Annotated in this window: 44 protein-coding genes and 1 tRNA gene (1 of these 45 cut by a window edge); 19 read left to right on the top strand and 26 right to left on the bottom strand. The window is 60.6% G+C overall.

The annotated features are described in order from the left end of the window. Positions 1–7 precede the first annotated feature (7 nt). The gene (locus NPS47_RS12045) at positions 8–571 is read right to left on the bottom strand and encodes a helix-turn-helix domain-containing protein (protein ID WP_274295168.1); all 564 of its coding nucleotides are present in this window, start codon (positions 569–571) and stop codon (positions 8–10) included. 83 nt (positions 572–654) lie between these two features. Between NPS47_RS12045 and NPS47_RS12040 the strand changes: the two genes are divergently transcribed. The 7 genes from NPS47_RS12040 to NPS47_RS12010 all read left to right on the top strand — a co-directional run bounded on the left by NPS47_RS12040 (position 655) and on the right by NPS47_RS12010 (position 7812). Beyond that, a complete protein-coding gene (locus NPS47_RS12040) occupies positions 655–1602 on the top strand; it encodes a DMT family transporter (RefSeq protein ID WP_274295167.1) in 948 nt (315 codons plus the stop codon). A gap of 149 nt (positions 1603–1751) precedes the next feature. Next, positions 1752–4667 (top strand): monovalent cation/H+ antiporter subunit A, encoded by a 2916-nt coding sequence (locus NPS47_RS12035; protein WP_274295166.1) that lies wholly within the window; start codon positions 1752–1754, stop codon positions 4665–4667. Beyond that, complete coding sequence (locus NPS47_RS12030) at positions 4667–5011, top strand: Na+/H+ antiporter subunit C (RefSeq protein WP_274295165.1); 345 nt, start codon at positions 4667–4669, stop codon at positions 5009–5011. Before NPS47_RS12035 ends, NPS47_RS12030 begins: the two co-directional genes overlap by 1 nt. Further along, positions 5008–6690, top strand: coding sequence for a monovalent cation/H+ antiporter subunit D (locus NPS47_RS12025; RefSeq protein ID WP_274295164.1), 1683 nt, complete (start codon positions 5008–5010; stop codon positions 6688–6690). Before NPS47_RS12030 ends, NPS47_RS12025 begins: the two co-directional genes overlap by 4 nt. Next, positions 6687–7175: a Na+/H+ antiporter subunit E gene (locus NPS47_RS12020; protein ID WP_274295163.1), complete on the top strand. Its 489-nt coding sequence runs from the start codon at positions 6687–6689 to the stop codon at positions 7173–7175. Before NPS47_RS12025 ends, NPS47_RS12020 begins: the two co-directional genes overlap by 4 nt. Further along, positions 7172–7450 (top strand): K+/H+ antiporter subunit F, encoded by a 279-nt coding sequence (locus NPS47_RS12015; protein WP_038612978.1) that lies wholly within the window; start codon positions 7172–7174, stop codon positions 7448–7450. The genes NPS47_RS12020 and NPS47_RS12015 overlap by 4 nt, the downstream gene beginning before the upstream one ends. Continuing rightward, the gene (locus NPS47_RS12010) at positions 7447–7812 is read left to right on the top strand and encodes a Na+/H+ antiporter subunit G (RefSeq protein WP_274295162.1); all 366 of its coding nucleotides are present in this window, start codon (positions 7447–7449) and stop codon (positions 7810–7812) included. Before NPS47_RS12015 ends, NPS47_RS12010 begins: the two co-directional genes overlap by 4 nt. Positions 7813–7815: 3 nt before the next feature. Here NPS47_RS12010 and NPS47_RS12005 read toward each other — a convergent pair whose 3' ends face one another. Both NPS47_RS12005 and NPS47_RS12000 read right to left on the bottom strand, forming a co-directional pair. Then, positions 7816–8025: a hypothetical protein gene (locus NPS47_RS12005; RefSeq protein WP_274295161.1), complete on the bottom strand. Its 210-nt coding sequence runs from the start codon at positions 8023–8025 to the stop codon at positions 7816–7818. Further along, on the bottom strand, positions 8022–8492 hold the full coding sequence (locus NPS47_RS12000; RefSeq protein ID WP_274295160.1) for a hypothetical protein: 471 nt from the start codon (positions 8490–8492) through the stop codon (positions 8022–8024). Before NPS47_RS12000 ends, NPS47_RS12005 begins: the two co-directional genes overlap by 4 nt. A 317-nt stretch (positions 8493–8809) precedes the next feature. Between NPS47_RS12000 and NPS47_RS11995 the strand changes: the two genes are divergently transcribed. After that, positions 8810–9022, top strand: coding sequence for a hypothetical protein (locus NPS47_RS11995; RefSeq protein WP_274295159.1), 213 nt, complete (start codon positions 8810–8812; stop codon positions 9020–9022). A gap of 8 nt (positions 9023–9030) precedes the next feature. On the opposite strand, the gene NPS47_RS11990 is transcribed toward NPS47_RS11995, so the two are convergent. Continuing rightward, positions 9031–9246, bottom strand: coding sequence for a hypothetical protein (locus NPS47_RS11990; RefSeq protein WP_274295158.1), 216 nt, complete (start codon positions 9244–9246; stop codon positions 9031–9033). 169 nt (positions 9247–9415) lie between these two features. After that, positions 9416–9820 (bottom strand): TraR/DksA family transcriptional regulator, encoded by a 405-nt coding sequence (locus NPS47_RS11985; protein ID WP_038612989.1) that lies wholly within the window; start codon positions 9818–9820, stop codon positions 9416–9418. A gap of 430 nt (positions 9821–10250) precedes the next feature. Between NPS47_RS11985 and NPS47_RS11980 the strand changes: the two genes are divergently transcribed. Continuing rightward, positions 10251–14789, top strand: coding sequence for a dermonecrotic toxin domain-containing protein (locus NPS47_RS11980; protein ID WP_274295157.1), 4539 nt, complete (start codon positions 10251–10253; stop codon positions 14787–14789). A 42-nt stretch (positions 14790–14831) separates the two neighbouring features. On the opposite strand, the gene NPS47_RS11975 is transcribed toward NPS47_RS11980, so the two are convergent. The 8 genes from NPS47_RS11975 to NPS47_RS11940 all read right to left on the bottom strand — a co-directional run bounded on the left by NPS47_RS11975 (position 14832) and on the right by NPS47_RS11940 (position 27151). Further along, entirely contained in the window at positions 14832–15605 is a 774-nt protein-coding gene (locus tag NPS47_RS11975) for an enoyl-CoA hydratase (RefSeq protein ID WP_107025414.1), read from the bottom strand. A 14-nt stretch (positions 15606–15619) separates the two neighbouring features. Continuing rightward, positions 15620–16747 carry an acyl-CoA dehydrogenase gene (locus tag NPS47_RS11970; protein ID WP_274295156.1) on the bottom strand — a complete coding sequence of 376 codons (1128 nt, stop codon included), beginning with the start codon at positions 16745–16747 and terminating at the stop codon, positions 15620–15622. Between the two features lie 8 nt (positions 16748–16755). Continuing rightward, the gene (locus NPS47_RS11965; protein WP_274295155.1) at positions 16756–17949 is read right to left on the bottom strand and encodes an acetyl-CoA C-acyltransferase; all 1194 of its coding nucleotides are present in this window, start codon (positions 17947–17949) and stop codon (positions 16756–16758) included. Between the two features lie 17 nt (positions 17950–17966). Beyond that, positions 17967–18734 carry an SDR family NAD(P)-dependent oxidoreductase gene (locus NPS47_RS11960; protein ID WP_274295154.1) on the bottom strand — a complete coding sequence of 256 codons (768 nt, stop codon included), beginning with the start codon at positions 18732–18734 and terminating at the stop codon, positions 17967–17969. A 12-nt stretch (positions 18735–18746) separates the two neighbouring features. Beyond that, positions 18747–20399 (bottom strand): AMP-binding protein, encoded by a 1653-nt coding sequence (locus tag NPS47_RS11955; RefSeq protein WP_274295153.1) that lies wholly within the window; start codon positions 20397–20399, stop codon positions 18747–18749. 128 nt (positions 20400–20527) lie between these two features. Then, a complete protein-coding gene (locus NPS47_RS11950) occupies positions 20528–25114 on the bottom strand; it encodes an NEL-type E3 ubiquitin ligase domain-containing protein (protein ID WP_274295152.1) in 4587 nt (1528 codons plus the stop codon). Positions 25115–25191: 77 nt separating this feature from the next. Next, positions 25192–26217, bottom strand: coding sequence for an AraC family transcriptional regulator (locus NPS47_RS11945; protein ID WP_274295151.1), 1026 nt, complete (start codon positions 26215–26217; stop codon positions 25192–25194). Between the two features lie 70 nt (positions 26218–26287). Further along, complete coding sequence (locus NPS47_RS11940) at positions 26288–27151, bottom strand: LysR substrate-binding domain-containing protein (RefSeq protein ID WP_274295150.1); 864 nt, start codon at positions 27149–27151, stop codon at positions 26288–26290. 112 nt (positions 27152–27263) lie between these two features. Between NPS47_RS11940 and NPS47_RS11935 the strand changes: the two genes are divergently transcribed. Both NPS47_RS11935 and phnX read left to right on the top strand, forming a co-directional pair. Continuing rightward, entirely contained in the window at positions 27264–28370 is a 1107-nt protein-coding gene (locus NPS47_RS11935) for a 2-aminoethylphosphonate--pyruvate transaminase (protein WP_274295149.1), read from the top strand. A gap of 30 nt (positions 28371–28400) precedes the next feature. Next, entirely contained in the window at positions 28401–29228 is an 828-nt protein-coding gene (phnX, locus tag NPS47_RS11930) for a phosphonoacetaldehyde hydrolase (RefSeq protein ID WP_274295148.1), read from the top strand. Positions 29229–29309: 81 nt separating this feature from the next. On the opposite strand, the gene NPS47_RS11925 is transcribed toward phnX, so the two are convergent. Beyond that, on the bottom strand, positions 29310–29864 hold the full coding sequence (locus NPS47_RS11925; protein ID WP_274295147.1) for an NADPH-dependent FMN reductase: 555 nt from the start codon (positions 29862–29864) through the stop codon (positions 29310–29312). A gap of 145 nt (positions 29865–30009) precedes the next feature. Here NPS47_RS11925 and NPS47_RS11920 point away from each other — a divergent pair, with 145 nt between their 5' ends. Then, on the top strand, positions 30010–30228 hold the full coding sequence (locus NPS47_RS11920) for a hypothetical protein (RefSeq protein ID WP_274295146.1): 219 nt from the start codon (positions 30010–30012) through the stop codon (positions 30226–30228). Here NPS47_RS11920 and NPS47_RS11915 read toward each other — a convergent pair. The 4 genes from NPS47_RS11915 to NPS47_RS11900 all read right to left on the bottom strand — a co-directional run bounded on the left by NPS47_RS11915 (position 30212) and on the right by NPS47_RS11900 (position 34641). Continuing rightward, positions 30212–32473: an arginine/lysine/ornithine decarboxylase gene (locus tag NPS47_RS11915; protein WP_274295145.1), complete on the bottom strand. Its 2262-nt coding sequence runs from the start codon at positions 32471–32473 to the stop codon at positions 30212–30214. The genes NPS47_RS11920 and NPS47_RS11915 overlap by 17 nt on opposite strands. 77 nt (positions 32474–32550) lie before the next feature. After that, the gene (dnaQ, locus tag NPS47_RS11910) at positions 32551–33348 is read right to left on the bottom strand and encodes a DNA polymerase III subunit epsilon (protein WP_425313503.1); all 798 of its coding nucleotides are present in this window, start codon (positions 33346–33348) and stop codon (positions 32551–32553) included. A gap of 37 nt (positions 33349–33385) precedes the next feature. Further along, positions 33386–33832 carry a ribonuclease HI gene (rnhA, locus tag NPS47_RS11905; protein ID WP_038613019.1) on the bottom strand — a complete coding sequence of 149 codons (447 nt, stop codon included), beginning with the start codon at positions 33830–33832 and terminating at the stop codon, positions 33386–33388. 50 nt (positions 33833–33882) lie between these two features. Then, entirely contained in the window at positions 33883–34641 is a 759-nt protein-coding gene (locus tag NPS47_RS11900) for a class I SAM-dependent methyltransferase (protein ID WP_038613021.1), read from the bottom strand. Positions 34642–34720: 79 nt separating this feature from the next. Between NPS47_RS11900 and gloB the strand changes: the two genes are divergently transcribed. The 7 genes from gloB (at position 34721) to NPS47_RS11865 (ending at position 44539) form a co-directional block, all read left to right on the top strand. Further along, positions 34721–35500, top strand: coding sequence for a hydroxyacylglutathione hydrolase (gene gloB, locus NPS47_RS11895; RefSeq protein ID WP_274295143.1), 780 nt, complete (start codon positions 34721–34723; stop codon positions 35498–35500). A 99-nt stretch (positions 35501–35599) separates the two neighbouring features. Next, a complete protein-coding gene (locus NPS47_RS11890; protein ID WP_274295142.1) occupies positions 35600–37021 on the top strand; it encodes a transglycosylase SLT domain-containing protein in 1422 nt (473 codons plus the stop codon). 124 nt (positions 37022–37145) lie between these two features. Next, complete coding sequence (locus NPS47_RS11885; protein ID WP_425313502.1) at positions 37146–38978, top strand: extracellular solute-binding protein; 1833 nt, start codon at positions 37146–37148, stop codon at positions 38976–38978. Next, a complete protein-coding gene (locus tag NPS47_RS11880; RefSeq protein ID WP_274295141.1) occupies positions 38975–40828 on the top strand; it encodes an extracellular solute-binding protein in 1854 nt (617 codons plus the stop codon). Before NPS47_RS11885 ends, NPS47_RS11880 begins: the two co-directional genes overlap by 4 nt. Position 40829: 1 nt before the next feature. Then, complete coding sequence (locus NPS47_RS11875; RefSeq protein WP_274295140.1) at positions 40830–41903, top strand: microcin C ABC transporter permease YejB; 1074 nt, start codon at positions 40830–40832, stop codon at positions 41901–41903. A gap of 1 nt (position 41904) precedes the next feature. After that, positions 41905–42924, top strand: a complete 1020-nt coding sequence (locus NPS47_RS11870; RefSeq protein WP_274295139.1) for an ABC transporter permease — start codon at positions 41905–41907, stop codon at positions 42922–42924. Between the two features lies 1 nt (position 42925). Then, positions 42926–44539 carry an ABC transporter ATP-binding protein gene (locus NPS47_RS11865; RefSeq protein WP_274295138.1) on the top strand — a complete coding sequence of 538 codons (1614 nt, stop codon included), beginning with the start codon at positions 42926–42928 and terminating at the stop codon, positions 44537–44539. A 50-nt stretch (positions 44540–44589) separates the two neighbouring features. Here NPS47_RS11865 and NPS47_RS11860 read toward each other — a convergent pair whose 3' ends face one another. The 8 genes from NPS47_RS11860 to NPS47_RS11825 all read right to left on the bottom strand — a co-directional run. Further along, positions 44590–46461, bottom strand: coding sequence for a SurA N-terminal domain-containing protein (locus tag NPS47_RS11860; RefSeq protein WP_274295137.1), 1872 nt, complete (start codon positions 46459–46461; stop codon positions 44590–44592). Positions 46462–46656: 195 nt separating this feature from the next. Beyond that, on the bottom strand, positions 46657–46929 hold the full coding sequence (locus NPS47_RS11855; protein WP_128324526.1) for an HU family DNA-binding protein: 273 nt from the start codon (positions 46927–46929) through the stop codon (positions 46657–46659). Positions 46930–47077: 148 nt separating this feature from the next. After that, positions 47078–49474, bottom strand: coding sequence for an endopeptidase La (gene lon / locus NPS47_RS11850; RefSeq protein ID WP_274295136.1), 2397 nt, complete (start codon positions 49472–49474; stop codon positions 47078–47080). A 150-nt stretch (positions 49475–49624) separates the two neighbouring features. Next, a complete protein-coding gene (clpX, locus tag NPS47_RS11845) occupies positions 49625–50908 on the bottom strand; it encodes an ATP-dependent Clp protease ATP-binding subunit ClpX (protein ID WP_038613042.1) in 1284 nt (427 codons plus the stop codon). 107 nt (positions 50909–51015) lie between these two features. Continuing rightward, positions 51016–51657, bottom strand: coding sequence for an ATP-dependent Clp endopeptidase proteolytic subunit ClpP (gene clpP / locus NPS47_RS11840; RefSeq protein WP_128324523.1), 642 nt, complete (start codon positions 51655–51657; stop codon positions 51016–51018). Positions 51658–51748: 91 nt separating this feature from the next. Then, positions 51749–53059 carry a trigger factor gene (gene tig, locus NPS47_RS11835; RefSeq protein ID WP_274295135.1) on the bottom strand — a complete coding sequence of 437 codons (1311 nt, stop codon included), beginning with the start codon at positions 53057–53059 and terminating at the stop codon, positions 51749–51751. Positions 53060–53333: 274 nt separating this feature from the next. Then, positions 53334–53636 (bottom strand): DUF6388 family protein, encoded by a 303-nt coding sequence (locus NPS47_RS11830; RefSeq protein ID WP_274295134.1) that lies wholly within the window; start codon positions 53634–53636, stop codon positions 53334–53336. Positions 53637–53912: 276 nt separating this feature from the next. Further along, positions 53913–53967, bottom strand: a tRNA-Leu gene (locus NPS47_RS11825); it runs 30 nt beyond the window's last position.

The raw sequence follows: 53967 nt of genomic DNA, 5'->3' as shown, positions 1-53967 counted from the left end.
CGGCCAACTAGATCACGACGTTACGCACAAACCGCGTAGCCACCTCGCCATCGTTGCGATAGGCATGAATGCAATTGCTGGCATAACTGAAAAAGTCACCGGCCCGGAGCAAGTGTTGCTGATCACCGATGGCCAGAGTCAGGCAACCCTCGGCCACATACAATTGCTCGCTCCAGCCGTCGGCGTCAGCTTCGCATTGATAGACCTCACCCGGCTCCAGTCGCCACTCCCACAATTCGACCTCGCGACTGGCGGCCGAGCTGGCCAGCAACACCGCGCGACTGCCGGGATGGACCCCGGCCCAGGCCAGCTCGTTGATACGGCTCGGGTCGCGGTTGTCAGGGGCCTGGATCAAATCGGTGAAGGCCGCACCCAGCGCCTCGGCGAGGCGATCCAGAGTGGTCAAGCTGACATTCTTCTCCCCAGCCTCGATGGCGACAAGCATGCGCCGGCTGACGCCGGACTTTTCTGCCAGAGCACTCTGACTGAGTTCAGCGGCGTGGCGCAGGCGACGAATGTTCTGGCTGACATGTTGCAGCACCGAGGCGCGCTGACTGGAATTTCTGTGCACTATATTGCTCACCGATCGTATCTGCGCAGTATACTGCCCACTTCGCCGCAATTGTGCGTCGCCCCACTTCCGTGTGCAAGGCCATGACTTCGAATAACCACGCAGATCGCCCTTCCTTTTCGTTCCGGCTGAGCAGAGCCGAACTAGTCCTGGTGTTTATCACCATGCTCTGGGGCGGCACCTTCCTGTTGGTGCATAACGTCATGACCGTCAGCGGCCCGATGTTCTTTGTCGGCCTGCGTTTTGCCGCTGCCACCCTGTTCGTCGGCCTGGTCTCGACCCGTGCCTTGTCGGGGCTGACCGCTACCGAATTCAAAGCCGGCGTACTGATCGGAATCTCGATCATGCTCGGCTATGGCTTGCAAACCTATGGGCTGCAAACCATCAGCAGCAGCCAGTCGGCCTTTATCACTGCCTTGTACGTGCCCTTTGTGCCTTTGCTGCAATGGCTGGTGCTGGGCCGGCGCCCCGGTCTGATGCCAAGCCTGGGGATTGGCCTGGCTTTTGTCGGCCTGATGTTGCTGGCCGGTCCGGAAGGCGGTTCGCTGCAATTCAGTACCGGCGAGATTGTTACCCTGGTCAGCGCCGTGGCGATCGCCGCGGAAATCATCCTGATCAGCCGCTATGCCGGCAAGGTCGATGTGCGCCGGGTCACGGTGGTGCAGCTGGCAACCGCTTCGGTTCTTTCGTTCTTGATGGTGGCACCCACCCAGGAACCACTGCCGGACTTCTCCTGGCTGCTCCTGCTCAGCGCCCTGGGCCTTGGCGCCATGAGCGCCGTCATTCAGGTGGCCATGAACTGGGCGCAGAAATCGGTTTCGCCGACCCGGGCGACGCTGATCTATGCCGGCGAGCCGGTATGGGCCGGCATCGTTGGACGTATCGCTGGCGAGCGCCTGCCGGGTATCGCGCTGTTTGGCGGGTTGCTGATCGTCATTGCGGTGATCGTCAGCGAACTGAAAATCAAACGCCGCGAACAGGCGCCCAACGTACTTGAAGCGCCTGAGCAAGGACAAGAAGCGGGGCGCTAGAGGCCAAAACCAGTCTATCCTTTGAAAAAAACTGTTATAAAAAAAACGTTTGATACAGCGCCTTTGTAGAATTCTGCCACAGCTTCTGTGTTGGTGATCGACGGTACGCCACGTATGATCCCTTACAAACTCCTGCAGATTAGAAATCTATGTCCTTGATAGTGCTACTGCTTCTGCCGTTCATCGGCAGCTGCCTGGCGGCTGTCTTGCCGCACAACGCCCGCAACAGCGAGTCGTTGCTTGCCGGGCTCGTCGCTCTGGTCGGTACCGTCCAGGTAGCCCTGCTGTACCCGCAGATCGCCCACGGTGGCGTGATCCGCGAAGAATTTCTCTGGCTGCCGAGCCTGGGCCTGAACTTGGTCCTGCGCATGGACGGCTTTGCCTGGTTGTTCTCGCTGCTGGTGCTGGGAATTGGTACCCTAGTCTCGCTGTATGCGCGTTACTACATGTCGCCGCAAGACCCGGTACCACGGTTTTTCGCCTTTTTCCTGGCGTTCATGGGCGCAATGCTCGGCCTGGTGATCTCCGGCAACCTGATCCAGATCGTGTTCTTCTGGGAACTGACCAGCGTTTTCTCGTTCCTGCTGATCGGTTACTGGCACCACCGCGCCGATGCCCGCCGCGGTGCCTACATGGCCCTGATGGTCACGGGGGCCGGTGGTTTGTGCCTGCTGGCGGGGGTGCTGCTGCTCGGCCATGTGGTTGGCAGCTATGACCTGGACAAGGTCCTCGCTGCCGGTGAGCTGATTCGCAATCATGCGCTGTATCCCGTTCTGCTCCCCCTGATTCTCCTCGGCGCCCTGAGCAAAAGCGCGCAATTCCCCTTCCACTTCTGGCTACCCCACGCCATGGCTGCGCCTACGCCGGTCTCGGCGTATCTGCATTCGGCGACCATGGTCAAAGCCGGGGTTTTTCTCCTGGCACGACTGTGGCCGGTCCTTTCCGGCAGCGAAGAATGGTTCTGGATCGTTGGCGGTGCCGGGGCCTGCACCCTGTTGCTGGGTGCTTTCGCGGCCATGTTCCAGAATGACCTCAAAGGCCTGCTGGCCTATTCGACCATCAGCCATCTGGGTCTGATCACCCTGCTGCTGGGCCTGAACAGCCCGCTGGCGGCAGTGGCGGCAGTGTTCCATATCCTTAACCATGCCACCTTCAAAGCCTCGCTGTTCATGGCTGCCGGCATCATCGACCACGAGAGCGGCACCCGCGATATCCGTCGCCTCAGTGGCCTGTTCCGGTTGATACCGTTCACTGCGACCCTGGCCATGGTGGCCAGCGCTTCGATGGCCGGGGTACCGTTGATGAACGGCTTCCTGTCCAAGGAAATGTTCTTCGCCGAAACCGTGTTCATTAACTCCAGCGCCTGGATCGAAGCCGCCCTGCCGGTAATCGCCACCCTGGCCGGTACATTCAGCGTGGCCTACGCCCTGCGCTTTACCGTCGATGTGTTCTTTGGCCCGCCGACCACTGACCTGCCACATACCCCGCACGAGCCGCCGCGCTGGATGCGCGCGCCGGTCGAGTTGCTGGTGCTGACCTGCCTGGTGGTCGGCGTCTTTCCAGCCCAGTCGGTCGGGCCGCTACTGGCGGCCGCCGCCCTGCCGGTGGTGGGCGGTACGTTGCCTGAATACAGCCTGGCGATCTGGCATGGCTGGAATGCGCCACTGATCATGAGTCTGATCGCCATGAGCGGCGGCATCCTGCTCTATCTGCTGCTGCGCAATCAGCTCAAGCTGGGCCGTTTCCCTTATCCGCCAGTGATCGAACGGTTCAATGGCAAGCGTCTGTTCGAATACGGCCAGGTACATCTGATGCGCATGGCCCGCCGCTTCGAGCGCACCATGACCACCCGGCGTTTGCAGAAACAGCTGTTCATGCTGGTGCTGGTTGCGTTCCTGGCAGGCCTGCTGCCCATGCTGCAAAGCGGTTTGAGCTGGGGTGACCGACCGAAAATCCCGGGCTCCGGAGTGTTCGTCACGCTCTGGCTGATCGCTATCGCCTGTGCCCTGGGCGCAGCCTGGCAAGCCAAGTATCACCGGTTGGCAGCGCTGACCATGGTCAGTGTCTGCGGCCTGATGACCTGTATCACCTTTGTCTGGTTCTCGGCACCCGACCTGGCCCTGACCCAACTGGCGGTTGAAGTGGTCACCACGGTGCTGATCCTCCTCGGCCTGCGCTGGTTGCCACGGCGTATCGAAGGGGTTTCGCCCTTGCCTGGTAGCCAGGAGCAAGCACACCTGCGGCGCCTGCGCGACCTGATTCTTGCAGTGCTGGTGGGTGGCGGAATGGCGCTGCTGTCTTACGCGATGCTGACGCGCCCGACCCCCAACGACATTTCCTCGTTCTACCTGAGCCGGGCCCTGCCCGAAGGCGGCGGCAGCAACGTGGTCAACGTCATGCTCGTGGACTTCCGCGGCTTCGACACCCTCGGTGAAGTGACCGTACTGGTTGCCGTAGCGCTGGCGGTGTTTGCCCTGTTGCGACGCTTCCGCCCACCCCGCGAGAGCATGCAACTGCCGGCCCAGCAACGCCTGCTGGCACCTGACGTGGTCACCGACCTGGTCAACCCGCGCCAGGCCGCCGACACGGCGCTGGGTTTCATGATGGTGCCGGCGGTGCTGGTACGCCTGCTGCTGCCCATAGCCCTGGTGGTATCGATGTACCTGTTCATGCGCGGACACAACCAGCCCGGTGGCGGTTTTGTCGCGGGGCTGGTGATGTCGGTGGCCTTCATCCTCCAATACATGGTCGCAGGCACCCAGTGGGTGGAAGCGCAAATGAGCTTGCGTCCGTTGCGCTGGATGGGTACCGGCCTGCTCTGCGCCACCCTCACTGGTGGCGGTGCCATGCTGCTCGGTTACCCCTTCCTGACCACGCACACTGCACACCTGCATCTGCCGCTACTGGGCGATATCCATTTCGCCAGTGCATTGTTCTTCGATGTCGGCATCTTCACCGTGGTGGTCGGTTCGACCCTGTTGATTCTCACTGCCCTGGCTCACCAGTCGGTGCGTGGACACCGTCCGGCCAGCCAGCCCAAAGCCACTCAGACAGGAGCCGCCTGATGGAAGAAGTCATCGCAACCGCCATTGGTGTACTCGCTGCCTCCGGGGTCTGGCTGATCCTGCGTCCGCGAACCTTCCAGGTGGTGATGGGCCTGTGCCTGCTGTCCTATGGCGTCAACCTGTTCATCTTCAGCATGGGCAGCCTGTTCATCGGCAAGGAACCGATCATCAAGGATGGCGTTCCCCAGGACCTGCTCAACTACACCGATCCCCTGCCCCAGGCCCTGGTGCTTACCGCCATCGTCATCAGTTTTGCCATGACCGCACTGTTCCTTGTGGTGCTGCTGGCATCGCGCGGGTTGACCGGCACCGACCACGTTGATGGCCGGGAGCCAAACGAATGAGCTTCATGAACCAACTGATCATCGCCCCGATTCTGCTGCCGCTGCTCACGGCGGCGCTGATGTTGCTGCTGGGCGAAAAACGCCGTCCACTCAAGGCCCGCCTTAACCTGCTCTCCAGCCTCCTGGGGCTGGCGATCTCAATCACCTTGCTGTTGTGGGTGCAGGCCCAGGGCCAGGCCAGTTCGATCGGTGTCTATTTGCCGGGCAACTGGCCAGCACCCTTTGGCATTGCACTGGTGGTTGATCGCCTGTCGGCATTGATGCTGGTGCTCACTGGAATCGTCGGGGTCTGCGCGCTGATTTTCGCCATGGCTCGCTGGGACAGCGCCGGGGCCAGCTTCCATGCGCTGTTCCAGATACAGCTGATGGGTCTCTACGGCGCCTTCCTGACCGCCGACCTGTTCAACCTGTTCGTGTTCTTCGAGGTCCTGCTGGCGGCGTCTTACGGATTGCTCCTGCACGGCTCCGGGCGCGCACGGGTCAAGGCCGGCCTGCACTACATCGCCATCAACCTGTTCGCCTCCTCGCTGTTTCTGGTCGGCGCCGCGATGCTCTATGGCGTCACCGGCACCCTGAACATGGCCGACCTGGCCCTGAAGATCCCACTGGTGCCAGAAGCTGATCGCGGCCTGCTGCACGCCGGGGCAGCGATCCTGGCTACAGCGTTTCTGGCCAAGGCCGGAATCTGGCCATTGAACTTCTGGCTGGTACCTGCCTACTCCGCCGCCAGTGCGCCTGTGGCCGCGCTGTTCGCGATCATGACCAAGGTTGGCATCTATACCGTGCTGCGTCTGTGGACATTGCTGTTTTCCGGCCAGGCCGGCGCCTCCTCGTTCTTTGGAGGCGACTGGCTGGTCTATGGCGGCCTGGCGACGCTGGGCTGCGCAGCCGTGTCGATCCTTGCCGCCCAGCGCCTGGAGCGAATGGCGAGCATCAGCATCCTGGCTTCGGCGGGCACGCTCATGGCTGCCATCGGCTTCGGTCAGGCCGCATTGACGGCCGGGGCGCTGTTCTACCTGGTCAGCTCGACGCTGGCGCTGTGCGCCCTGTTCCTGCTGGCTGAACTGATCGAACGTTCGCGCTCGGCCAACGAGCTGCCGCTGGATGACGACGACTGCCACCCTTCACCGCTTGAATCCTTGCATCCACCGAAAGGCATCAACCTCGATGACGAACAGAAGGCGGTGATCGGCCAGGTGATCCCCTGGACCATGGCCTTCCTCGGCTTGAGTTTTATTGCTTGTGCGCTGCTGATTATTGGTCTGCCGCCACTCTCGGGCTTTATCGGCAAGATCAGCCTGATTGCCGCACTGTTCAATCCCCTAGGCATGGGGATCCCTCCAGAGCAACCGCTCTCGGTGCAAGGCTGGGCGCTGGTGGCGTTGCTGGTGCTCTCCGGCCTGGCCTCGATGATCGCCCTGACCCGCGTCGGCATCCAGCGTTTCTGGACACCTCAGGAGCGCCCCTCGCCAGCGCTGCGGCGCTATGAATGCATTCCCATCGTGGTCCTGCTCGGGCTGTGTATCGCCTTGAGCGTACGCGCCGAACCGCTGCTGCGTTATACCCAGGACACCGCTGCAAGCCTTCAGGACCCGGAGCAATATGTCAGCGCGGTGCTCGCTACCCGGCCAATCCCCGGCCCCACCAGCCAGGCCGCTAGTGCACAGGTGCAACCATGAAACGCCTGTTTCCCGCTCCTCTACTGTCTTTGTCGCTGTGCCTGTTGTGGTTGCTGCTGAACCTTTCGGTAACCCCGGGCAATCTGGTGCTTGCTGTCCTGCTGGGCGTATTTGCGCCGCTGCTGATGGCACCGTTGCGGCCTGTGACTGTGCGCATCCGCCACCCCTGGACGGTCCTGTGCCTGATCATGCGGGTCGGTATGGATGTGCTGATCTCCAACCTGCAGGTTGCCCGTGGGGTCTGGGCGGCCAAGCGTCGTGCGCCGCGCTCGCGCTTCGTGCATATCCCTCTGGACCTGCGCGATGCGCACGGCCTGGCGGCGCTGTCGATGATCACCACGGTGATCCCGGGCACCATTTGGTCGGAGCTGGCACTGGACCGCAGCGTCCTGCTGCTGCATGTGTTCGACCTGGACGATGAAGCGCACTTCATCGAACACTTCAAACAAACCTATGAACGCCCGCTGATGGAGATTTTCGAATGACTGGCCTGCTTGCCAACGCCATTCTCGCCAGCCTGTTCATCTTTGCCCTGGCCATGGCCCTGACCCTGTTCCGGCTGTTTCGCGGTCCTTCGGCCCAGGACCGGGTTCTGGCGCTGGACTACCTGTACATCCTGGCGATGCTGATGATGCTGGTGCTGGGTATTCGTTATGCCAGCGACACTTACTTCGAGGGGGCACTGTTGATTGCCCTGTTCGGCTTTGTCGGCTCGTTTGCCCTGGCCAAATTCCTGTTGCGTGGCGAGGTGATCGAATGACCAATCTGAACGAGTTGCCCTTCTGGGTCGAGTTGCTGGTGGCCGCGCTACTGTTGCTGAGCAGCCTGTTCGCCCTGAGCGGGGCGCTGGGCCTGATCCGCTTGAAACAATTCTTTCAGCGCATGCACCCGCCGGCCCTGGCCTCTACTCTGGGAACCTGGTGCGTTGCACTGGCTTCAATCCTGTATTTTTCGGCGCTCAAGCAAGGTCCAGTGCTGCATGCATGGCTAATCCCGATCCTGATGGCTATCACCGTACCCGTAACTACTTTGCTGCTGGCGCGAGCCGCGCTGTTTCGCAAACGCATGGCCGGTGATGACGTGCCGGAGGAAGTCAGCAGCGGGCGCGATCGCGGCCACTGACACTTACTGGGTCAGCGCCTGCAGTTCGCGGCGGACCATCGCTGCATACTCAGGCGGACTCAACTGATACAGCTGGCTGGCCACCCAATCGAACCAGCGCCCCTGCAGGCGTTCGCGCTGTGCAAGCCATTGCTCGGCTTGCCCGCGAGCCTGGGCTTGATACCGCGCATGGAAATCGGCACGCCCCTTTGGCGTGTCAGCCGACTTGCTCACTCGCTGGCCTTGAACGTAGTCAGCTCGCCCTTCTGCCATTTGGCCACCTTGCGGGTAGCTGCCTTGAGGATCTTGCTGAGGCCTTCCTGTAGCTGCTCGTGAGCGGCAAAGATCATCACCACGCCCTGGCCTTCACGCAGGACGATGCCCTCACCTTCAGGCACCGAGACAAACGCATAATCACCCAGACCGTAGACGGTAAGTTTGATATCACGGAAGCGAACTTCCAGCTTGCCACCTTCGCGACTGGGCAATACCGCAGCGCGGAAATGATCACCGACCTTGAGCTCCAGTCGCTGTTTGTCATCGACCACCAGCGCGGTTTCAGTGTCGATTTCGGCCATGTACAGGCCTTCCGCGTTTTGTTCGGTGACATAAACAAAACGCGATTGAAACTGTTTGACCAGTTTGGCCCGAAGATCGCCCAGTACAAACAAGGCGTGTGTATCCAGATTACTGACTGCCAATGAGAAATTCCTCAAACCGATTACACGACGCCCCCCCACAGGAACAGCAGGGTTCCGTGAAGGCAACGTCACTTCAATGTCGAAGTCTGAAAGACTAATGGGTAACAGCACGAAGCGTCTGTGCGGGCGGGTGCTGCAGCCTGAAGGAATCGTCATCCTTGCAGGCCAGCCAAGGCCTCACGACAGGCATCCGGCAGATTTCCGCCAACGGAAACGTACTTTCTGACATCAAAACTGCCAGGAAAATGCGATAGATACATCCAGGCCCCTCGGCAGAACGGGCCCCCGGATCAATCGACACATCACAGGGAAGGAATATGCACGAAAATACCGAAATCCGTCGAGAGGCAAGCAACATTTCTTACCCCAACACTATATACCCGGGCTCAAGCGCGCACGGTACGCGCTACATCGTGGTGCCTGCCGGGATCAACTTCTTTCACATCACCGAACACGCTACCGGACAAGTGAAGGGTTTTCGCTGCCGGCACATTGACGCCTGCGCACTGGCACGAACCCTGGAGCGTTGAGCGCGCCTTCAAACAGCCTGGCGTACTGCTCCAGGCTGTTGTTTACCGCCTAACTGCTCCAGCCATGCAATCCGGCATTCCTCGGCCTCCTCACGGCTGGCGAACGCAGTGCCACGCCGCTCGCCATTGACCAGCACTACCCAGCAGACACGCCTGCCAACCGCTTGCAAGGACACAGGAACGCCACTGCCAATCATCACGGCGACATCGACTCGGCTATCCATCATTCCCTCCGGAATTTAATTAGCACCCTAACGATATCGCCATCATACGCCCGCTTCTGCGGCGGAAAAAGCTATTGCCGGTATAGCTGTGTTGCATCGCAAGCAACAAACAGGCGAAAAGCACCAAGGCCCCGGGGATCGCTCCACGGGGCCTTGGATAGACTGCCGGTCAGGCCTGACGCTGGTGCTTGTCGATCTGCTCGTGACGCTCCTGAGCTTCGATGCAGTACTTGGTGGTCGGACTGATCAGCAGGCGTTTGAGGCCAATTGGCTCACCGCTGTCGTCGCACCAGCCGAAGCTGTCGTCCCTGATTCGCTCCAGGGCCATCTCCAGTTGTGGCAACAGGCGCTGGTCGCGATCGATAGCGTTGACCAACCAGGTACGCTCTTCTTCGACAGAGGCGGCATCTGCCGGGTCAGCTGGAGTGTCCAGACTCTCGATAGCGATGCGGCTCTGTTCGATGCGCTCCTGGGTCTCGATTTTCATCGACTGCAGCAACTTGGTGAAGAACGCATGTTGCTCGGCGTTCATGTAGTCATCGGCCGGCATGGCCAGCAACTTTTCCTTGGTCATCGATTTCTCTATGAAATAACGTGCATTTAAGCGATTGGATTGCCATCACCGACAGTTCGCCGACGGCGGAATTCTTCAAGCACCCGACGGCACTCTATTTACGAGGGGCGGGAGTCTAAGGCGCCACGTCGTACTGGGCAACAAAAATGACAGCGCAACAGGCCGAAACGGCCTGGAATCCGCCAATCGGCCCCGTCGACCCGCCCGCAAGCCCTCCAGGGCGTGACTATTTACCCCTCGATGGAGCACCAGCTACCTAATATGCAGTAACAATTACCCGGGGTTGTCAGGCCAATACCCGGCTGAAGAGGCCTTCAATTTGGGCGCACGCGAAGGCACTACTTAGTTACCGCACACAGGACAGTCCCGAAAGGCTTGATGGTCGCCCCATTCACTGCGCTGTGATAGACCATTGTGGAGCCGCCCCCTCATGAGCCTGCAAGAACGTCTCGCCCTCAACACCGATCTCGATTGCGCCGTCGCCAGTCACTTCAACCTGCGCCCCACCCTGTTCGAGGTGTGCGCGCGACTGCTCGTAGAGCAATGGTCCGCACGCCAGATCAGCCACCACGATCCACAGTTGCTCTACCTGATCAGCCTCGACAGTACTCCGGATCGCACTTACGTGCGGCCTTTGTACCAGGCCCTGGCGGAGCGTTTTTGCCGCCGTTCCACGCTTAATCTGACCACCGCAGAGGACTTTCTCAGCCTGAGCGAAGACGCTGACCCGCAAGGTGCCATCGCCATCGACCTGCATACCGTCGAACAGCTGATCAATGACTGCGGCCCCTTGCTGCTGGAGTGCTACCAAGGTGCCCTGGTCACCTTCTGGAGCGAAGCAGACCCGTCCGGGGTGACGCCATGGCAATGGTACGCCGACTATCTCAAGCAACATTTCAAGTCGGCCATCGACAGCGGCTTCGACGCTGGCACGTTGAACCAGACCACCGCGGCCATGGCCAGCCTGATCTACAACTACCCCACCGCCCAAGAGCGCACAGCGTGGCCAAACGCCAGCAACCTTGATGTGCTGCAGCTCGAACTGGATACCTCAGCGAGTGCCTACCTCGATGTGGACCTGGCCAGTGCGCTGCTGCTCGAACACCTCGACAGTACCCCGCAGCGCTCTGTCACGCTGATCTACACAACGTCCGGGCAGCTGGTTCCCATCGCCTCGCGTCAGGCGCTCTTCGACGGGCTTGGCCGACTGTGGCCGATCTCGAGCGCCTTGCGGCCAACGCTGCAGCTGACCCACACGACAACCGATAACTTCGAGGCACAAGCACAGGGCGTGCTCCACCAGCAACTACGGGCTATCAACGCATTGGCCCAGCAGTATCAATCCGAGTACAGCGCGCCGCTGATGAGTCTGGAACTGGACCGCCTGACCTCGATGGTCGATCTGTGCAGCGCTGCGGAACAGAAGCATCGCAAACAACTCTTCGCGCATCTGCCCGAATGGTTGCGCGAGACCAAAGGCCCGCTCATGCGCCGCTACGGTGCGATGCTCCTCGATATGGCCCAATGCTACGAAGACGCCGCGGGACAGTTCTGGCTCGACGGCATCGACGACGCCGAAACGTTCAGTTATCAGCAGTTGGCGCGCCAGATCGCAATCGACCATCCTGGCAACGAACTGGCGGTTCGCGACGTCGTAATCATCAATCATCAGGTCGAGGCGGCAGCCATACCCCACCAGGGCTCGCTGATCGTCGATGGCACAGTCCATCCTGTGCGTTTCTCGCTGGCTCAACTGGCCATCGGCAACCTCGGCCTGCTTGCCCCCGGCCGGGTCGAACTGACCTCAGCCTCGGCACAGCCCTTGCCAACCTGGCTGGATGAACGCTACCTGCGCGAACTGATCAGCAGGGTGGACATCGGTACCGCCTACCCGCAGATGCTCAGACACAACATGCTCGATGACGCCGACCAGCGACAACTGCGCCTGCGTCTGTTCGACAGCCAACTACGTGCCCAGCTACCGGCCTTCGCCCTGGAACTGCACCTGCATGACAACCGCTTGAGCGAGGCCGCCGTGAACGGCATCAGCCAGGTAATGCAGGTGCTACCCCAATCCACGCCAGCTGTTTGGGCTATACGGCCGATGGGCCTGATCAGTTCGCCTGGCGCTACATCAGACCTGCTGTTCAATACCTGGTTGATCGAAGCACACAATCCGGCGACAGGTCCTTGTGTGCTGTATCGCCCTTTGCATCCAGAGCCGTTGCTGGAGTTCACGGATCGCTTGGCACTGCTGGTTGCAATCAGCAATCCAGGGGCGCTGCAGGACGACCTGATCCAGCGCCTGCCCGAACGGTCCCGGCGGATATATGCCCATGGCGGCTTCAAGGAACCCCATCTATTCCACTCGACCGAGGATGATTTCGGCTTGCCGTTCGGTACACCGGCGCCGGTCACACTCTCGGTCGAAGCGCCGTTATCCAGCATTGGGGCCACCCTCTACCAGGCTTGCGTCGAAGAGACGATCAAACACTTCAAGGCACAATCGGCAAGCACTTCGCAGACGCGCTGGGAGCGCTGGCAGACGCTTGGCTGGCTGCTGCTCAATACCCTTCTGCCGCTGGCCGGTGGCACCCTGGCCAACGCCGTCTGGCTGGTACAAATGAGTATTGCTCTGGTGGACTTCGTCAACGCCGATAGCCAGAGTGATCCGGCGGGCCGCCGCATTAACCTGATCAATCTACTGGTCAATGTTGCCGTGCTGCTGTTCTCTCACGCCTACCAGGGCTTGAGTCTGGACTCACCTGAAGTGCAGCCACCGCCGGCAACACCCCCCGCCCCACCGCCAACGCCATTGATGCCGACCCGAATCGTTCAGCCCCCACTGGAATTCAACTGGGCCCGGCCGAATCAGACGCTCAATGCAACGCAGCGCACAACGTTGAAAAAGCTACAGGCCAACATTCCCTTGTCACAACTGCACAGTCCGGTGCCAAGCGGTCCGCTGCGTGGCCTGTATCTGTACAACGATCAGCTTTGGGCGAGCCTGGACAATCAGGTCTACCGGGTCGAGATTGACCCACAGCACGAGTTGCCGCGGATTGTCGGCGCTTCCAGCACAGACGAGCCCGGCCCCTGGCTGACCCGCGATGAGGCCGGACGGTGGCGGATTGACCTGGCGCTGCGGCTGCGCGCAGGCATGCCGTTGAGCAAGCAACTGGAGCTGCGCAAACAGGAAAGGGTGCAAGCTGTCAGTGCCCTGCGAACCCAGCTGATGAGCGATGTCGAGCAGATCAGAAGCCAGAAAACGACACGCGAGCAGGTGATGACCATGGCCGCAACGGCCAGCGATGAGCGCTTGTTGCGCAGTTGCCTGGATAAGACGCAAGCCTATGCCAGGTTCTGGGCTGAGCACCTGAACACGCTGGAAGCCAGCAACCACAACGAGCCTGTGAAACAGTTCAAGGTGGTGCGGGCCACGGCGCTGTATGAGCTTATAAGTTGCGAAAAATCGAGTTATGGGTCATTGAAAAAACTCTTTCGGCCGCTGCGTTCGCAAATGGTGGCTTTGGTCAATCAAACGCCGGAACTTGAAACAATTCCCGCAGCCGACAGACACATCAGCAAAGAGCGTCTGGACAACATGACTTCGCTGCTTGATCAGTTGATCACCTGCGCCGAGACATTGAACGACGCACGCGGGCAATTGAATCGGCTAGCCAGTCGCCAACAAGCAAAGATCACCGAGCTGAACAACTGGGTCCAGGCGAACCGGGAAACAGACTCGGAGCACCTGATGTGGCGCTTCATGCGGGGTGAAATAAACTTCAACCGCTTGAGCCTGCTCTACCCACTGGACGACTTGGGCAATTACTGGCTGGACCGCGCCTGGAAGAACCTCAACCTGGGGATTGCGCAACGGCTGCGCCTGGCGAATCTTGAGCAACCTACTGTCGAACTGAAGGTGCGAGTGCTGCGTAGCATCGAGCAGCAGCTCAATGCCACGTTGCGCCAACTGAATAATCTGCAGCCACTTTTGGAGCAACCTGCTTCTCTGGCGGCACTGGCCGAGCTGATCGGCGATGTGCAGCAGATCGCCGATGGCGTGCACCATGACCTTGCCGATTTCCCGGACTACCCGCCCAACAGTACCGTCAAGCAGCTGCGCAGCCAGGCTCCCGGGCTGATCGAAACCACCGAAAGCGGTCTGCTGCTGGCAGAACCCCGAGTAGACAACGACTCGTTGGTCGACATTCCAGGCCCGGACAACAAGACCCCGTCACGCACCTATCGACGGGACCAGGATGAGTGGGTCGAAGTACCAAGCGCTACACCCGAGCCTTCACAGGGTCCATCACAATCGTTGAAAAGCGTGCTCAAGCAGAGCCGTACGCGGATGTCGAGCGCTCGTGGGACGCTTCATAGCTTGCAGGCAACAAGGTCGGAAAACTATCTGCCGGTTGAAATCGAGGAAATGCTTGACCACCAGCAAGCGCTCCTCACCACCCAGCGTCAGGCCATCGAGCAATGCTTGACTGAAGTCAATCAGACCGATGAGGCAGCACGCAGCGAAGACGCCGCGCTGGTCATAGGGTCGCTTGATGAACTGGCCCAGACCCTCAAGGATCAGGCGCTGGAGCTGCGGACCCAGGCCGCTTTAAGGCAGAAGCCCAGAATGGGTGAGGTGCAATACCTGATTGACCATGATCAGGTTCAGGTCCGCAGTGCAGGACCACGCCGACGCCTGGCCAAAACCAAGGGGCGAGCGGATGATTTTCTTGACGAGTACGAGATCAGCTACCAGGACAGGGGGCTGTGGTATGCCCATTTCCACTATCCAGCCATGGACACGCCACGTGAGAGTTTCATCGCCGGGCACCTGAAATCCGCCGCCCAGCGACATACCGCCGGTGCGAGCATCACCGATCCGCACAGTGGCAAGACCATCGATGTCTACCGAGCACCGATTACTTTGGTATCCGCCGAAAAGTATTTCTTCGGCCTGTAGCAACAAAGGGAGCAGCACGCTGTGGGAGCTGCCCCCTTGATTTCAACGGTCCTTGAACTGCGCTTCCCGCTTGGCAATGAACGCCGCCATGCCTTCCTTCTGGTCTTCAGTGGCGAAGGCCGCATGGAATACCCGGCGCTCGAAGCGCACGCCTTCTGCCAGGTTGACTTCGAAGGCGCGGTTGACACTTTCCTTGACCATCATGGTCATCGGAATCGACTTGCTGGCGATGGTTGCCGCCACCTTCAGGGCTTCTTCCAGCAGCTCGGCCTGCGGTACCACGCGTGCCACCAGACCGGCGCGCTCGGCTTCCTCGGCGCCCATCAAGCGGCCGCTCAGGCACAGTTCCATGGCCTTGGCCTTGCCCACGGCACGGGTCAGACGCTGAGTCCCGCCCATACCCGGCAGCACGCCAAGATTGATTTCCGGCTGGCCAAACTTGGCATTGTCGGCAGCGAGAATGAAATCGCACATCATCGCCAGCTCGCAGCCACCACCCAGGGCGAACCCGGACACAGCAGCGATAATCGGCTTGCGCCGGTTGGCGATGCGATCGGCATCACTGAACAGGTCATCGACATAGATCTGCGGGTAACGCAGGTCAGCCATTTCCTTGATATCGGCGCCCGCGGCAAAAGCCTTGGCCGAGCCGGTAAGCACCACGCAACCGATGTTCGGGTTGGCTTCCAGCTGATCCAGGGCCTGGTTGATCTCGCCGACGATCTGCGCATTGAGCGCGTTGAGGGCCTGCGGACGGTTGAGGGTGATCAGACCGACCTTGCCGTGGATGTCCAGCAAAATGGTTTCAAATGACATGCAAGCTGCTCCCTTCAAAGATTGCGCGCAATGACCATGCGCTGAATATCGCTGGTGCCTTCGTAAATCTGGCAGACCCGCACATCGCGGTAAATGCGCTCCAGCGGAAAGTCGCTCAGATAGCCATAACCGCCGAGGGTCTGCAAGGCATCCGAGCAGACCTTTTCGGCCATTTCCGAGGCAAACAGCTTGGCCATCGAGGCTTCGACCAACGCCGGGCGCCCGGCATCACGCAGTGCTGCGGCATGCAGGACCATCTGCCGGGCGACAGCGACACGGGTGGCCATGTCGGCCAGGCGGAAGGCCACGGCCTGATGCTCGATCAGCGCTTTACCAAAACTCTGGCGCTCACGCGCATAGTCGCGAGCCACTTCAAAGGCGGCACGGGCCATGCCCACCGACTGCGAGGCGATACCGATACGGCCACCTTCAAGGTTGGCCAGGGCGATCTTGTAGCCTTCGCCTTCCTCGCCCAGACGGTTGGCGACCGGCACCCGCACATCGTCGAAAACGATCTGACAGGTGTCGGAAGCGTGCTGGCCGAGTTTGTCCTCGACCCGGGCAACCTGATAGCCGGGCGAGTCGGTCGGGACGATAAACGCACTGATGCCGCGTTTGCCGGCAGCGGGATCAGTCACGGCGAAGACAATCACCACACCGGCATTCTGCCCGGAGGTGATGAACTGCTTGCAGCCATTGAGCACGTAATGATCGCCGTCACGCCGCGCACGGGTCTTCAGGCTACTGGCATCGGAACCGGCCTGGGGCTCGGTCAGGGCGAAAGCGCCGAGCATCTGACCACTGGCGAGCGGCGTGAGGAACTGCTGTTTCTGGGCGTCATTGCCAAACTTGAGAATCGGCACGCAACCCACCGAGTTGTGCACACTCATGATGGTCGAGCATGCGCCATCGCCAGCGGCAATCTCTTCCAGCGCCATGGCATACGCCACGTAGCCGGTATCGCTGCCACCCCACTGCTCCGGCACCAGCATGCCGAACAGCCCCAGTTCGGCCATCTCCTCGATGGCCTCCTTGGGGAAGCGATGATCGCGGTCCCATTGCTCGGCAAACGGCCGCAGACGCTCTTGAGCGAACTGACGGACCGCGTCACTGATTTGCTGTTGTTCGTCATTGACTAGCATGGTGCACCTCAGTACAGACACTCGACGGCCATGGCAGTCGCTTCACCGCCACCGATGCAGATCGCCGCAATACCGCGGTGCAGGCCTTTCTGACGCAGGGCGGCGAGCAAGGTGACGAGGATGCGCGCACCCGAAGCGCCGATCGGATGGCCCAGGGCGCAGGCACCGCCGTGAATGTTGACCTTGTCGTGCGGCAGATCCAGGTGCTTCATCGCCGCCAGCGTGACCACGGCAAACGCCTCGTTGATTTCGAACAGATCGACCTCGGCCAGGTTCCAGCCAGTGCGTTTGATCAGTTTGTCGATGGCACCAATCGGTGCCGTCGGGAACAACGCCGGAGTGTCGGCAAAAGCAGCGTGGCCGTGGATGACAGCCAAGGGCTTCAACCCTTGTTTTTCAGCTTGGGAGCGACGCATCAGCACCAAGGCTGCAGCGCCGTCGGAAATGGAGCTGGAGTTGGCTGCTGTGACCGTACCGCCGTCACGGAATGCCGGTTTGAGCTGGGGAATCTTGTCCAGACGCGCCTTGGGCGGCTGCTCGTCGTCACTGACCAGGCGCTGCGTCTTGCCCTCGGTCACTTCTACCGGGACGATCTCGCTGGCAAAACTGCCATCCTTGATCGCTTGCTGGGCACGGGTCAGCGAGGCGATGGCAAAGTCATCCTGCTGCTGACGGGTAAAGCCGTTGTTTTCGGCACAATCCTCGGCAAAGGTGCCCATCAGGCGCCCCTTGTCATAAGCGTCCTCAAGACCATCGAAGAACATGTGGTCGATGATCTTACCGTGGCCCATGCGATAGCCGCTGCGCGCTTTGTCCAGCAGGTAAGGGGCGTTGGACATGCTCTCCATGCCACCGGCCACCACCACATCGGCGCTGCCGGCCAGCAGCAAGTCGTGCGCCATGATCGCCGCCTGCATGCCCGAGCCGCACATCTTGTTCAGGGTAGTGCAGGTGGTGCTCTTGTTCAGCCCGGCGCCCAACGCCGCCTGGCGCGCTGGCGCCTGGCCCAGACCGGCTGGCAGCACGCAGCCGAACAGCACCTGCTCGACGCTATCCGGGGCAACCCCGGCACGCTCGACCGCAGCACGAATGGCCGCAGCGCCCAGTTGTGGCGCGGTGAGGCTTTTCAGGTCGCCCTGCAGGCCGCCCATGGGGGTGCGCACGGCGCTGACGATTACAATCGGATCATTGGCGAGGGTCATGATAGGTACTCCTGCAATTACTTGGCGGCCATACGCAAGGCACCGTCAAGACGGATCACCTCGCCATTGAGCATGCTGTTTTCGATGATATGCCGCGCCAGCGCAGCGTATTCCTGTGGACGACCGAGGCGTGGCGGGAACGGCACGCCGGCGGCCAGCGAGTCACGCACTTCCTGGGTCATGCCCGCCATCATCGGGGTCTCGAATATACCCGGGGCGATGGTCATCACACGGATGCCAAAGCGCGCCAGCTCACGCGCCGCTGGCAGGGTCAGACTGGCGATTGCGCCCTTGGAAGCGGCATAGGCTGCCTGGCCGATTTGCCCGTCATAGGCGGCAATCGAGGCGGTATTGATGATCACTCCACGCTCACCCTCGGCACTCGCTTCGCCTTCGGCCATGGCTGCAGCGGCCAGGCGCAGCAGGTTGAAACTGCCGATCAGGTTGACGTTGATCACCCGGCTGAAGCTTTCCAGGCCGTGCGGACCATTCTTGCCCAGGACCTTCTCGGCGCCGACGATACCGGCGCAGTTGATCAGCCCGTGGAGACTGCCGAACGCAGTCACGGCAGCATCAACCGCGGCTTTGGCAGGGGCTTCCTGGCTGATGTCGGCGACCGCAAAGCGCGCCTTGGAACCCAGCTCCTGGGCTTTGGCAGCAACGGCCTCGGCATTGAGGTCGACCAGCATTACCTGGGCACCCGCCTCAATGAGCATCTGTGCGGTGGCGGCCCCCAAACCTGAGGCCGCGCCACTGACGATAAAGTTCTTGTTGGCAATCTGCATGATGGTCTTTCCTCAGGCGCTGGTGGTTGCGGCCAGCGCGGCTTGTTGTTTGGCAATTTCCTGGTTGCGCAGGATGAAACGCTGCAGCTTGCCGCTCGGGGTCTTGGGCAGCTCGCTGACAAATTCGATTTCGCGTGGATACGCGTGGGCATAAAGGCGCTGACGTACATGTTGCTTCAGTGCCTCGGCCAGTTCCTCGCTGGGCTGCTGACCAGCAGCCAGCACCACGAAGGCCTTGATCAGTTCGGTACGCTCCGGGTCTGGCTTGCCGACTACGGCAGCCTCGATCACTGCCGGGTGCTCGATCAGGGCACTCTCGACATCGAAGGGTCCGACCCGGTAACCGGAAGTGGTGATCACATCATCACTACGGCCGACAAAACTGATACTGCCGTCACTGTTGAGTTCGACGGTGTCACCGCTGAGGTAGTACTTGCCGACGAAGGATTTGGTCGGCAAGCCGTGATATCCAGCGAACCAGCACAACGGCGACTGTTCGCGGTCCACGGCAAGAATGCCTGGTTGGCCGGCCGGCAGCTCGTTGGCCTGCTCATCCACAACGACGATGCGGTGCCCGGGAATGGCAAACCCCGCCGACCCCAGGTGCACCGGGTGCTGCAGGCCATGGTGGTTGCACAGCACCATGCCCAGCTCGGTCTGCCCGTAGTGATCGTGAATGGTCACCCCCAGCTCGACGGCAAACCAGCGGATGACTTCCGGGTTGAGCGGCTCGCCAGCACTACTGACCACCCGCAGGCGGCCCTTGATCGGCGTGCTGAAGTCGCTGCCGGCAGCGATCAGCAAGCGATAGGCGGTGGGCGAGCCTGCCAGGTTGCTGATGGCGTATTTGTTGATGACCCGGCAGGTGCTTTCAACACTGAACGGACCATCGAAGAAGGTCGTGGAATGGCCCAGCGCCAACGGCCCGGTCACAGCGTAATACAGACCGTAGGCCCAGCCAGGATCGGCGAGGTTCCAGAAATTGTCTTCCGGGCGCAGGTCGATGGCATCGCGCATGTAGCCCTGGAAGGCGACGATGGCGCGCAACGGCACTTCCAGCGGCTTGGCCGGGCCGGTGGTACCGGAGGTGAACATCAGCAGGAACGGCGCGTCAGCACCCAGCAACACCGGCTCGCAGCGATCACTGGCAGCCGCCAGCGCCGTGTGGAAGTCGACATCGCTGGATCCGTCCTGTGCACCGACGCAGATGATCGTCGGGCACCCATGTACATCGTCGAGCTTACTGCGGTTGAGTGGCTCGGTGACCACTACCTTGGCGCCCGACTGCTCCAGCCGGTGCTCGATGGCTTTAGGCCCGAAGGCAGTGAATAAAGGTTGATAAACCGCACCCAGACGCCAGGTGGCCAACACGGTGATCAGTAATTCAGCCGTGCGTGGCATCAACCCGGCGACCCGGTCTCCGGCACTCACCCCCTGGGCCTTGAGCACATTGGCCAGACGCGCGGCAGACTGTTGCAACTGCTCGAAGCTGTACTGGGCGCTGCTGCCGTCGCGGCCCTCCCAGTTCAGGGCGACACGATTTTTGCCGACATGCCGGTCGCAGCACTCGACACAGGCATTGAGCGCATCGAGGTTACCGTGCAGGACTTCGCGGGTAACCAGAGAATAATCGAAGCCGCTTGCGGCCGTAGCGTAATCACGCATCGTCAGACTCCTGATTTCTTATTGTTGGAGTATCACCTTTGATCTGACGATGTTGTCGCCGCAAACGGCGCTCGGCAATGGCCAAAGCGCTCAATAGGGATGAGCGGTTTGGCCGCTGCAAGGTGCCTTCACTCGTCCGCAGGCAACGCCTGCAGGGCCTCGCGAGTCAGTTGCTCTATCAATCCGTTTACAGCTTTTTTGTAGTCTTGGATGTTCTGTGCGCTTTGCGCCAGCATCTCACCCTCCAAACCGTTCAGCGCCTCCTGTTGCTCCCAGAATGGCTGCAAAACGTCCTGGAACCGGTCAGCCTTCTCACGCTCCAGATACTTGATCCAAAAATCCCGCTGACTGACATACGTCACCAGTTCGTCGGTCGCTGAAGCCCATCGCACCGCCGCCGCGGCATCACTTAGCTGCTGCTGCGTCACGCCGGCGAGTCGCTCGAACTGCATGGTCTTCGGTTGACCAGGAAGGTCGAGGGTTCGGGCAAGAGCAATACGGTACGCCAGGCTTACCTCGACCTCATCCACCCTTGCCCGCCCACGCGCTGCGGCCTGTTCCTCGGACAAACCGGCATTGCGCAGCCTGTCCGTCTCCAGCGTCACGCGCCGCTCAATGTCCAGACGCGCAATCGCCTCGACCCTTTCCAGCCGAAACAAGCCTCGCGCCAGCCCCAGCAGCGATGCCTGCTCTTGCGCTGACGCGCGCCCACGTAACGCCTGAGCAACCAGCATACGGACCTCCAGAGTGCTGAAGCACGAGATCACTCTATCCGCACAGCCGCGCTCGCCTGCCAGACCAAACAGCTCCTTGCGCAGCAACTGTTCGTCACTGGCAGCGTCGAGTACCGCCCACACCCGTCGAGACAGGTCCTGGCGGGCCTGCCGGTAATCACTGGTTTCGGTCAAGTCGCCAAGCAAGCGGAAAAACTCTTCACTGCCGGATTGCGCCTGCAGGTCATTCCATTGTTGTTCGCGATCCGCTCTCATCGACGCCTCCAAGGTTGCCAGCCAGGCCTCCCTGATCTGCGTCTGGACAACCACTGGCGGTGGCAGCACAACTGGCGCAGGGCCAGGTGCGTACAGACGGTCAAGCATGTCCACCGGTACCGGGTTGTTACGCAGCTCCACGGCACGGCGTGTCTCAAGCGGAGCATTGAGCAAGGCTTCTGGCAGCACCGCGATCTGATTGTCACGCAGGTCGGCAAACTCCAACAAGCCGCACCACTCCAGCCCAACGGGTACCGCCTGCAAATTCGCCCGACGCAGGTTCAGCTCGCGAAGTCGAGACAGCTGACGAAACTCAAGGCTGATTGCACCCAGCGGATTGGCGCTCAGATCCAGGGTGTGCAAGCGGGACAAGCTATGCAAAGACTCGACTGCCGCCTGAGTCATTCGTATGCGGTTACCCGACAGACGCAGGGTAGTCAACTGAGTCAACTGGCCGATGTCTGCAGGCAAGTCAACCAGTGCGTTGTTACTCAGATTGAGCCAGCGCAAGCGCGAGAAACAGCGCAGGAACCCTGCGGGAATGGCATCCACCTGCAGCCCTACCAAGACCAGCTCACTGACGTGGTTAAAATCCGCATTTGCAGGCAGCGTCGGCAGGGTTCTGATGTCCATACCGATCAGACTCAAGCGATTACCGGCAGGTTGCCCAGTGGGCGTGACAAGCCGTCGCCCCTCCAGACGCCAGCTTCGGCGCAACTCATCAGCGAAGTGTCGGCGCGCCCCGAACAGGTTGTCGGCATGCCCTTGCCTCACCCAGGCATGCAGCGCTTCATCAAGGTCGCCGTAATCCCGGAACTGCTGAATCAGCCTGATGTAGGCTGTCCCCGGCGCCGCCAGCAGATCCGTCACAAAGTTGTCCAGAGCCCGGGCACCCAAGGTTGGATAGAGCGCGCGTGTCGCGTCAATGAGCGCACGCCGCGAAGGATGCCTGCCCTCGCCACGGCCGCTGAGCAGGTATCCGATACGCCCATCAGGAAGTCGCTGGAGCGGGCTGTAGCGCGGTTTTATCTCACCCAGTTCGGTCAGCTGCAAAAGCGCCTGGCGTCCGGAGGGCAACCAGGTACGCAAGGCGTTGTCGATCTGATCCCTCGCTCCACTGCCATCCCATGTCAAACGAGCGAGATCGTCCCAGGACAGGTGCCTGGTCAATACCTCGGCCAGGCTGTCAGGATTATCCAGAAGGGGGTCCAGCTCAATGCCCACTTGGTTATAACACCTGAAACTGCCCGAATCTCGCACCAGGATGACCGTGACATTCTTCGGGTCATTGTCGGGATGTAAGCGCGCCAACACACGCCCGGCATCGGAACCCTCACGCAACTCGAGGTCGGCCGTGCCTGATAATCTGGCCTGTTTGCGCAACAGGGCGAACACCAGTGAAACCGTTTCGGGCCGATAACTGCCCTTCAGGTACAAGCCTTCACGTATGCGTGTCAACTGCGCGAGCTGCAAGTGCGCGCGAGCCTGCTCGGCTACCGCCAGGGGAATCCGCTTCGCGCTGACCATCCGCTGACGCTGGGTGTCAGTGGCCAGTTTGAGCACATCCAGCGCATAGGCATCAGGCAGGCCTTTGAAATCCCGCTGGATCAATGCCAGCATCGATTTTGTGTCCTGCGACGGCTCCGTCAGCAGCGGATCTCTGGCCACATACTGCCGCGAGAAATGTTCGAACAACTGCTCGCGTAACGCCGGAACATCGCCAAGGAACACTGCTCTCTGTTCCTGGATTGACATCGTGTCGGTCTTCAAAGCGTCACTGCACCATTGAAACAACTCCGAATCGTCTTCACGCCCCTCGCCCAGTTGTGCGATGAAGGTTTCCACACGGGCATCCACGGCAAAGCGCTCCAAGGTGTCACGCAACTCCACCGGTAACGGCCGACGTTCCACCAGTAGACCGCGAAGATGCGTTTCATCTACATCCGCAACCTTCAAGATCTGCTCGACTCGATTGGCGGGCAAACTGGATGCTGGCGGCCAGAGACGTCCCAGCAACAGGCCGGTCCCTTCCCACTCAACGGGATGCTCGCTGGACAGCTGCCAACAGCGCTCGCCATTGAACTCGAGTAACGGCCCGAAGCTCGCCTCACCTTGCGGATGTCGTAGCTGCCAGGCACTACGCCCCTTGACGGGCCTGACCTGATAATGGCTATCGCCGTTCCGCCACCAGTGCCCGGTGCCATTGGACAGCAAGCCGTTGTCCTGCTCGAGCAGGTCAGCAGGCGTCCCCCTGTCTTCATAGGAAGTAACATCGCCGGACCACAATCGCGCCTGTCCGGCATCATTCAGCGCCGGGGCCAATTGATCGACTACAGCGCTACGCGCGAAACCGCGAGCGACCAGCGCCGTCCCCCCCACCAATGCAGCGCTGACCACCACCGTCTCGGCAACCCCGAGCAAGTGATCAAGGGCTTCGTGCTGATGGCCCTGGCTCCAGTCCTGGACACCTTCGCAGACCTCCGAGAGGGTCTGGGCGACCAGATCGGCCGTCAGCACGACACCGATAGCCGGGACGAACAATCCGGCCAGGTTGACCACGGTCAAGCCGACGGATTCAAGCGCCTGTAGGCGTTCGGCGCTGACGCGGGCATTGACCTGAGCGGTAGGCACCGCAAGAAACTGCGCATCGTCGCGAATACGTTGCTGCTGCTCGATGGCCAGAGTGGAAAACAACGGATCATTGATCACCTCGCAGGTCGCCGTTGCGTCGGTCTTCTCATCGGCCAGGCGCTTGCGCAATGTCGCCAGGTAGTCCGGGCGGTCCGCCAATGCGATGTGCTGGTTGAACCGTCGTTGATAACCTGGATCGCGAAGTAGTTTGCCGAGGGCCAGACTGGCTTCGCGCCAAGTGCCGAAAGCACGTAACGTTTGCCTGTGATCACCAGGCAGGAAGAGGATCACCCCCTGCACCAGGGATTTCGGAAAACCGCCCGCCACGGGGATGATCCCATGCAGCTCGAACGCCAGAGCACCTTCCACACGATACCCCAGGACCTGGAGCGCCCCCGCGTAGACCCGGTCACTTTGCGCATGGGTCGGCGGTTGACCAGCGACTATCCGGCGCAGCATGTCCAGGTCATCCGCCTGCAACTGCTCTTTCAGCGCCGCTACTTCAATGGCCAGCGCCAACTGCAGGCGCTTGTCCTCGACGAGTGTGGCTGTGCAGTCAGCGTCGAGAACGGCGTCCAGATGTTGCTGATACTGCTCGCCCACATCCAGGCTGCGGCAAAGCGCAACGAGCTGGGCACTGTCTGTCGTCAGCACTTGCTCCGCCTGCCCGGTAGCCGCATCAGCCGGATAGACCAGTCCGGTCTGTTCGAAAAATGGTTCGGCGTCCTTGAAGTTGTGCAGGAACTTCTGCAAAGCAGGCATCCGGACGAAATAGGAACGGTATTGCGCAGGCCCTGTGGCATCGCCGACCAGCTTGCGGCGCTCTTCCCGCCATTGGGCCTTATCAAGCGCAACCGACAAAGAAAGGGAGGAAAACAGCCTTTCCTCCAGCAGAGACGTGACGAAACTGTCCAGCGGTTGAAGCCTGGCGAACACTCGCTTGACCTCCTGCTGGCTGCGCACATGTTTCTCGAAGCTGGTGCGCAGAGCCTGGAACTGATCATGGCCAATGCCTTTCAGCCAAGCAGGAAGTGTTTGCGCGATGAACGCATCGGTTGCGCTTTCAAGCTGGGTATCTGTTACTGATTCGGACATGGCCGGTACCACCGAGATTGAGGAGCTGACCACTCTGCAGCCGCTTTATAATCTCCGGCACCGGGAAGACCACCCCTTCAGCCGTCCTCGCCTTCACGCGTCTGCACCAGCGCGCGGTAGTGCCCCGGGTTGCAGCCAAACCACTTGCGAAAGGCTTTGTAAAACGAACTGCTGTCGGCAAATCCCAGCCGCTCGGCGATCTCAACCAGGCCCGGCTCAGCCTGGGCTAGCCAGGCGATTGCCAGCTCACGGCGCACACTGTCCTTCAGGCCCTGATAGGTCTGCCCTTCCTCCGCCAGACGTCGGCGCAAGGTCGCACTGGACAGGCACAAGTGGTCGGCCAGGCTGCGAGCATCCGGCCATCGAGCGGGATCGAGGCCAAGCAGGTTGGCGCGGATGCGCCTGGCCAGACTTGCCGGGTCACGGTACTTGACCAAAATGTTACCCGGCGCCTCGGCAAGAAAGCGCTGCAATTCCTGGGGGGTGCGCTTTATCGGCAGGTCAAGACAATCCGCAGCAATGATCATGCGAGTACGCGGGCGGTCGAATTGCAGATTCCCCGAGAACATCACCCGGTAGTCATCGCAGAACGGCGGCTCGGCGCAGCGCAGGTCGATGGCCAATATCGGGATACGCCGCCCTGCCAGCCAGCAGGTCACGCCATGCACGATCATCCAGAAGGTAAAGTAGGTAAACGCGCGGCGTGGCTGCTCACACGGTTCATTGACGACGATCTCGGCCAGGCTCTGCTGGCGCACCAGGCCCGGTTGCAGATCTTCGAGCATCAGCGAGAGAAAACTCAGAGCAATATCCAGGCCGGCGCCCAAACTCGGTTGAGCCATGGCGGCACGTGTCAGGAAGGCCAGGCTGCCGTTAGGCAGACCACGCCGGTCCATGGCGAAGAATTCGTCGTTGCAACGACGCGCCAGCAACCGCCACAACCGCGCATAGGCGTCCGCAGAAACCCGTGCCTGGGGCAACTCAAGCTGCGCCGGATCAATGCCGGCACGCAGCAACATACCGGCATCGGACAGGCCTGCCGGACAGGTCTGCAACAGCGCTTCGCGCACAAGCTGCATGGAAATCGTGTCTTTCTCGCTCATCGGCCATCCGGCGCCCGGTTGCTCTGTGCCGGCCATCTTAGGCCGACCGCTGAAGAATACCAGCGCTGCATCAGTGCTGTTCGGCCAAACTCAGGAACGCCTGGATCAGGCGCAGTTCACGACGCCGCTGCAAACAACCGATCATATGTCGGTTGATCAGCCCGTCGCCGACAATCGGACGCGCCACCACCCGCGGATCATGAGCCACTTCCACCGACGAAACGATACCGATGCCCAGCTCCGCGGCTACCGCCTCAGTGACCGCTTCGCGGCTGTCCAGCTCAAGCAACACCCGTGGCTGTACCTTGGCCTCGGTGCAGGCCTGGTCGAAGGTGCGCCGGGTGATCGAACTGGGTTCGCGCAGCACCATGATCTGTCGATCAAGCTCGGCCAGCGGCAACTCACCCTTGCCGTCCGCCCACGGGTGACTGACGGGTAACAGGGCACAGATCCGCGATTCGCCCAAGCTCTGCAGGTGCAGCCCCTTGCGCGGTTCGACCTCGGTCAACACGGCCACATCCGCATGTTCGCCAAGCAACGCGGCCAGGGTTTCCTGAGCGTTGCCCAGACGCAGGTTGACGGTAATGCCAGGGTAACGCGCACGTAGCTGGGCAAGCATCGGCATGACCCGGTGCGGTCCATCGGCAGCCACCTCCAGGCGTCCGGTAAGCAACTGGCGATTGGCCTCAAGCATGGCCTGGGCTTCCTCGGCCAGACCAAACATCGCTCGCGTGATCGCCGCCAGCCGGGTGCCCTCCTCGGTCAGCTCGACGCGCCGTGCAGTGCGCCGCAGCAAAGTGATCTGGTAGTGCTCTTCCAATGCCTTGATATGCCCGGTGACCGCTGGCTGGCTGATGAACAACCGCGCCGCAGCACGGGTAAAGCTGCCCTCCCGGGCCACAGCGTCAAACGCACGGAGCTGGAACAGGTTCATATCTATCGGCCTGACTTATGGCTGGCATAACAACAAACAATTTGATTGATGACGCACAGAATTGCAACTTAGACCCCGTAGTTTCAGCCCACCGCTTGTGAGGAACTTCGGAATGAGCAACGCCCCTATCCTGCTGACCCCTGGTCCTTTGACCACCTCGTCCCGCACCCGCCAAGCGATGATGGTGGACTGGGGCTCCTGGGACCGTGACTTCAACCAACTGACCGCCAGCCTGTGCGAGCAACTGCTGGCCATCGTCAACGGCGCCGACAGCCACCACTGTGTGCCCCTGCAAGGCAGCGGCACCTTCGCCGTGGAAGCCGCCATCGGCACCCTGGTACCTCGTGATGGCAAGGTTCTGGTACTGATCAACGGCGCCTATGGTCAGCGCCTGGCGAAGATCTGCAAGGTTATGGGGCGCGCCTACAGCACCTTTGAAACTGCTGAAGACCAACCGACCACCGCAGCCGATGTCGACCGCCTGCTGAGCGCTGATGCCGGCATCACCCATGTGGCGCTGATCCACTGCGAAACCAGCACCGGCATCCTTAATCCGCTGCCAGAAATCGCCGAAGTCATCGCCCGTCACGGCAAACGCCTGATCATCGATGCCATGAGCTCGTTCGGCGCCTTGCCGATCGATGCCCGCGAAGTGCCGTTCGATGCCCTGATCGCCGCCTCCGGCAAGTGTCTGGAAGGTGTGCCTGGCATGGGCTTCGTCTTCGCCCACAAAGACTCCCTGGCTGCCGCCGAAGGCAATTCACCATCCCTGGCCATGGACCTGCAGGATCAGCACGCCTACATGGCCAAGACCGGCCAGTGGCGCTTTACCCCACCGACTCACGTCGTCGCCGCGTTGCACGAGGCCTTGCTGCAATACAACGAGGAAGGCGGCCTGCCGGCCCGTCACCAGCGCTACGCCAGCAACTGCAAAGTGCTGCTCGACGGCATGGCGGCGATCGGTTTGCGCAGCTTTCTGCCCGCCGAGATCCAGGCACCGATCATCGTCACCTTCCACGCCCCGAACGACCCACGCTATCAATTCAAGGATTTCTACGAACGGGTCAAGGCCAAGGGCTTCATCCTCTACCCCGGCAAGCTGACCCAGGTCGAAACCTTCCGTGTCGGCTGTATCGGCGTGGTCGGCCCGGACGGCATGCAAGCCGCGGTGAATGCGGTGGCCGAAGTGCTGCGGGAAATGGAAGTACTGGACATCTGAAGCCTTGCCACTCTCTCTAGGAATTCGCACATGAACTACAGCAACCCAACGCAACTGCAAGCCGCCATCCTCGACTGGGCCGGGACCGTGGTCGACTTCGGTTCTTTCGCACCGACCCAGATCTTCGTCGAAGCCTTCGCCGAGTTCGATGTCGAAGTGTCCATCGAAGAAGCCCGTGGCCCGATGGGCATGGGCAAGTGGGACCATATCCGCACCCTGTGCGACCAACCGCAGATTGCCGAGCGCTATCGCAAGGTGTTCGGTCGCACCCCGACCGACGCCGATGTCACCGCCATCTATGAGCGCTTCATGCCCTTGCAGATCGAGAAGATCGCCGTGCACTCGGCGCTGATCCCCGGCGCCCTCGACACCCTGACCGGTCTGCGCAAGGACGGCCTGAAGGTCGGCTCCTGCTCCGGCTACCCGAAGGTGGTGATGGACAAGGTGGTTGAGCTGGCCGCGCAGAATGGCTATGTCGCCGATCATGTCGTGGCCACCGATGAAACCCCTAATGGCCGCCCTTGGCCGGCGCAGGCACTGGCTAACGTGATTGCCTTAGGGATCGACGATGTCGCGGCCTGCGTCAAGGTCGACGATACCGTGCCCGGCATCCTTGAAGGTCGCCGCGCCGGCATGTGGACGGTGGCGCTGGTGTGCTCGGGCAATGCCCTGGGCCTTACCTATGAAGGCTATCGCGCCCTGGCCTCTGACACCCTCGACAGTGAACGCAAGCGTATTCACGCGCTTTTCGAAGGTTCACGTCCGCATTACCTGATCGATACCATCAACGAGCTGCCGGAAGTGATCGCCGACATCAACAAGCGTCTGGCACGGGGTGAGATGCCGCAGTCAGTGTAAGACACCCGGTTGGAGCGGGCTTGCCCCGCGATGCGATCTGTCAGTCACAGCGCATCGCGGGGCAAGCCCGCTCCTACCATTTCAGCCCTTATGCCGTTCCACCCAGCTGGCATACTTATCAATGAAAGTCTGCAAAAACGGTTGGACCTTCTCCGACAGTTTGCCATTCTCGTCGAACAGGCTCGCCGCCCCACCGATATACGCCTCTGGCTGCTGCATGCACGGGACATCGAGAAACACCAGTGACTGACGCAGATGATGGTTGGCGCCAAAGCCGCCCACCGCCCCTGGCGAAACACTGATCACCGCACCCGGCTTGCCGCTCCAGGCACTCTGCCCATAGGGCCTTGAGCCGACATCAATGGCGTTCTTCAACACCCCCGGCACCGAGCGGTTGTACTCCGGAGTGACGAACAGCACCGCATCACTGTTGCGGATCTGCTCGCGGAATGCCTTGTAAGCCGCTGGCGGGTCGAGATCAATGTCTTCGTTGTAAAGGGGCAGATCGCCAATCTCGACTATCTTCAATTGCAGATTCGAGGGCGCGAGCTGCGCCAGCGCCAGGGCGACCTTGCGATTGAAGGACGCCTTGCGCAAGCTGCCGACGACAACGGCTACCGAATACACCTGGCTCATGGCAATTTCCTGACATGTAGGACAAAGGAACTTGTAGGTATAGATGATCTACCCAGCGCCTGAAGTTTTTTTCCGCGCGAGCAAAACTTACCCGACCAATCAGTGGTCTATGCCTGACAGAAAACTTTTAGAGGTTGCACGGTAAATGACAGCAGTACTGGTCGGACAGTTTCATGCACGGGACGCAGAAGGCCGCATCTACCCCGTTCATGAGTTTCAGGAAGCCACCCTTGAGGCCGACGGTAGTGCCGCATCCCTGCCTGTCACCACTTACAAGCTGGCCATCGGTGACAAGGTCAACCACCTGGGCGACAACCGCTTCGAACTGGCGCGCAGTGGCGTGGAGCTCATTCGCATTCCTTGATGCAATCGACGGTGTAAATCCGCCCTTGCTCACCGGTCTCGTGCTGCAGGCCGTGCACGTCGGCGACAAAACCGGGGAAGCCGCTGTCGAAGGCGGCGGCAAACGCCAGGTAGTCAATGATTGACCGGGTCGCCTCGGTAAAACGTTCGCCCGGCATGATCAATGGAATCCCCGGCGGATAGGGCACCAGCATCACCGCCGCAACACGTCCGAGCAATTGCTCAATCGGCACCGCCTCCACCTCACCGCGGACCATCCGGTCATAGGCATCGGCGGGCTTCATCACCACTTCCGGTAGCCGGGTGAACAGGCGTTTGAGCTGCTTGGCAGTCGCATTGCTGCGGTAGCAGGCGTGCAACTGGTCGCACAGATCTCGCAGGCCCAATCCCTGATAACGCAGAGGATCGAGACGGGCGACACAGGGCAGGCTTTCGAGCAGATCGGTGTTGGCGTCGTAGTTGCGTTTGAACTCCAGCAGTTCGGTCAGCAACGTGTTCCATTTGCCCTTGGTAATGCCCATGGAAAACAGCACCAGGAAAGTGTAGAGCCCGGTCTTTTCCACCACCAGGCCACGCTCCCAGAGAAATTTGCTGACCACTGCCGCCGGGATCCCGTGCTCGCTCAAGGCACCGCCGGCGCTAAGCCCGGGCATGACCAGGGTGACTTTGATCGGGTCGAGCAATACGTAGTCGTCGCTGACCTCACCAAAGCCGTGCCACTCCGCTTGCGGCGCCAGCAACCAGTCACCGGTGCTCACCTGCTGCCCACCCTCGACCTGCGGCGGTTGCCAGATACTGAACCACCAGTCATCGGCGGCAATATGCTGACGCAAGTTGGCCATGGCCCGACGAAAGCTCAGGGCCTCATCGAACATTTCCTGCAACAGCGAACGCCCGGCCGGCCCTTCCATCATCGTCGACGCCACATCCAGCGAGGCCAGAATGCTGTACTGCGGCGAGGTGGAGATATGCATCATGAACGCTTCATTGAAACGGTCACGGTCCAGCTGTCGTGCACCGCCATCCTGTACATGGATCATCGAAGCCTGGCTGAAGGCTGCCAACAGCTTGTGGGTCGAGTGGGTGCTGAACACCAGCGGGCTGTCAGCCGTGCGTGAAGTACCCATGGCATAGCGCCCGGCAAAGAACGGATGGAATGCGGCATAGGCGTACCAGGCCTCATCGAAATGCAAAACCTCGACACTGTTGCCGAGCATTTGCTTGATCAGCTCGGCGTTGTAGCAAAGCCCGTCATAGGTGGAGTTGGTCACCACCGCCAGTTTCACCTTGGGCGCCCGCCCCTGGGTCAGCGGATTGGCCTGGATTTTCGCGCGGATCGATTCAGGGCCGAACTCGCTCAGCGGTATCGGCCCGATGATGCCCAGCTCATTGCGCTCAGGACACAGGTACAAGGGAATCGCACCGGTCATGATGATCGCGTGCACCACCGACTTGTGGCAATTGCGGTCCACCAGCACCAGGTCATCGCGACCGACCATCGAATGCCAGACGATCTTGTTGGCGGTGGAGGTGCCGTTGATGACGAAGAAGGTATGGTCGGCGCCAAAGTTCTTTGCCGCCCGGGCTTCGGCCGCCGCCAGAGGGCCGGTGTGATCCAGCAGCGAGCCAAGCTCGGGGACCGACACCGAGAGATCCGAGCGCAGGGTGTTTTCACCGAAAAACTGATGGAACGCCAGCCCCACCGGGCTCTTGCGATAGGCCACCCCGCCGCCGTGCCCCGGCGTGTGCCAGGAGTAATTGGACTGCGCGGTGTGCTGCACCAGGGCCTTGAAAAACGGTGGCAGCAGGCCGTCCAGGTAATTGTGTGCCGCCCGCGCCACTTGCCGGGCCAGAAATGGCACAGTGTCTTCGAACAGATAGAGAATGCCGCGTAGCTGGTTCAGTTCGCTCATGACATCGGCAGGAGCATTTTCCAGGGTCACCTGCTCGCCCAGGGCGAAGATCGGCAGATGCGGCGCACGTAGCCGGGCCAGGCGAATCAGCTCGACCATGTTCTGCAGCAAGTGAATGTTTTCGCCCGCACCTTCTGCGGCAATCAGCATGCAGGCCAGACCATGATGGGTCGAGGCCAGCAAGCGACCTTCAGCATAATCGATGGCCGGAAGAATGCTGAAGCCATCCTGGGCCAGTTCCTCGGCGATGCCGCGCACGCGTTCACCGGCCAGGGTGTCGGCCTTGATATCGCGGTGAACGATCAGCACCGGGAACTTGAGGTCCTTGTACATGAGGGCGCGCCTGCTGCGAATGACGGGTCGGTCATTTCAGGGTAGAAGCTCGCCAGCCCCCTTGCGCGGATTCCGCCTCAGTTGGCCTCGGACAATTGCTGCCACAACGCCGGGCCACCCGTCGACTTGGCGATGGCTTCCAGGCGCGCCAGATGCGCTTCCAGCTCCTGCTCGCTGGCCTGAATGATGCGTCCAGGTTGACGGCCGATCAGGCGACGGATTTCGCTGCCACGGCTTTCTTCGCTGTTTTCCTCGCCATCAGCACCCTGCCCGGCCAGTGACAGGCTGGTCTGACCGCCGGTCATGCTCAGGTAGACGTCGGCCAGCAACTCCGAGTCGAGCAACGCGCCGTGCAACTCACGACCGGAGTTGTCGATGCCGTAACGTTTGCACAATGCATCGAGGCTGTTGCGCTGGCCCGGGTGCCGCGAGCGGGCCATCATCAGGGTATCGAGGATGGTGCAATGCTGGGAGATATCGGCGCGGTGGTGCTGGCCGATCAGGGCGAATTCGTTGTTGATGAAGCCAACGTCGAACGCCGCGTTATGGATGATCAGCTGCGCGCCCTGGATGAAGTCGAAGAATTCATCGGCCACTTCGGCAAATCGCGGTTTGTCGATCAGGAAGGCGTCGGTAATACCGTGTACGCCGATGGCACCTTCGTCACTCTCGCGATCGGGCTGCAGATAGACGTGGAAATGCCGCCCGGTCAGGCGCCGGCCCATCAGTTCGACACAACCGATCTCGATGACCCGGTGGCCGTCGGTAACCGGCATACCCGTGGTTTCGGTGTCGAGGACGACCGACCTGTTGTTCTGAATCTCCACGCCGGTGGTCTCCTGTCGCGTACAGCTTGTCTGGTGAAAGCCGGGCATTCTACCTCAGCTGGCGGGCAAGTGGCGGCCGCTGTGTTCAGCGCAGCCCGCGCACTTCGTCAACGCCGCGGTTGGCCAACTGGTCGGCGCGCTCGTTGCCGTGATGGCCGATGTGTCCACGCACCCACTTCCAGGTCACCTTGTGGCGCCCGACCTGCTCATCGAGCAGCTGCCAGAGGTCGGCGTTTTTCACCGGCTCTTTGGCGGCGGTTTTCCAGCCGCGCTTTTTCCAGTTGACCATCCACTCGTTGATGCCTTTCATCACGTATTGCGAGTCGGTAACCAACAACACTTCACACTCGCGCTTGAGCGCTTCCAGGCCCTTGATCGCCGCCATCAGTTCCATGCGATTGTTGGTGGTCTCCGGCTCGCCGCCCCATAGCTCCTTTTCGACGCCCTTGCAGACCATCAGCACACCCCAGCCGCCCGGGCCAGGATTGCCCTTGCAGGCACCATCGGTAAAGATCTCGACGCTATCGCTCATTTACAGCCTTTTCATCAATGATTGGAGCCCGCGCCCTGCAGGCGCGCAACTCAGGGTTCGGAATGGCGCCGGTTGACCTTGGCCATCGGCAAGGGCAGCAGCTTGCCCATCGGCTCACGGCGCTCCAGGCGCAGTGGCCGCAGGCCGACCACCATTTTGCGCGCCACCAGCAGGTAGACACCACCACCGGCGCCTTGCCAGCCACCGGCGACCCGCTCCCAGCCCGCCAGACGCTGTTGCCAGGCCGGCGACGCAAGCGGCGGACGATAGCACCCGAAGCGGCGTTTCTCCAGCGCGAAGCCCAGCAGGTTAAGCCAGTCGCCGACCCGTGACGGGGAAATGCAGCGGGCCTTGCGCAGCGCATCATGGGCAAACACCCGACGCACGCCCCAACTGCTCCAGGGGTTGATACCGATGATCACCAGGTGCCCGCCCGGGCGCACGCTGCTGGCGGCTTCACGCAGCAGGCCGTGGGGCGACAGGCTGAAATCCAGGCCATGCTGCAGCACCACCACATCGGCGGCGTGCTCGCTCAGCGGCCAGGCCTGCTCTTCGCAGACAATCTCGACCCCGGGCAGCGGTGCGCCCAAGCGCACATTGCGCTGCACCTGCGGGGCCTTGGGCGGCGCTTCGGCACAAGGGCCGTAATGCACCAGGTAGCCGCCGAAGTAGCGCCCCAGCTCCTCTTCGAGCAGGCGTTGTTCTTCATGCAGCATCAACTGCCCCAGGGGGCCGGCGAACCAATCGCGGGCCAGGCTGATCAGCTCCAGCCACTGCGGATCGGCCTGGGCAAAGGCTTGATCGGTCATTGCAGTCTCCCTTGAAGGTTCTCGACAGCGTGCATAACTACTAAGATGCACCCATGTCCCACGTTTGGCGAATCGCACCATGATACAGATCGATGCCCTGCCCGCTTTCAACGATAACTACATCTGGTTGTTACAGGATTCTGCCAACCAGCGCTGCGCAGTGGTCGATCCGGGTGATGCGGCACCGGTACTGGCCTGGCTCGAACATCACCCCGGCTGGCAACTGAGCGACATTCTGATCACCCATCACCATCACGACCATGTCGGTGGTGTCGAGCAGCTCAAGAACGCCACCGCTGCGCGGGTTTGCGGCCCTGCCCACGAGCGCATCCCGGGGCGTGACCTGGCCCTCGACGACAACGCCAGCGTGCGCGTCCTGGGTCTGGATTTCCAGATCATTGCGGTACCTGGACATACCTTGGGACATATTGCTTATTATTGCGGGCAAACGGCCACTCCGCTGCTGTTCTGTGGCGACACTTTGTTCGCCGCAGGTTGCGGTCGTCTGTTCGAGGGCACCGCCGAACAAATGCACCATTCCCTTGAGCGTCTGGCAGCCTTGCCCGCCCAGACGCTGGTGTACTGCACCCACGAATACACCCTGAGCAACCTGCGTTTTGCCAGGGCAGTTGAACCCGATAACCAGCACATTGCCCAACGCTTCGACGACGTTACCCAAATGAGGGCGCACAATCGCATCACGTTGCCATCAACCCTGGCCCTGGAAAAGCTGACCAACCCCTTTTTGCGCACCACCGAAACATCCGTTAAAGAAAAATTAGACGAACGGAATGAACTAAAAAACCTTACTCCAAGTGCTGTTTTTGCTGGGTTGCGGGCTTGGAAGGATAGCTTCTAAACAGCCGCTGCTAGGTCCTGGAAGTTCTCAAAGGTTGACCACGGAGGGGCTGCTTTCTAGAATCGCCCGACATTTTTGCCCGGAACTTTGTCCCAGCCAATGTCGTCGAATAGCCGCAGAACCTTCAATTCCGTCGCCCTGACGCGCCTGGCCCAAGCCAGTGCGCTGGCCCTGGCCGCCACCCTGGTGGGTTGCCAGAGCACCCGTCAGCTCGACGAATCCGACAGCGTTCGCGCGCACAACTACCAGGCCCGGATGAAGCAAAAGCCGGTATTCGTGCCGGTCAAGCAAGCCGAGCAGGAGCCCCAGGATGTCTGGGAGCGCATGCGCCAGGGCTTCGCCCTGCAGGACGACATGGCGGCCAACCCGCGCATCGAGCAACAACGCCTGTGGTTCGCCAGCAACCCCTCATTTCTGGAAACCGCCGGCGACAGAAGCAGCCTGTACATCCACTACATCGTCGAGCGTCTCGAAGAGCGCAACATGCCGCTTGAGCTGGCTTTGTTGCCGGCCATCGAAAGCGCCTACAACCCCATGGCCTATTCCCGGGCCCATGCGGTAGGTTTGTGGCAGTTCATTCCGTCCACCGGTCGCCACTTCAACCTGCGCCAGACCCGTTTCTACGACGGCCGTCGCGACATCACCGCCTCGACCAACGCCGCACTGAACTACCTGAGCCGTCTGCACGACATGTTCAACGGTGACTGGTTGCTCGCCCTGGCCGCCTACAACGCCGGCGAAGGTACCGTCAGCCGCGCCATCGAGCGCAACGAGAGGCTCGGCCTGCCTACCGACTACTGGAACCTGCCACTGCCTCAGGAAACCCGCAACTATGTGCCCAAGTTGCTGGCCCTGTCACAAGTAGTGATGACGCCGCAGGCCTATGGCGTGAATCTCAACCCGATCGCCAACGAACCCTACTTCGAAGCCGTCGCCATCAATGACCGCCTGGACCTGTCGCGGGTCGCCGAGCTGGCCGATATCGACGAAGACGAGATGTTCCAGCTCAACCCGGCGTTCAAGAAGCGCATGACCGTCGACGGTCCCAAGCAACTGCTGGTGCCGACCGCCAAGGCGCAGTTGCTAACTGCCAGCCTGTCGAACATGAAGCCGGAAGAGCTGCTCTCGCTGCAGCCGAAAAAGGCCGTCTTCGAAGCAGCACTGGCCGAAGCTGCACCGCGTACCACCACAACCCGCAACAGCCGTTACCGGGTCAAACGTGGCGACAGCCTGGGCAGCATCGCCAAGGCCAACAAGGTCAGCGTCAAAGACCTGCAGCGCTGGAACAAGCTCTCCGGTCATGGCCTCAAGGCCGGGCAGACGCTGGTCATGCAAAGCGCCCAGCCAGTGCCGGACAAGAACCAGAAAAAATCCACCCAGTACAAGGTCCGCAAGGGCGACTCGCTGTACCTGGTGGCCAAGCGTTTCAACGTCGAGATGCAGCACCTCAAGCGCTGGAATCCGCGCAGCGGCCACGCCCTCAAGCCAGGTCAGACCCTGACCGTTTACCTGCCGCACTGAGCACCAGGCTCCGCACCTTAAACCGGAGCCTCGCCGACCATCCTGGCGGCCCTCTTTTTCCAGCCGATACAAGCTGTTACTGTAGCTGGAACAAAGCCCAAGCCGCCTGGATCGGATCGCCGACTTGATACGTCCCCTCCTGTTGCTGTCAATCAGCCTGGCCTTGAGCTTTCCCGCGGGCGCGACAATCAGCGAAAGCCACGGTTACGCCCAGTTCGGCACGCTCAAGTATCCAGCCAAATTCACCCACTTCGACTGGGTCAATCCGCAAGCGCCCAAGGGCGGCACCTTGCGCGCCATGGCATTTGGCACCTTCGATACGCTCAACCCCTACACCTTCAAGGGCTCAAGCCCGGTCACCACCCCCAACTTCTTGCAGTACGGGGTAACCGAGCTGAACGAACCGCTGATGGTCGGCACCGGCCAGTACGACCCCTCGGGTGACGAGCCGACCTCCAGTTATGGTCTTATCGCAGGCTCCGTGGAGTACAGCGAGGACCGTAGCTGGGTGGTGTTCAACCTGCGCCCGGAAGCGCGCTTTCATGACGGCCATCCGATCACGGCCAGCGATGTGGCGTTTTCCTACCGCACCCTGCTCAAGGTAGGTCACCCGATCTACCGTACCAACCTGCAGGAAGTGCAGCGGGTCGACATCCTCAATCCAAGACGCATCCGCTTCGTGTTCAAGCGCGCCGGCAATCCGTTGCTAATCCTGCGCCTGGGCGAGATACCGGTGCTGCCGGCGCATTACTGGAAAGGCCGTGACTTCAAAGCCACCACCTTCGAGCCGCCGCTGGGCAGTGGCCCCTATCGCATCACCCAGGTCCAGCCGGGGCGGCGCCTGGTGTTCGAGCGGGTCAAGGATTACTGGGGCAAGGATCTCGCGGTCAACCGCGGCAAATACAATTTCGCCCGGGTCGAGTACGAGTTCTATCGCGACAGTGCCGTGGCCTTCGAAGCGTTCAAAGCCGGCGAGTTCGATATTTACATCGAGCACCAGGCCAAGAACTGGGCCAATGGTTACAACTTCCCGGCGGTACGCCGTGGCCAGGTGATCAAGGCGCAGATCCCGCACAAGATCCCGACCCAGACCCAAGGCCTGTTCATGAACAGCCGCCGCGCAGCCTTCAGCGATGCCCGGGTTCGCCAGGCCCTGGGGCTGATGCTGGATTTCGAATGGACCAACCGCGCGCTGTTCAGCAGCGCCTATCGCCGCGCCAGCAGTTACTACCCCAACAGCGAATTCGCGGCCAGTGGCCTGCCGGTAGGCAAAGAGTGGCTGTTACTTGCCCCCTATCGCGAGCAATTGCCCGCCGCTTTGTTCACCGAACCCTACAAAGTCAGCCACACCGACGGGCGCGGTATCAGCCGTCAGACGCTCCGCCAGGCCCTTGGTCTGCTGGGCCAGGCGGGCTGGAAGCTGAAGGGTCAGCGCCTGCTCGACAGCAAAGGTAACCCGCTGAAGCTTGAGCTGCTGCTGGTCAACCCGAACCTTGAGCGGATCCTGCAACCTTATGTCGAAAATCTTGCCAGCATCGGTATCGATGCGCGCTTGCGCACCGTGGACCGGGCCCAGTACAAACAACGTCTGGACCAGTTCGACTTCGACATGATTCTGATGACCCTGAACCAGACCCTCAGCCCCGGCCTTGAGCAATGGTTGTACTTTCACTCCAGCCAGGCCTCGACCAAAGGCAGCAAGAACTACGCTGGGGTCAAAGATCCGGTGGTCGATCACCTGCTCGACACCCTGCTCGCCGCCCAGAGCCGCGATGAACAAATGGCAGCGGCACGGGCCCTGGACAGGGTGTTGCTGTGGCACTACTACATGATTCCCAACTGGTACCTGGACAACCACCGCCTGGCCTACCGCAACCGGTTCGCCTTCGTCACCACGCCGCCCTACACCCTGGGGCTCAACAGCTGGTGGATAATGCCTTCGGAGAACGCCCAATGATGTCACTGCCCGGCCTGCGCCTGAAGGCCTGCGCCCTATTGCTGGCCTGCTTCAGTTTCCAGGCACTGGCGGCCCCGCAACACGCCTTGACCCTGTACGACGAAGCGCCGAAGTACCCGGCGGACTTCAAACACTTCGACTACGTCAACCCGGATGCGCCCAAAGGCGGCACCTTCCGCCAGGCCGGTTTTGGTGGCTTCGACAGCCTCAACCCGTTCATCAACAAGGGCGTACCGGCCGATGACATCAGCCTGATTTACGACACCCTGATGACCCAGAGCCTGGACGAACCCTTCACCGAGTATGGCCTGGTGGCCGGCAAGATCGAAAAGGCGCCGGACAACAGCTGGGTGCGCTTCTACCTGCGCCCGGAGGCACGCTTTCATGATGGCCACCCGATTCACGCCGAAGACGTGGTATTCACCTTCAATACCCTGATCAAAAGTGGCGCGCCGCTGTTTCGTGGTTACTACGCCGATGTCGCCGAAGTGATCGCCGAAGACCCGCTGCGGGTGCTGTTCAAGTTCAAGCACAGCAACAACCGCGAACTGCCGCTGATCCTCGGGCAGCTGCCGGTGCTACCCAAGCACTGGTGGGAGGGGCGCGACTTCACCAAAGGCAACCTGGAGATTCCGCTGGGCAGCGGCCCGTACAAGGTCGCCGAGGTCAAGGCCGGACGCTCGGTGCGCTATGAGCGGGTCAAGGACTACTGGGGCAAAGACCTGGCGGTCAATCGCGGTTTTTACAACTTCGACGTAATGACCACCGATTATTACCGCGACAGCACGGTGTCGCTGGAAGCGTTGAAGGCCGGCCAGTTCGACTACCGCCTGGAAACGGCGGCGAAAAGCTGGGCCACCGCCTATGACGTGCCCGCCGTCCGCGAGAAGCGCCTGATCATGGAGGAGTTGCCCAACGGCAACCCGACCGGCATGCAAGGCTTCGTCTTCAACATTCGCCGGCCGCTGTTTCAGGATGTACGGGTGCGCGAGGCACTGAGCCTGTTGCTGGACTTCGAGTGGACCAACAAACAACTGTTCAACGGTGCCTACACCCGAACCGCCAGCTACTTCGAAAACTCTGACATGGCCGCCAGAGGCCTGCCCGATGCAGCCGAGCTGAAAATCCTCGACCCGCTGCGCGGCAAGATCCCTGAGCAGGTCTTCACCCAGGCGTTCGCCAATCCGGTCACCGATGGCAGCGGCATGATCCGCGAACAGCAGCGCAAGGCCTACAAGCTGCTGCAGGAAGCCGGCTGGCGCATCGTCGACGACAAGATGGTCGATGCCCAGGGCAAACCGGTGTCCATCGAGTTTCTCCTGGCCCAGACCGAGTTCGAGCGCATTCTGCTACCGTTCAAACGCAACCTGGCTGACCTCGGTATCGACCTGGTGATTCGCCGGGTCGATGTCTCCCAGTACATCAACCGCTTGCGTTCGCGGGATTTCGACATGATTGTCGGTGGTTACCCGCAGTCCAACTCGCCGGGTAACGAGCAACGCGAATTCTGGCAGAGCGCCGCCGCCGACAACCCCGGCAGCCGCAACTTCATCGGTCTCAAGGACCCGGCCATCGACACCCTGGTCGAAGCGCTGATCAATGCCGACTCGCGGCAAAGCCTGATCGAGCATAGCCGCGCCCTGGACCGGGTGCTGCAGTGGGGCTACTACGTGATTCCCAACTGGCACATCAAGACCTGGCGCGTTGCCTACTGGAACCACATCGGCCACCCGAAGGTTTCGCCAAAGTACGATATCGGCATCAACACCTGGTGGATCAAGCCGGACGTCGAACCGGCCGTGCCCGTGAACCCTGCGCCAGACGCACCACCGACTGCAGGGGCGCAATAGCATGCTGGCCTATATCTTTCGTCGTCTGCTGCTGATCGTTCCAACCTTGCTGGGTATCCTGGTCATCAACTTCCTGATCATCCAGGCCGCACCCGGCGGTCCGGTCGAGCAGATGATCGCCAAGCTCGAGGGCTTCGAGGGCGCCACCAGCCGCATCGCCGGTGGCGGCGCCGAGGTCTCGGTGGCAGGCTCCAACTACCGCGGCGCGCAAGGTCTGGACCCGGCCCTGATCAAGGAAATCGAAAAGATGTACGGCTTCGACAAGTCGGCGCCGGAACGTCTGTGGATCATGATCAAGAACTACGCCCGCCTGGATTTCGGCGACAGTTTCTTTCGCGACGCCAAGGTCATCGACCTGATCGTCGAAAAGATGCCGGTGTCGATCTCCCTGGGCCTGTGGAGCACCTTGATCATGTACCTGGTGTCGATCCCCCTGGGGATCGCCAAAGCCACCCGTCACGGCAGCCATTTCGACGTCTGGACCAGTTCGGCGATCATTGTCGGCTACGCAATTCCGGCATTCCTCTTCGCCATCTTGCTGATCGTGGTGTTTGCCGGTGGCAGCTACCTTGACTGGTTCCCCTTGCGTGGCCTGACCTCGAACAACTTCGACGAACTCAGCACCACCGGCAAGATCCTCGATTATTTCTGGCACCTGGTCCTGCCGGTAACCGCACTGGTGATCGGCAACTTCGCCACCATGACCCTGCTGACCAAGAACAGCTTTCTCGACGAGATCAACAAGCAGTATGTGGTCACCGCCAAAGCCAAGGGTCTGAGCCCGAACAGGGTGCTCTACGGCCATGTGTTCCGCAACGCCATGCTGCTGGTGATCGCCGGTTTCCCCTCGGCGTTCATCGGCATCTTCTTCACCGGCTCGCTGTTGATCGAGGTGATTTTTTCCCTCGACGGCCTGGGTCTGATGAGTTTCGAAGCGGCTATCAACCGCGACTACCCGGTGGTCTTTGGCACCCTTTTCATCTTCACCCTGCTCGGCTTGGTGGTGAAACTGATCGGCGACCTGACCTACACCCTGGTCGACCCCCGTATCGACTTCGACAGCCGGGAGCACTGAGATGACCTTGTCCCCTCTCAACCGTCGACGCTTCGAGCGTTTCAAGGCCAACCGCCGCGGCTGGTGGTCGTTGTGGCTGTTCCTGATCCTGTTCGGCCTGAGCCTGGGCGCCGAACTGATCGCCAACGACAAGCCCCTGGCCGTGCGTTACGACGGCGAATGGTATTTCCCGGCCCTCAAGCGCTACCCGGAAACCACATTTGGCGGCGAGTTCCCGCTGGAGGCCAATTACAAGAGCCCGTATATCCGCGAATTGCTCGCAGCCAAGGACAGCTGGGTGCTCTGGGCACCGATCCCGTTCGGCTACCAGAGCATCAACTACGACCTCAAGGTGCCCGCTCCCGCGCCACCTTCGACCCAGAACTGGCTGGGCACCGACGATCAGGGCCGTGACGTGCTGGCACGAGTGATCTACGGATTCCGCATCTCGGTGCTGTTCGCCCTGACCCTGACCATCCTCAGCTCGATCATCGGCGTGGTCGCCGGCGCCCTGCAGGGTTTCTATGGCGGCTGGGTCGACCTCGCCGGGCAGCGTTTCCTGGAAATCTGGTCAGGCCTGCCGGTGCTGTACCTGCTGATCATCCTCGCCAGTTTTGTGCAGCCCAACTTCTGGTGGCTGCTGGGGATCATGCTGCTGTTTTCCTGGATGAGCCTGGTCGATGTGGTGCGCGCCGAGTTCCTTCGTGGCCGCAACCTGGAGTACGTGCGAGCTGCGCGGGCACTGGGGATGCAGGACGGGCCGATCATGTTCCGGCACATTCTGCCCAACGCCATGATCTCGACCATGACCTTCATGCCCTTCATTCTCACCGGTGCCATCGGCACCCTGACCGCCCTGGACTTCCTTGGCTTCGGCCTGCCACCTGGCGCACCCTCGCTGGGTGAACTGGTGGCTCAGGGCAAGTCCAACCTGCAAGCACCGTGGCTGGGCATCAGTGCCTTTGCCGTACTCGCGCTGATGCTCAGCCTGCTGGTATTCATTGGCGAATCCGCCCGCGACGCCTTCGACCCGAGGAAATGAAATGAGCAATGAAACCTTGATCGAAGTGCGCGACCTGGCTGTGGAGTTCGTCACCGGCGAGCAGAGCCAACGGGTGGTCGAAGGCATCAGCTTCGACATCCGCCGCGGCGAGACCCTGGCGCTGGTCGGCGAGAGCGGTTCCGGCAAGTCGGTTACCGCTCATTCGATCCTGCGCCTGCTGCCCTACCCGCTGGCACGTCACCCGTCCGGCACTATTCATTACGAAGGGCGAGACCTGCTGACCCTGGATGAAAAGCAGATGCGCCATATTCGTGGCAACCGCATCGCGATGATCTTCCAGGAGCCGATGACCTCGCTCAACCCGCTGCACAACATCGAAAAGCAGATCAACGAGATCCTCCTGCTGCACAAGGGCCTGCGTGGCAAGGAGGCCACTGCGCGGACGCTGGAGCTGCTCGACCTGGTGGGCATCCCTGAGCCACACAAACGCCTCAAGGCCCTGCCACACGAGCTCTCAGGCGGCCAGCGGCAGCGAGTCATGATTGCCATGGCCCTGGCCAACGAACCGGAGTTGCTGATCGCCGACGAGCCGACCACGGCGCTGGACGTCACCGTGCAGTTGAAGATCCTCGAATTGCTCAAGTCGCTGCAAGCACGGCTGGGGATGGCGCTGCTGCTCATCAGTCATGACCTCAACCTGGTCAAACGTATCGCGCACCGGGTGTGCGTGATGCAGCGCGGTTGCATCGTCGAACAGGCCGACTGCGAGACGTTGTTCCGCAGCCCGCAACACCCGTACACGCAGATGCTGCTTGGCGCCGAGCCCAGTGGCGGCCCGGCCGGCAACCCGGCGGGCAAACCGATGCTGGAGGTCGAAGACCTGCGCGTCTGGTTCCCGATCAAAAAAGGCCTGCTGCGGCGTACTGTCGATCACGTCAAGGCGGTGGACGGCATCAACTTCAGCCTGCCGCAGGGGCAAACCCTGGGAATCGTCGGCGAAAGCGGTTCGGGCAAATCCACCCTCGGCCTGGCGATCCTGCGTTTGCTCGGCAGCCAGGGTGCCATTCGCTTCCAGGGCACCGCGCTTGAAAACCTGAATCAACAACAGGTGCGTCCGTTACGCCGGCAGATGCAGGTAGTCTTTCAGGACCCGTTCGGCAGCCTCAGCCCGCGCATGTGCGTCAGCGACATCGTCGGCGAAGGCCTGCGCATTCATCGCATCGGTACTGCGGCCGAACAGGAGCAGGCAATCATCGCCGCCCTGCATGAAGTTGGTCTGGACCCTCAGGCCCGTCACCGCTACCCCCACGAGTTCTCCGGCGGCCAGCGCCAGCGCATCGCCATCGCCCGCGCACTGGTGCTGAAGCCGGCGTTGATCCTGCTGGACGAGCCGACCTCGGCGCTGGACCGGACCGTGCAGCGTCAGGTAGTCGAGTTGTTGCGCTCCTTGCAGAGCAAATACAACCTCACCTACCTGTTCATCAGCCATGACCTGGCGGTGGTCAAGGCGCTGAGCCATCAACTGATGGTGGTCAAACAGGGCAAGGTGGTGGAACAAGGCGCAGCGGCGGATATCTTCGCCGCACCGCAGCATGCCTATACCCGACAGCTGTTGGAGGCGGCCTTCCTGGCCCCCGGGGGAACCAGATGCTAGAAACAGAAAAGGCCGCATAAGCGGCCTTTTCTGTTTCTGGCGTGGATCACTCAATAGCGAGTGATGTCCGCCTTGGCTTCCAGCTGCTTGCGGTAAGCGGCGAAGTCCTGCTGACCGGCACGCGAAGCGAGGAAGCGGCGGTACGCAGACTTCTCTTCATCGGTGGCAGCAGCGCCTTCGTTGACGCCGTTGAGGCGCAATACAACCAGGCTACCGTCGTTGAGCGTCACGCTGCTGTAGACCGGCTTGTCCTTGGCCTCTGGCTTGGCCATACGGAACACTGCCTGCAGCTCGGCCGGATCGATGCCTTCCTGGCTGCGCGAGACCGCTTCCTGGACCTTCCAGCTCTGACCTTCCTGGGTAGCACCCAGTGCGATGCTTCCGTCACGCAGACCGGCGATCAGCTTGTCAGCCTTGGCTTTCAGAGCGGCAGTTGCCTGCTCTTTGGCCAGGTGCTTGCGGATGCTGTCAGACACCACATCCAGACCCAGTTGCTCAGGCTTGCGATGTTCCTTGACGCGCAAAACCACGATGGTTTCCGGGTCCAGCTCGATGGCGGTGCTGTTGGCACCCGCTTCCAGCACTTCAGCGCTGTAGGCGGCCTGGATCACGGCACGGTTGGCGGTGATGCCTTCGCCACCTTCACGACCGAAGGCCGCCGAGGTGTGAACTTTCAGGCCCAGGTCCTGGGCTGGCTGCGCCAGGTCGGATGCTTCGAATGCAGCGTCTTCCAGTTGCTTGGTCACTTCGACAAAGCGCTGTTCGACCTGCTGGGTCTTGAGTTCGCGGGTCAGCTTGTCTTTCAGGCTGGCGAAGCTCGGCACCTCAGGTGCCTGCACATCCAGCAGCTTGATCAGGTGGAAACCGTACTCGGTGCGCACTGGCGCCGAAACCTGGTCCTTGTTCAGCGCATACAGCGCCTCTTCAAAAGCCGGGTCGTAAACGCCCTGCCCGGCATAACCGAGGTCACCGCCGTTGTTGGCCGAACCCGGGTCCTGGGAGAATTCCTTGGCCAGCGTGGCAAAGTCTTCACCTTTGGTCAGACGCTGCTGGATCTCTTCGATCTTCGCCTTGGCCTGCGCTTCGTTCACCTTGTCGTTGACTTCGATGAGGATGTGCGCGGCATGGCGCTGCTCGGCCAGGTTGGCGATTTCCTTCTCGTACAGAGCCTTGAGCTCGTCTTCGTTGACAGTAACCTGATCGAAGAATGCCGACTTCTTCAACTCGATGTAGTCAATGACGACCTGATCCGGACTCATGAACTCTTTGGCGTGCTCATCGTAGTGCGCCTTGACCTGCTCGTCGGTGACCTTGACCGCAGCCGGGTCGACCTTGAAGGTCAGCGAGGCGAAATCGCGGGTCTGCTTTTCCAGACGGGCGAACGCATTGACCTGGTCGTCGGTGACAAAACCGCTGCCGGCCAAGCCTGCACGCAGCTGCCCAATGAGCATTTCCTGAGCGAGCATTTCGCGGAACTGCAGACGGCCGTAGCCCATCTGACGAATGACCTGATCAAAACGCTCGGCGCTGAACTTGCCATCAACCTGGAACTCAGGCGTTTGCAGGATCAACTGATCCAGTGCCGCTTCGGAAAAAGCGAACTTGGCGTCTTCGGCGCCTTGCAGCAGCAACTTGCGGTCGATCAGCCCTTTCAGCGCCGCTTCACGCAGCATGTTCTCGTTGAGCAGCGACGGATCGAAATCCTTGCCCAGCTGTTGCATCAGCTGTCGGCGTTGCATGTCGACGGCCTGGCTCAGCTCGTTCTGGCTAATGGTTTGACCATTGACCTTGGCAGCGTCCTGGCTGTGGGTGGTGGCCTGGAAGATGGCATCGAAGCCGGTCAGTGCCATCAAGGCTACGATGACACCGATGATGGTCTTGGCAATCCAACCTTGTGAATTGTCCCTGATATTCTGCAGCATGCGTCCCCCAGAAACGGTTGTACTGAATGAAACAACCGTGGAGCGTGGGTAGATTCCTGATAGAAGAAAGGCGCATCCGAAGATGCGCCTTCTCGTAACCGGCCGAGCATCAGGTGCTTTTCAGCGTGTCCCGATGCTCAGCAGCCAAGCCAGGCATGAGCCAGGCCCGGTTAGGCGTGAGCCTGAAGGAAGGTCTTAGTTGACGGCTTCTTTCAGTGCCTTGCCAGCCTTGAAGCCTGGCTTCTTGGCAGCAGGGATTTCCAGAGTCTTGCCGGTTTGCGGGTTGCGGCCGGTGCGAGCTGGGCGGTCGGTGACGGAGAAGGTACCGAAACCTACCAGTACCACGGAGTCACCAGCCTTCAGGGCGCCGGTGACGGATTCGATTACTGCGTCCAGCGCCTTGCCGGCGGTGGCTTTCGAAATATCAGCAGATGCGGCGATAGCGTCAATCAGTTCCGACTTGTTCACTCTAAGTCCCCTTATATCTCTATTGAGTTTGTATCTAAGTATGTAATGAAAAGCTAAACGAGCGCTGGGTGGCCTATTGACGCTTAAGCGCCGCTTTATAACAAGGGCCTGAAAATACTGTCAAGAAAGCCCCCCAGCCAAATACGTACTAATGCGTGCTAATTCTTTCCTTGGAATCGCTGTCGCGCTTTTCATCCTTGGCGACAATCTCGGGAGCCACATCTGGTAAGGGCTCCGGGGCGTATTGCAGCGCAATTTGGAGGACTTCGTCAATCCATTTGACCGGTTTAATCTGAAGATCCTGCTTAATATTCTCAGGAATTTCTTTCAAATCACGCACATTCTCTTCAGGAATGATCACCGTCTTGATCCCACCACGGTGTGCAGCCAGCAGCTTCTCTTTCAAACCACCAATGGCCAACACCTGCCCACGCAGGGTGATTTCACCGGTCATGGCAACATCAGCGCGCACCGGGATCTGTGTCAGCGCCGAGACCAGGGCGGTACACATGCCGATACCGGCACTTGGACCATCCTTGGGCGTCGCGCCTTCAGGCATGTGGATGTGGGTATCACGCTTCTCGTGGAAGTCAGCCGGGATGCCCAGGCTTTTCGCCCGGCTACGGACAACGGTCTGCGCCGCAGTGATCGACTCGACCATGACATCGCCCAGGGAGCCGGTCTTGATCAACTGGCCCTTGCCCGGAATCACGGCGGCTTCAATAGTCAGCAACTCACCACCGACCTGGGTCCAGGCCAGGCCAGTGACTTGCCCTACCTGATCCTGCTGCTCGGCCAGACCATAGCGGAACTTGCGTACCCCGAGGAAGTGCTCCAGCTGCTCGCCAGTGACCTTCACAGCCACTTGCTTGAGGCCGGCGTGCTCCTTGACCACCTTGCGGCAGACCTTGGCAATCTGGCGCTCCAGGCCCCGTACACCGGCTTCGCGGGTGTAGTAGCGGATGATATCGCGAATGGCCGTGACGTCGACTTCCAACTCGCCCTTTTTCAGGCCGTTAGCCTTGATCTGCTTGGGCGTCAGGTACTTCACCGCGATGTTGATCTTCTCGTCTTCGGTGTAACCCGGCAGACGGATGACTTCCATCCGGTCCAGCAGCGCTGGCGGGATGTTCATCGAGTTGGAAGTGCACAGGAACATCACATCGGAAAGGTCATAATCGACTTCCAGATAGTGATCGTTGAAGTTGTGGTTCTGCTCAGGGTCGAGCACCTCAAGCAGCGCCGAGGCCGGGTCGCCACGCATATCGCTGCCCATTTTGTCGATTTCATCGAGCAGGAACAGCGGGTTACGCACACCGACCTTGGTCATTTTCTGAATCAGGCGACCCGGCATCGAACCGATGTAAGTCCGCCGGTGCCCACGAATCTCGGCCTCGTCACGCACGCCACCCAACGCCATGCGTACGAACTTGCGGTTGGTGGCACTGGCGATCGACTCGGCCAGGGAGGTCTTGCCGACACCTGGAGGACCGACCAGGCACAACACCGGGCCACGGATCTTTTTCACCCGCTTCTGCACGGCGAGGTACTCAAGGATGCGCTCCTTGACCTCTTCGAGGCCGTAATGGTCGGCGTCGAGGATCTCTTCTGCCTTGGCCAGGTCCAGGCGTACCTTGCTCTGGGCCTTCCACGGCACCTGCACCAGCCAATCCAGGTAGGAACGCACCACGGTGGCCTCGGCAGACATCGGCGACATCTGTTTGAGCTTGTTCAGCTCGGCCTGAGCCTTGGCGTAGGCATCCTTTGGCAGCCCAGCGGCGTCGAGGCGCTTTTTCAGCTCTTCGACTTCGTTGTGGCCTTCTTCGCTATCGCCCAGCTCCTTCTGAATGGCCTTCATCTGCTCATTCAGGTAGTACTCGCGCTGGCTGCGCTCCATTTGTTTCTTGACCCGGCCGCGGATGCGTTTTTCCACCTGCAGCAAGTCGATTTCAGCGTCCAGCAGCGCCATGACATGCTCGACTCGGGTAGCCAGGTCGAGGATCTCGAGGATTTCCTGCTTTTGCTCGATTTTCAGCGCCATGTGCGCGGCCATGGTATCGACCAGGCGCCCAGGCTCGTCGATGCTGTTGAGCGACGAGAGGACTTCAGCCGGGACCTTCTTGCCCAGCTGAACGTATTGTTCAAATTGTGACAACAAGCTACGAACGAAGACCTCAGACTCGCGCTCGGCGGTCTGCGACTCGTCGATCAATGAAACTTCAGCACGAATATGACCATCGACTTCGTTGAATCGCTCGACTGCACCGCGCTGCTCGCCCTCGACCAGGACCTTGACGGTGCCATCGGGCAGTTTCAGCAGTTGCAGGACAGTGGCAATGGTACCGACGCGGTACAGGGCGTCTTCGCCTGGATCGTCATCAGCGGGGTTCTTCTGGGCCAGCAGGAGGATCTGCTTTTCGCCCGTCATTGCGGCCTCGAGGGCTTCGATGGACTTCTCGCGCCCCACGAACAGTGGGATAACCATGTGCGGATAGACGACGACATCGCGCAATGGCAAAAGAGGCAAGTCGAGGGTGGTCTTCATGATTTCGCCTCTACAGCGGCCTTGTGGCCGGAAACCGGTGGAATATGAGCGTGGGTTTAATGTGGGGGCAGCCCCGCAAAAAAACAAGCTCTACGACAGGAAAAGCAAAGGGGCCCGAAGGCCCCTTGCAGACTCGAGCCGTTTGGCGACTCAGACGTCGGGTGCAGCTTTGGCTTGCGGCTCGCTGTTCTCGTAGATCAGCAGCGGCTGCGAGGAGCCTTCGATGACGCTCTCGTCGATCACCACTTTGCTGACATCCTTCTGCGAAGGAATCTCATACATGGTGTCGAGCAGGATGCCTTCGAGGATCGAACGCAGGCCACGGGCACCGGTCTTGCGCTCCAGGGCCTTGCGGGCCACGGACTTCAGCGCATCACTGCGGAACTCCAGGTCCACGCCTTCCATCTCGAACAGCTTGGCGTACTGCTTGGTGAGGGCGTTCTTCGGCTCGGTGAGAATCTGCATCAAAGCAGCTTCGTCGAGCTCGTCGAGGGTCGCCAGTACCGGCAGGCGGCCGACGAATTCCGGGATCAAACCGAACTTGACCAGATCGTCAGGCTCGACTTCACGCAGCGATTCGCCCACCTTCTTGCCTTCCTGCTTGCTGCGTACTTCGGCACCGAAGCCGATACCGCCGCGGGTGGAACGGTTCTGAATGACCTTTTCCAGGCCCGAGAACGCGCCGCCGCAGATAAACAGGATGTTACGCGTATCGACCTGCAGGAATTCCTGCTGCGGATGCTTGCGGCCACCTTGCGGCGGTACCGAGGCAACCGTGCCTTCGATCAGCTTGAGCAGCGCCTGCTGCACGCCTTCGCCCGAAACATCACGGGTGATCGACGGGTTGTCCGACTTGCGCGAGATCTTGTCGATTTCATCGATGTAGACAATGCCCATCTGGGCCTTTTCCACGTCGTAGTCGCACTTTTGCAGCAGTTTCTGAATGATGTTCTCGACGTCTTCACCGACATAACCGGCTTCGGTCAGGGTGGTGGCATCGGCGATAGTAAACGGTACATTCAACAGACGCGCGAGGGTTTCGGCGAGCAGGGTTTTACCCGAGCCCGTCGGACCGATCAGCAGGATGTTACTCTTGCCGAGCTCGACGTCGTCGTTCTTTTTGTCGCGTTGGTTCAGGCGCTTGTAGTGGTTGTACACCGCTACCGCCAGTACCTTTTTCGCACGCTCCTGACCAATCACATACTGGTCCAGGATGGTGCTGATTTCTTTCGGCGAAGGCAGTTTATGCGCGCTGCTTTCGGCCTGGGCTTCCTGCACCTCCTCGCGGATGATGTCGTTGCACAGGTCGACGCACTCGTCGCAGATAAATACCGAGGGGCCGGCAATCAACTTGCGCACTTCATGCTGGCTTTTGCCGCAGAAGGAGCAATAGAGCAATTTGCCGTTGTCCTCGCCGTTACGGGTGTCAGTCATTCGATCGATCCAATCCGGTAGGCTTGCAACACAAGATGAAGGCAATTGCGGGCTTTTTCAAGTCCACAGGTGGCGGGAAAGCCCAACCACCTGCTTTAGCGCCTTAATCAGACAGCCATTTGCCGCTTCTCGTGTACCGAGTCGATCAGACCGTACTCGGCGGCACGTTGCGCGCTCATGAAATTGTCACGCTCGGTGTCACGCTTGATGGTTTCCAGATCCTGACCAGTGTGATAGGCCAGCAGCTCATTCAAACGCGACTTGATGGAGAGGATTTCCTTGGCGTGGATTTCGATATCCGTCGCCTGCCCCTGGAAACCGCCCAGTGGCTGGTGAATCATCACCCGCGAGTTCGGCAGGCAGTGACGCTTGCCCTTGGCACCGGCGGCGAGCAGGAAGGCACCCATGGAGCAGGCCTGACCGATGCAGGTGGTGGAGACGTCCGGCTTGATGAACTGCATGGTGTCGTAGATCGACATGCCAGCCGTCACCGACCCGCCCGGCGAGTTGATGTAGAGATGGATATCCTTGTCCGGGTTTTCCGCTTCAAGGAACAGCAATTGCGCCGCGATCAGGTTGGCCATGTAGTCCTCTACCGGGCCGACCAGGAAGATCACGCGCTCCTTCAGAAGGCGCGAGTAGATGTCATAGGCACGTTCGCCACGAGCGGATTGCTCGATAACCATCGGGACCAGGCCGCCTGCGGCCTGGATGTCAGAGCTCTGCTGATAATAAGAATTGCGGGACATGTCCTGCACTCACTCCCAAATAGTCATGTCTTGAATACGCACAAGCCAGCTCGAAGGCTGGCTTGTGGTGTTTTCCTACGAAAGAAGGAAATCAGTCAGCGGCAGGAGCCTGCACTGGCTTGATCGCTTCTTCGTACGAGACCGATTTGTCGGTCACAGTCGCTTTCTGCAGAACAGTATCCACAACTTGTTCTTCCAGCACAACCGAACGCACTTCGTTCAGTTGCTGGTCGTTCTTGTAGTACCAAGCTACGACCTGCTCGGGCTCCTGGTAGGCCGAGGCCATTTCCTGGATCATTTCGCGAACGCGGGCTTCGTCCGGCTTCAGCTCGTTCTGCTTGACCACTTCAGCAACGATCAGACCCAGCACGACGCGGCGCTTGGCTTGTTCTTCGAACAGCTCGGCCGGCAGTTGCTCAGGCTTGATGTTGCCACCGAACTGCTGAACGGCTTGAACGCGCAGGCGGTTCACTTCGTTTTCCAGCAGGGCTTTAGGCACTTCGATCGGGTTGGCAGCCAGCAGGCCGTCCATTACCTGGTTCTTGACCTTGGTCTTGATGGCCTGACGCAGTTCACGCTCCATGTTCTTGCGAACTTCGGCGCGGAAACCGTCGATGCCGGTTTCCTTGATGCCGAACTGGGCGAAGAACTCTTCGTTCAGCTCAGGCAGCTTAGGCTCGGAAACGCTGTTGACGGTAACGGTGAACTCGGCGGCTTTGCCAGCCAGGTCCAGGTTCTGGTAGTCCTCAGGGAAGGACAGGTTCAGAACGCGCTCTTCACCGGCTTTGGCGCCAACCAGACCTTCTTCGAAGCCCGGGATCATGCGGCCGGAACCCAGTACCAGCTGGGTGCCTTTGGCCGAACCACCGGCGAACACTTCACCGTCGACCTTGCCGACGAAATCGATGTTCAACTGGTCTTCGTTCTGGGCAGCGCGGTCAGCGGCTTCGAAACGGACGTTCTGCTTGCGCAGCACTTCCAGCATGTTGTCCAGGTCGGCGTCAGCCACTTCGGCGCTCAGGCGCTCGACGGCGATCGAGTCGAAACCGGCAACGGTGAACTCAGGGAACACTTCGAAAGTGGCGACGTATTCCAGGTCACCGCCTTTTTCGAACGATTTTGGCTCGACGGCAGGGGCGCCAGCCGGGTTCAGCTTCTGCTCGACCACAGCTTCGTAGAAAGAAGCCTGGACCAGGTCGCCGAAGGCTTCCTGACGAGCAGCATCTTCATAACGCTGACGGATCACGCTCATCGGCACTTTGCCAGGACGGAAGCCTGGAACCTTGGCGCGACGGGCAGTCTGTTGCAGACGCTTGTTGACTTCGTTCTCGACGCGCTCTGCCGGAACGGCGATGGTCATGCGACGCTCGAGAGCAGAAGTATTTTCAACAGAAACTTGCATGGATATTCCTCGTTGCACAGACGTTAGCCGGCGATACCCGACTCCAGAATCAAGGGCAAGCATTCTAGTGGCTCAAAGGCCAGAAGTCACCCCGTTCAAGACGACGGGAAAGTACACCGGTCCATTTCATTTATAGCCCCCGGCAAAAACCTTGCCCGGGGACGCTCAAGAGCCGCGACTCAAGGCCTGGACGCCGCCGTTGATCACGGCGGCGTGCCTGACCTCGAACAGCCAGAAATACTTGTCAAAACACTACAAAATCACGACTCGGCACTCAGGGCGCCGCATCGTCGATCTCGTTGATACTGCAATACTCTTCCCATCCCATGCCCAGCGCCTCAGCGACTTGCCGATGCACCTCCAGACGCATGGACTGAAGTTCCGCATCAGAGCTGGCGATCAATTGCAGGGTCAATTCCCAAGGCTCAAGCCCCTGCTCCTGTGCGGCGTCTTCGAAGGCCCACTCGATCTGCTGTTGCTGTTCATGGGCGCTGAGCTCGGCAATTTCTTCCAGCAGCTGCGGATTGGCCGCGGCGAAGCGCTGCAGTGCGCTGGCCTGACGTTCTTTGGAAATCATGGAGCTATCCTCACTACCTCGCCGCTTGCTACGGCCTCAACCGGCTGAAATCTATCAGCTTTTGAGCACTTGTCACCAGTACACCGCAGCACCGGCACAGCAAATGGAGCAACGGCATAGCATCCTGACGAAAGCCACGGACGAGACTGGGTAGGGTAATGCAGCTAAAAAGTTTCCAGGCAGACGACGAATGCCCTGTCGGAAACGAAAAAAGCCGCACAAGGCGGCTTTTTCGAGGCTTTCACGCACTTCAGCGAAGGGCGGTGAAAGCTTGGATGGTGCGGACGAAGAGACTCGAACTCTTACAGCTTGCGCCGCTGGAACCTAAATC

It is taken from the genome of Pseudomonas putida, assembly GCF_028682475.1.
Taxonomy (GTDB): Bacteria; Pseudomonadota; Gammaproteobacteria; order Pseudomonadales; family Pseudomonadaceae; genus Aquipseudomonas; species Aquipseudomonas putida_AG.
This window is presented reverse-complemented; position numbering and strand designations above follow the sequence as displayed.

What these genes read in the sequence shown, in the direction of transcription:
- NPS47_RS11865 (WP_274295138.1), top strand. Translation starts at nt 42,926, where the DNA reads ATGAGCAATGAAACCTTGATCGAAGTGCGCGACCTGGCTGTGGAGTTC.
- NPS47_RS11990 (WP_274295158.1), bottom strand. Translation starts at nt 9,246, where the DNA reads ATGGATAGCCGAGTCGATGTCGCCGTGATGATTGGCAGTGGCGTTCCT.
- NPS47_RS11890 (WP_274295142.1), top strand. Translation starts at nt 35,600, where the DNA reads ATGTCGTCGAATAGCCGCAGAACCTTCAATTCCGTCGCCCTGACGCGC.
- NPS47_RS11995 (WP_274295159.1), top strand. Translation starts at nt 8,810, where the DNA reads ATGCACGAAAATACCGAAATCCGTCGAGAGGCAAGCAACATTTCTTAC.
- clpP (WP_128324523.1), bottom strand. Translation starts at nt 51,657, where the DNA reads ATGTCCCGCAATTCTTATTATCAGCAGAGCTCTGACATCCAGGCCGCA.
- NPS47_RS11925 (WP_274295147.1), bottom strand. Translation starts at nt 29,864, where the DNA reads ATGAGCCAGGTGTATTCGGTAGCCGTTGTCGTCGGCAGCTTGCGCAAG.
- NPS47_RS12025 (WP_274295164.1), top strand. Translation starts at nt 5,008, where the DNA reads ATGAGCTTCATGAACCAACTGATCATCGCCCCGATTCTGCTGCCGCTG.
- NPS47_RS12010 (WP_274295162.1), top strand. Translation starts at nt 7,447, where the DNA reads ATGACCAATCTGAACGAGTTGCCCTTCTGGGTCGAGTTGCTGGTGGCC.
- NPS47_RS11875 (WP_274295140.1), top strand. Translation starts at nt 40,830, where the DNA reads ATGCTGGCCTATATCTTTCGTCGTCTGCTGCTGATCGTTCCAACCTTG.
- NPS47_RS12015 (WP_038612978.1), top strand. Translation starts at nt 7,172, where the DNA reads ATGACTGGCCTGCTTGCCAACGCCATTCTCGCCAGCCTGTTCATCTTT.
- NPS47_RS11980 (WP_274295157.1), top strand. Translation starts at nt 10,251, where the DNA reads ATGAGCCTGCAAGAACGTCTCGCCCTCAACACCGATCTCGATTGCGCC.
- NPS47_RS12030 (WP_274295165.1), top strand. Translation starts at nt 4,667, where the DNA reads ATGGAAGAAGTCATCGCAACCGCCATTGGTGTACTCGCTGCCTCCGGG.
- NPS47_RS11920 (WP_274295146.1), top strand. Translation starts at nt 30,010, where the DNA reads ATGACAGCAGTACTGGTCGGACAGTTTCATGCACGGGACGCAGAAGGC.
- dnaQ (WP_425313503.1), bottom strand. Translation starts at nt 33,348, where the DNA reads ATGCCCGGCTTTCACCAGACAAGCTGTACGCGACAGGAGACCACCGGC.
- NPS47_RS11940 (WP_274295150.1), bottom strand. Translation starts at nt 27,151, where the DNA reads ATGAACCTGTTCCAGCTCCGTGCGTTTGACGCTGTGGCCCGGGAGGGC.
- NPS47_RS11955 (WP_274295153.1), bottom strand. Translation starts at nt 20,399, where the DNA reads ATGCGTGATTACGCTACGGCCGCAAGCGGCTTCGATTATTCTCTGGTT.
- lon (WP_274295136.1), bottom strand. Translation starts at nt 49,474, where the DNA reads ATGAAGACCACCCTCGACTTGCCTCTTTTGCCATTGCGCGATGTCGTC.
- NPS47_RS12035 (WP_274295166.1), top strand. Translation starts at nt 1,752, where the DNA reads ATGTCCTTGATAGTGCTACTGCTTCTGCCGTTCATCGGCAGCTGCCTG.
- rnhA (WP_038613019.1), bottom strand. Translation starts at nt 33,832, where the DNA reads ATGAGCGATAGCGTCGAGATCTTTACCGATGGTGCCTGCAAGGGCAAT.
- NPS47_RS11935 (WP_274295149.1), top strand. Translation starts at nt 27,264, where the DNA reads ATGAGCAACGCCCCTATCCTGCTGACCCCTGGTCCTTTGACCACCTCG.
- gloB (WP_274295143.1), top strand. Translation starts at nt 34,721, where the DNA reads ATGATACAGATCGATGCCCTGCCCGCTTTCAACGATAACTACATCTGG.
- phnX (WP_274295148.1), top strand. Translation starts at nt 28,401, where the DNA reads ATGAACTACAGCAACCCAACGCAACTGCAAGCCGCCATCCTCGACTGG.
- NPS47_RS11880 (WP_274295141.1), top strand. Translation starts at nt 38,975, where the DNA reads ATGATGTCACTGCCCGGCCTGCGCCTGAAGGCCTGCGCCCTATTGCTG.
- NPS47_RS11960 (WP_274295154.1), bottom strand. Translation starts at nt 18,734, where the DNA reads ATGCAGATTGCCAACAAGAACTTTATCGTCAGTGGCGCGGCCTCAGGT.
- NPS47_RS11950 (WP_274295152.1), bottom strand. Translation starts at nt 25,114, where the DNA reads ATGTCCGAATCAGTAACAGATACCCAGCTTGAAAGCGCAACCGATGCG.
- clpX (WP_038613042.1), bottom strand. Translation starts at nt 50,908, where the DNA reads ATGACTGACACCCGTAACGGCGAGGACAACGGCAAATTGCTCTATTGC.
- NPS47_RS11970 (WP_274295156.1), bottom strand. Translation starts at nt 16,747, where the DNA reads ATGCTAGTCAATGACGAACAACAGCAAATCAGTGACGCGGTCCGTCAG.
- NPS47_RS11830 (WP_274295134.1), bottom strand. Translation starts at nt 53,636, where the DNA reads ATGATTTCCAAAGAACGTCAGGCCAGCGCACTGCAGCGCTTCGCCGCG.
- NPS47_RS11870 (WP_274295139.1), top strand. Translation starts at nt 41,905, where the DNA reads ATGACCTTGTCCCCTCTCAACCGTCGACGCTTCGAGCGTTTCAAGGCC.
- NPS47_RS12020 (WP_274295163.1), top strand. Translation starts at nt 6,687, where the DNA reads ATGAAACGCCTGTTTCCCGCTCCTCTACTGTCTTTGTCGCTGTGCCTG.
- NPS47_RS11965 (WP_274295155.1), bottom strand. Translation starts at nt 17,949, where the DNA reads ATGACCCTCGCCAATGATCCGATTGTAATCGTCAGCGCCGTGCGCACC.
- NPS47_RS11985 (WP_038612989.1), bottom strand. Translation starts at nt 9,820, where the DNA reads ATGACCAAGGAAAAGTTGCTGGCCATGCCGGCCGATGACTACATGAAC.
- NPS47_RS12040 (WP_274295167.1), top strand. Translation starts at nt 655, where the DNA reads ATGACTTCGAATAACCACGCAGATCGCCCTTCCTTTTCGTTCCGGCTG.
- NPS47_RS11975 (WP_107025414.1), bottom strand. Translation starts at nt 15,605, where the DNA reads ATGTCATTTGAAACCATTTTGCTGGACATCCACGGCAAGGTCGGTCTG.
- NPS47_RS11915 (WP_274295145.1), bottom strand. Translation starts at nt 32,473, where the DNA reads ATGTACAAGGACCTCAAGTTCCCGGTGCTGATCGTTCACCGCGATATC.
- NPS47_RS11900 (WP_038613021.1), bottom strand. Translation starts at nt 34,641, where the DNA reads ATGACCGATCAAGCCTTTGCCCAGGCCGATCCGCAGTGGCTGGAGCTG.
- NPS47_RS11945 (WP_274295151.1), bottom strand. Translation starts at nt 26,217, where the DNA reads ATGAGCGAGAAAGACACGATTTCCATGCAGCTTGTGCGCGAAGCGCTG.
- tig (WP_274295135.1), bottom strand. Translation starts at nt 53,059, where the DNA reads ATGCAAGTTTCTGTTGAAAATACTTCTGCTCTCGAGCGTCGCATGACC.
- NPS47_RS11860 (WP_274295137.1), bottom strand. Translation starts at nt 46,461, where the DNA reads ATGCTGCAGAATATCAGGGACAATTCACAAGGTTGGATTGCCAAGACC.